Annotated in this window: 57 protein-coding genes and 1 pseudogene (1 of these 58 cut by a window edge); 32 read left to right on the top strand and 26 right to left on the bottom strand. The window is 67.0% G+C overall.

Annotated elements, in window-relative coordinates; translation table 11 throughout:
• Window positions 1-36 precede the first annotated feature (36 nt).
• Both L880_RS0107490 and L880_RS35530 read left to right on the top strand, forming a co-directional pair.
• Entirely contained in the window at window positions 37-459 is a 423-nt protein-coding gene (locus tag L880_RS0107490; protein WP_027475146.1) for a DUF7684 family protein, read from the top strand.
• A 1,719-nt stretch (window positions 460-2,178) separates the two neighbouring features.
• Window positions 2,179-2,532, top strand: a complete 354-nt coding sequence (locus L880_RS35530) for a hypothetical protein (RefSeq protein ID WP_157462693.1) — start codon at window positions 2,179-2,181, stop codon at window positions 2,530-2,532.
• 286 nt (window positions 2,533-2,818) lie between these two features.
• Here the strand turns inward: L880_RS35530 and L880_RS0107485 are convergent, their stop codons facing one another.
• Window positions 2,819-3,613, bottom strand: a complete 795-nt coding sequence (locus L880_RS0107485; RefSeq protein WP_027475145.1) for an inositol monophosphatase family protein — start codon at window positions 3,611-3,613, stop codon at window positions 2,819-2,821.
• Between the two features lie 176 nt (window positions 3,614-3,789).
• Here L880_RS0107485 and L880_RS0107480 point away from each other — a divergent pair, with 176 nt between their 5' ends.
• Window positions 3,790-4,842 (top strand): hypothetical protein, encoded by a 1,053-nt coding sequence (locus L880_RS0107480; RefSeq protein WP_027475144.1) that lies wholly within the window; start codon window positions 3,790-3,792, stop codon window positions 4,840-4,842.
• 93 nt (window positions 4,843-4,935) lie between these two features.
• The gene (locus tag L880_RS0107475; protein ID WP_027475143.1) at window positions 4,936-5,199 is read left to right on the top strand and encodes a VF530 family protein; all 264 of its coding nucleotides are present in this window, start codon (window positions 4,936-4,938) and stop codon (window positions 5,197-5,199) included.
• Window positions 5,200-5,217: 18 nt separating this feature from the next.
• Here L880_RS0107475 and L880_RS0107470 read toward each other — a convergent pair whose 3' ends face one another.
• Entirely contained in the window at window positions 5,218-6,582 is a 1,365-nt protein-coding gene (locus tag L880_RS0107470; protein WP_245615012.1) for an aminotransferase class V-fold PLP-dependent enzyme, read from the bottom strand.
• Window positions 6,583-6,640: 58 nt separating this feature from the next.
• Window positions 6,641-7,552: a TauD/TfdA dioxygenase family protein gene (locus L880_RS0107465; RefSeq protein WP_027475141.1), complete on the bottom strand. Its 912-nt coding sequence runs from the start codon at window positions 7,550-7,552 to the stop codon at window positions 6,641-6,643.
• 394 nt (window positions 7,553-7,946) lie between these two features.
• On the opposite strand from L880_RS0107465, the gene L880_RS0107460 reads away from it, so the two are divergent.
• The 10 genes from L880_RS0107460 (at window position 7,947) to L880_RS0107420 (ending at window position 19,782) form a co-directional block, all read left to right on the top strand.
• Entirely contained in the window at window positions 7,947-8,921 is a 975-nt protein-coding gene (locus L880_RS0107460; RefSeq protein ID WP_027475140.1) for a DnaJ C-terminal domain-containing protein, read from the top strand.
• Between the two features lie 2 nt (window positions 8,922-8,923).
• Window positions 8,924-9,268 carry a chaperone modulator CbpM gene (locus L880_RS0107455; RefSeq protein ID WP_051443139.1) on the top strand — a complete coding sequence of 115 codons (345 nt, stop codon included), beginning with the start codon at window positions 8,924-8,926 and terminating at the stop codon, window positions 9,266-9,268.
• 152 nt (window positions 9,269-9,420) lie between these two features.
• The gene (locus L880_RS31905; protein ID WP_157462690.1) at window positions 9,421-10,236 is read left to right on the top strand and encodes a polyprenyl synthetase family protein; all 816 of its coding nucleotides are present in this window, start codon (window positions 9,421-9,423) and stop codon (window positions 10,234-10,236) included.
• Window positions 10,237-10,308: 72 nt separating this feature from the next.
• Window positions 10,309-10,545 (top strand): hypothetical protein, encoded by a 237-nt coding sequence (locus L880_RS31900; protein ID WP_043328823.1) that lies wholly within the window; start codon window positions 10,309-10,311, stop codon window positions 10,543-10,545.
• Between the two features lie 44 nt (window positions 10,546-10,589).
• Complete coding sequence (locus L880_RS0107445; RefSeq protein ID WP_043328821.1) at window positions 10,590-10,775, top strand: oxidoreductase-like domain-containing protein; 186 nt, start codon at window positions 10,590-10,592, stop codon at window positions 10,773-10,775.
• A gap of 237 nt (window positions 10,776-11,012) precedes the next feature.
• Window positions 11,013-12,821 (top strand): putative bifunctional diguanylate cyclase/phosphodiesterase, encoded by a 1,809-nt coding sequence (locus L880_RS31895; RefSeq protein WP_169737733.1) that lies wholly within the window; start codon window positions 11,013-11,015, stop codon window positions 12,819-12,821.
• Between the two features lie 61 nt (window positions 12,822-12,882).
• Entirely contained in the window at window positions 12,883-14,403 is a 1,521-nt protein-coding gene (locus L880_RS31890) for a metallophosphoesterase (protein WP_051443136.1), read from the top strand.
• Window positions 14,400-18,218 carry an alpha/beta fold hydrolase gene (locus L880_RS34300; RefSeq protein ID WP_051443135.1) on the top strand — a complete coding sequence of 1,273 codons (3,819 nt, stop codon included), beginning with the start codon at window positions 14,400-14,402 and terminating at the stop codon, window positions 18,216-18,218. The genes L880_RS31890 and L880_RS34300 overlap by 4 nt, the downstream gene beginning before the upstream one ends.
• 28 nt (window positions 18,219-18,246) lie before the next feature.
• Window positions 18,247-18,933, top strand: coding sequence for a hypothetical protein (locus tag L880_RS0107425; RefSeq protein WP_027475137.1), 687 nt, complete (start codon window positions 18,247-18,249; stop codon window positions 18,931-18,933).
• Between the two features lie 87 nt (window positions 18,934-19,020).
• Window positions 19,021-19,782 (top strand): DNA/RNA non-specific endonuclease, encoded by a 762-nt coding sequence (locus L880_RS0107420; RefSeq protein ID WP_027475136.1) that lies wholly within the window; start codon window positions 19,021-19,023, stop codon window positions 19,780-19,782.
• 27 nt (window positions 19,783-19,809) lie between these two features.
• Here L880_RS0107420 and L880_RS0107415 read toward each other — a convergent pair whose 3' ends face one another.
• Window positions 19,810-20,463 (bottom strand): GNAT family N-acetyltransferase, encoded by a 654-nt coding sequence (locus tag L880_RS0107415; protein ID WP_245615010.1) that lies wholly within the window; start codon window positions 20,461-20,463, stop codon window positions 19,810-19,812.
• Window positions 20,464-20,555: 92 nt separating this feature from the next.
• On the opposite strand from L880_RS0107415, the gene L880_RS0107410 reads away from it, so the two are divergent.
• The 4 genes from L880_RS0107410 (at window position 20,556) to L880_RS0107395 (ending at window position 24,845) form a co-directional block, all read left to right on the top strand.
• On the top strand, window positions 20,556-21,536 hold the full coding sequence (locus L880_RS0107410) for a class I SAM-dependent methyltransferase (protein WP_027475134.1): 981 nt from the start codon (window positions 20,556-20,558) through the stop codon (window positions 21,534-21,536).
• A gap of 151 nt (window positions 21,537-21,687) precedes the next feature.
• Entirely contained in the window at window positions 21,688-22,968 is a 1,281-nt protein-coding gene (locus L880_RS0107405; protein ID WP_027475133.1) for a sensor domain-containing diguanylate cyclase, read from the top strand.
• 420 nt (window positions 22,969-23,388) lie between these two features.
• A complete protein-coding gene (locus L880_RS0107400; protein ID WP_245615008.1) occupies window positions 23,389-23,997 on the top strand; it encodes an RNA polymerase sigma factor in 609 nt (202 codons plus the stop codon).
• On the top strand, window positions 23,994-24,845 hold the full coding sequence (locus L880_RS0107395; protein ID WP_027475131.1) for a cupin domain-containing protein: 852 nt from the start codon (window positions 23,994-23,996) through the stop codon (window positions 24,843-24,845). The genes L880_RS0107400 and L880_RS0107395 overlap by 4 nt, the downstream gene beginning before the upstream one ends.
• 30 nt (window positions 24,846-24,875) lie before the next feature.
• Here the strand turns inward: L880_RS0107395 and L880_RS0107390 are convergent, their stop codons facing one another.
• From L880_RS0107390 to L880_RS0107320, 15 genes are all read right to left on the bottom strand, one after another.
• Complete coding sequence (locus tag L880_RS0107390) at window positions 24,876-25,733, bottom strand: cupin domain-containing protein (RefSeq protein ID WP_157462688.1); 858 nt, start codon at window positions 25,731-25,733, stop codon at window positions 24,876-24,878.
• Window positions 25,730-27,811 carry a methyl-accepting chemotaxis protein gene (locus tag L880_RS0107385; protein WP_027475129.1) on the bottom strand — a complete coding sequence of 694 codons (2,082 nt, stop codon included), beginning with the start codon at window positions 27,809-27,811 and terminating at the stop codon, window positions 25,730-25,732. Before L880_RS0107385 ends, L880_RS0107390 begins: the two co-directional genes overlap by 4 nt.
• The gene (locus tag L880_RS36015; protein WP_019572832.1) at window positions 27,808-28,122 is read right to left on the bottom strand and encodes a cupredoxin domain-containing protein; all 315 of its coding nucleotides are present in this window, start codon (window positions 28,120-28,122) and stop codon (window positions 27,808-27,810) included. The genes L880_RS0107385 and L880_RS36015 overlap by 4 nt, the downstream gene beginning before the upstream one ends.
• Window positions 28,123-28,363: 241 nt before the next feature.
• On the bottom strand, window positions 28,364-28,789 hold the full coding sequence (locus L880_RS0107375) for a c-type cytochrome (RefSeq protein WP_027475128.1): 426 nt from the start codon (window positions 28,787-28,789) through the stop codon (window positions 28,364-28,366).
• Window positions 28,786-29,259, bottom strand: coding sequence for a group I truncated hemoglobin (locus L880_RS0107370; protein WP_084461107.1), 474 nt, complete (start codon window positions 29,257-29,259; stop codon window positions 28,786-28,788). Before L880_RS0107370 ends, L880_RS0107375 begins: the two co-directional genes overlap by 4 nt.
• 38 nt (window positions 29,260-29,297) lie before the next feature.
• A complete protein-coding gene (locus L880_RS0107365) occupies window positions 29,298-30,239 on the bottom strand; it encodes a DUF3034 family protein (RefSeq protein WP_027475126.1) in 942 nt (313 codons plus the stop codon).
• A 125-nt stretch (window positions 30,240-30,364) separates the two neighbouring features.
• Window positions 30,365-31,147, bottom strand: coding sequence for an anti-sigma factor (locus L880_RS0107360; RefSeq protein WP_027475125.1), 783 nt, complete (start codon window positions 31,145-31,147; stop codon window positions 30,365-30,367).
• A gap of 34 nt (window positions 31,148-31,181) precedes the next feature.
• Window positions 31,182-31,763, bottom strand: coding sequence for an RNA polymerase sigma factor (locus tag L880_RS0107355; protein ID WP_027475124.1), 582 nt, complete (start codon window positions 31,761-31,763; stop codon window positions 31,182-31,184).
• A gap of 59 nt (window positions 31,764-31,822) precedes the next feature.
• Window positions 31,823-32,296, bottom strand: coding sequence for a c-type cytochrome (locus L880_RS31880; RefSeq protein WP_084461106.1), 474 nt, complete (start codon window positions 32,294-32,296; stop codon window positions 31,823-31,825).
• Between the two features lie 4 nt (window positions 32,297-32,300).
• Window positions 32,301-32,876 (bottom strand): ferritin-like domain-containing protein, encoded by a 576-nt coding sequence (locus L880_RS0107345; protein WP_019572825.1) that lies wholly within the window; start codon window positions 32,874-32,876, stop codon window positions 32,301-32,303.
• Window positions 32,877-33,022: 146 nt separating this feature from the next.
• Window positions 33,023-33,670 (bottom strand): cupredoxin domain-containing protein, encoded by a 648-nt coding sequence (locus L880_RS0107340; protein WP_084461104.1) that lies wholly within the window; start codon window positions 33,668-33,670, stop codon window positions 33,023-33,025.
• 129 nt (window positions 33,671-33,799) lie between these two features.
• On the bottom strand, window positions 33,800-34,669 hold the full coding sequence (gene cho, locus L880_RS0107335; RefSeq protein ID WP_027475121.1) for an excinuclease Cho: 870 nt from the start codon (window positions 34,667-34,669) through the stop codon (window positions 33,800-33,802).
• Window positions 34,670-34,698: 29 nt separating this feature from the next.
• A complete protein-coding gene (locus tag L880_RS0107330; protein ID WP_027475120.1) occupies window positions 34,699-36,060 on the bottom strand; it encodes a type II toxin-antitoxin system HipA family toxin in 1,362 nt (453 codons plus the stop codon).
• A complete protein-coding gene (locus L880_RS0107325) occupies window positions 36,057-36,320 on the bottom strand; it encodes a helix-turn-helix domain-containing protein (RefSeq protein WP_027475119.1) in 264 nt (87 codons plus the stop codon). Before L880_RS0107325 ends, L880_RS0107330 begins: the two co-directional genes overlap by 4 nt.
• A gap of 91 nt (window positions 36,321-36,411) precedes the next feature.
• Window positions 36,412-37,209, bottom strand: coding sequence for an IclR family transcriptional regulator (locus L880_RS0107320; protein WP_027475118.1), 798 nt, complete (start codon window positions 37,207-37,209; stop codon window positions 36,412-36,414).
• Between the two features lie 126 nt (window positions 37,210-37,335).
• Here L880_RS0107320 and L880_RS0107315 point away from each other — a divergent pair, with 126 nt between their 5' ends.
• From L880_RS0107315 to L880_RS0107275, 9 genes are all read left to right on the top strand, one after another.
• Window positions 37,336-38,331 (top strand): tripartite tricarboxylate transporter substrate binding protein, encoded by a 996-nt coding sequence (locus tag L880_RS0107315; RefSeq protein WP_051443134.1) that lies wholly within the window; start codon window positions 37,336-37,338, stop codon window positions 38,329-38,331.
• A gap of 46 nt (window positions 38,332-38,377) precedes the next feature.
• Window positions 38,378-39,061, top strand: a complete 684-nt coding sequence (locus L880_RS0107310; protein ID WP_027475116.1) for an RraA family protein — start codon at window positions 38,378-38,380, stop codon at window positions 39,059-39,061.
• Window positions 39,061-39,993 (top strand): NAD(P)-dependent oxidoreductase, encoded by a 933-nt coding sequence (locus L880_RS0107305; protein ID WP_027475115.1) that lies wholly within the window; start codon window positions 39,061-39,063, stop codon window positions 39,991-39,993. Before L880_RS0107310 ends, L880_RS0107305 begins: the two co-directional genes overlap by 1 nt.
• 15 nt (window positions 39,994-40,008) lie before the next feature.
• Window positions 40,009-41,082 (top strand): cyclase family protein, encoded by a 1,074-nt coding sequence (locus tag L880_RS0107300; protein ID WP_027475114.1) that lies wholly within the window; start codon window positions 40,009-40,011, stop codon window positions 41,080-41,082.
• An 82-nt stretch (window positions 41,083-41,164) separates the two neighbouring features.
• Window positions 41,165-42,154 (top strand): Bug family tripartite tricarboxylate transporter substrate binding protein, encoded by a 990-nt coding sequence (locus L880_RS0107295; protein WP_043328815.1) that lies wholly within the window; start codon window positions 41,165-41,167, stop codon window positions 42,152-42,154.
• Between the two features lie 33 nt (window positions 42,155-42,187).
• Window positions 42,188-43,189 (top strand): Bug family tripartite tricarboxylate transporter substrate binding protein, encoded by a 1,002-nt coding sequence (locus tag L880_RS0107290; protein WP_027475112.1) that lies wholly within the window; start codon window positions 42,188-42,190, stop codon window positions 43,187-43,189.
• A 5-nt stretch (window positions 43,190-43,194) separates the two neighbouring features.
• Window positions 43,195-44,166, top strand: coding sequence for a Bug family tripartite tricarboxylate transporter substrate binding protein (locus L880_RS0107285; protein WP_342669163.1), 972 nt, complete (start codon window positions 43,195-43,197; stop codon window positions 44,164-44,166).
• A complete protein-coding gene (locus L880_RS0107280) occupies window positions 44,159-45,139 on the top strand; it encodes an amidohydrolase family protein (RefSeq protein WP_027475110.1) in 981 nt (326 codons plus the stop codon). Before L880_RS0107285 ends, L880_RS0107280 begins: the two co-directional genes overlap by 8 nt.
• Window positions 45,140-45,151: 12 nt before the next feature.
• Entirely contained in the window at window positions 45,152-46,108 is a 957-nt protein-coding gene (locus tag L880_RS0107275) for an SMP-30/gluconolactonase/LRE family protein (RefSeq protein WP_027475109.1), read from the top strand.
• Between the two features lie 46 nt (window positions 46,109-46,154).
• On the opposite strand, the gene L880_RS0107270 is transcribed toward L880_RS0107275, so the two are convergent.
• The 3 genes and pseudogenes from L880_RS0107270 to L880_RS31875 all read right to left on the bottom strand — a co-directional run bounded on the left by L880_RS0107270 (window position 46,155) and on the right by L880_RS31875 (window position 48,687).
• Window positions 46,155-47,354: a type II toxin-antitoxin system HipA family toxin gene (locus L880_RS0107270; RefSeq protein ID WP_027475108.1), complete on the bottom strand. Its 1,200-nt coding sequence runs from the start codon at window positions 47,352-47,354 to the stop codon at window positions 46,155-46,157.
• An 8-nt stretch (window positions 47,355-47,362) separates the two neighbouring features.
• Window positions 47,363-47,614: a helix-turn-helix transcriptional regulator gene (locus tag L880_RS34875; protein ID WP_019572810.1), complete on the bottom strand. Its 252-nt coding sequence runs from the start codon at window positions 47,612-47,614 to the stop codon at window positions 47,363-47,365.
• Between the two features lie 143 nt (window positions 47,615-47,757).
• A pseudogene (locus L880_RS31875) lies at window positions 47,758-48,687 on the bottom strand (LysR family transcriptional regulator).
• Window positions 48,688-48,796: 109 nt separating this feature from the next.
• On the opposite strand from L880_RS31875, the gene L880_RS0107260 reads away from it, so the two are divergent.
• From L880_RS0107260 to aroE, 5 genes are read left to right on the top strand one after another with little or no spacing between them, the layout of a single operon-like run.
• Complete coding sequence (locus L880_RS0107260; protein ID WP_027475107.1) at window positions 48,797-49,723, top strand: ketopantoate reductase family protein; 927 nt, start codon at window positions 48,797-48,799, stop codon at window positions 49,721-49,723.
• 19 nt (window positions 49,724-49,742) lie between these two features.
• On the top strand, window positions 49,743-50,153 hold the full coding sequence (locus L880_RS0107255) for a VOC family protein (RefSeq protein ID WP_027475106.1): 411 nt from the start codon (window positions 49,743-49,745) through the stop codon (window positions 50,151-50,153).
• A 25-nt stretch (window positions 50,154-50,178) separates the two neighbouring features.
• Window positions 50,179-50,664: a MaoC family dehydratase gene (locus L880_RS0107250; RefSeq protein ID WP_051443133.1), complete on the top strand. Its 486-nt coding sequence runs from the start codon at window positions 50,179-50,181 to the stop codon at window positions 50,662-50,664.
• Between the two features lie 35 nt (window positions 50,665-50,699).
• The gene (locus L880_RS0107245; protein ID WP_027475104.1) at window positions 50,700-51,929 is read left to right on the top strand and encodes a CaiB/BaiF CoA transferase family protein; all 1,230 of its coding nucleotides are present in this window, start codon (window positions 50,700-50,702) and stop codon (window positions 51,927-51,929) included.
• 31 nt (window positions 51,930-51,960) lie between these two features.
• Window positions 51,961-52,782 (top strand): shikimate dehydrogenase, encoded by an 822-nt coding sequence (gene aroE, locus L880_RS0107240; RefSeq protein ID WP_027475103.1) that lies wholly within the window; start codon window positions 51,961-51,963, stop codon window positions 52,780-52,782.
• Window positions 52,783-52,805: 23 nt separating this feature from the next.
• Here aroE and L880_RS0107235 read toward each other — a convergent pair whose 3' ends face one another.
• The 4 genes from L880_RS0107235 to L880_RS0107220 all read right to left on the bottom strand — a co-directional run.
• On the bottom strand, window positions 52,806-53,492 hold the full coding sequence (locus L880_RS0107235) for an aspartate/glutamate racemase family protein (RefSeq protein WP_027475102.1): 687 nt from the start codon (window positions 53,490-53,492) through the stop codon (window positions 52,806-52,808).
• Window positions 53,493-53,518: 26 nt separating this feature from the next.
• Entirely contained in the window at window positions 53,519-54,190 is a 672-nt protein-coding gene (locus tag L880_RS0107230; protein WP_169737739.1) for a GntR family transcriptional regulator, read from the bottom strand.
• Between the two features lie 113 nt (window positions 54,191-54,303).
• Window positions 54,304-55,194, bottom strand: a complete 891-nt coding sequence (locus L880_RS0107225) for an ABC transporter permease (RefSeq protein ID WP_027475100.1) — start codon at window positions 55,192-55,194, stop codon at window positions 54,304-54,306.
• Window positions 55,195-55,204: 10 nt separating this feature from the next.
• Window positions 55,205-55,700, bottom strand: the 3' portion of a protein-coding gene (locus L880_RS0107220; protein ID WP_027475099.1) for an ABC transporter permease. 425 nt of this gene lie beyond the right edge of the window; only the last 496 of its 921 coding nucleotides appear in the window; the start codon falls outside the window, past its right edge; it ends in the stop codon at window positions 55,205-55,207.

Here is a 55,700-nt window from a genome sequence, read left to right as displayed (position 1 = left end):
CGTGGTGCCATGTCTGCTTTCAGATAGGCTGCCAATATGACACCGACTCCTGAGTACGTTCATCTGCTGCCCGGTGCACCGTTGCCACCCCTGGCCTCATCGGCTCCTGCCAAGGTCGTGATCGTTGCCGATGTCGTGGTCGAATCACATTGGCAAGCATCGGTCAGTGATTGGCTGATCCGGTCTGGTTGCCTGTACATGTTGGCCTGGGGCGCAGGGTGCAGCTCATGGGATGATGCCGTCGACATGGCGAACCTGGAGCAGTTTGGCTTCAGCGATGTGCCTGAAGACCGGTTTGTCATGACCACCTGGCACGAGGATGAGCATTTGGGAGAAGTATTCCGCTTTGCCAAGCACGATGCCCAACATCCAAGCGAGCAGATGGACCGAACATTGATCTTGCACATCTCCACTGATTCCAGGGAGGTCGAACTCCTGGATGCCTTTGCGGCGGCTTGAACAGGGCTATGGCCGCCACTCAATTTAAAGCAGCAGTCGCCGGTCGCTCTTTTAAATACGGGATTCATTGACCAACTCGCCTCTGTTCACGTGGATTCTGATCATTGGGAATCTGCGCCTTCCATTCGGCACCCTGCAGACGCATTGAATCGTCAGCCCATCTCTGTTTTTTTCAGCGGCTGATATCGCCATTAAGAATAGCCAAAGGTGCTCTCCACTATCGCCAGATCAGATCAAGAGGTCTGATTTAGAAACGGGTATGGACTACAAGATTCATACATGGGCACGATCTGAAAAGCCGCTTGATAGACTACAAACAATGGGCACTCAAGATACATAGACGCCCTCCCCATGCATTGCCCATGAAATCATTGGAGGTCCCAACCAGATGAATTTCAGAGGCACCGCTGATCCATAGGGATTGGCCGATCAACGCCCAATCAAGCACCACCCCGGCGATTCCATTATGGTTAACCACCAACAAGCACCACATCCGAAGAAATGCAAGAGAAGACGGGAAGCATATACCAAAAATAATCAACTCGATCCGTCAATCAAGAACAGCAATATGACATAGGCACTGATAATTGCATCATTAATAAAAACCAGCACAAGAATACAACCAATTCCCCACTCTCACACAGAGAAACAGATCAAAAATACCCTATTCAACCATATTGAGCCAGCCCCTTTTAAAAGACCTTTGATCCAAGATGACAAGCCGACTCAAACGAGTACCCTCATCAACCAAAGAGAAAACCACACCAAATACTGCATGAAGTTGATTTCTGGAAAACCCTTCAGCACCGCACTCTACAACAGTTAATCATCCGATGAATATATATGTACTGCAAAAATTGCAAAATATAAACCGAAGAAATTTGCCATCAATGCGGTACAACCGCTACTGCCACCCTCGTTGAGCATCAACTCAAAAATGAAAATAATCAAATAAGGTTATGGAATCCAGACCTTGCGAGCGTTCTTTGCCTTCCGTTCACCGGCCTGTTCGGCATGATCATTCATGCGCTCAATTGGAAACGATTAGGGGAGAAGAAAAAGGCACGCGTATCATGGGTATGGTCTATGGCCTATGTCATATTACTTCTAGCTTTGGACGCGTATCTTTCATTAAAAACAAGCGCCAACCATCACGATGCAAACGCAATTTTCATGTTGACAAACGTCTTTATGACGATTTTCTGGCATTTCATCAGCGGTCAAAGCCAATCAGACTACATCATCAATAATCTTGGCGGACAATATAACAGAGAACGTTGGGCAGTACCTATTGGAGTAGCGCTTACCATCAAAATCACATCGTATTTTTTAGAGAATTAATCTTGGAATATAAATTCCAAAATAGCCGGGAGCACACATATCAACTCTCCCTCTCAGCCAATCAGTTAGCGTATAGCGAATTTAATGGTTTTTGGGCGAGCCGGGCCTGAGGGCCAAGCGCCAGGATCTGATGACGCTTCATGGCCTCATCATCCCTAGGACAGTCCGAAAAATCTAATCCGCCGCGCTGATGCGACGCATATGCCATGTTCAAACCAATGGATAAAAAACCGAACCAACTGAAGCCAACTAAAAATGATGCGCAATGTAATTCAATACATTTTAGGAAGATACAAATCACCCAACAATTTACAGTATTCATTCAAGAACGAAGATCATCTTGATTTTTTGAAATTCAAAAAAATTATTGGGAGCAAAATGAATATCGAAGACACCTCCGACATAAACGATGATGTGTCAGATATTCTATTCGTTTCTGATAAAGATAAATCTTGGCTCGTGTTTTTATCTTGGATCGGACCTTTCTCTCTAATCATGAGGACTGACGATGGGCACAAAATCCTAGACCATCCTTATCCACCCATCAACGAATCAGAAAAATTGATTATAGAATCATTGAACACTATGGGCTACCAGTTGGTCGGCAGTAAGGAGATTTACACCAAAATTCAAGCAAAAATACCAAACTCAAACAGCAATACTGCTTTTATTTATCAACTTCTATTTTCCGACACAGATATTTTTAAAAATTGCACACCGCAATCCATTTGAATCGACCTATAAAACCTGAACCACCTCAAACATCAATAAACCTTGGCAGGATTTTCAAATGACGAATTCATGCAGTGTATTCCGCGTTATTCCGCCAAGTATTGAAACACCCTTTTGGAGTTCTGTGCAAGCTCATGCCCCCCAACAAGGCCCAAAACTGGCGACACGCTGCCTGCAAACTAACAAAGACACACGGCATCTCTTGTCACGTTGAGCTCTTTTTCAGTTCCAGATCATGCTGAACCAAGCCAGCGTTAGTGTTCGAACCACCGGCCGCATAGAGGCCCTACCCCAGCAGTAGCGGTGCCAGCAGGTTCCAGTTGGCCTGGTTGTCGGCCACCAGCAGACCTTGGCCACCATCCAAAGGCCGGTACGGCAAGCCATCAGGCCGCGCCACATGGGCCCCGGCCTCGCACATGAACAAGGCCCCGGGCGCGTGGTCCCAGGGTTCGGTGCGCCAGAACAGCACGAAATTCTGCAACCCCTGGGCAATCGCGGGGTACTCGTGGCCGGAGCAGCGCATGCCTGGCAACACAGCGCCCAAGCTGCCGGCGCGGGCCTCGATGTGGCTCTTCAAGGCGGCGGGCAGGAAGCGGGTGAAGATGGCGCCCCGCAACTCACCAAGCGGCCGCGGGGTTTGCGGCGCGTGCACGCGCCGGCCGCCCAGATAGGCCCCGGCCCCTTTTTGAGCAAAGGCCAGGGTGTCGGTCAAGGGGTCGAGCATCCAGCTCATCACCGTTTCGCCGTCTCGGATCAAGGCCACCATCACGGCAAACAGCGGGCTGCCGGCCACAAAATTGGCCGTGCCGTCCAAGGGGTCGACCACCCAGAGTTCGGAGGCCGCGGCCGCCTCATGGCGGCGCTCGGCCTGCATCGATGTGGCCTCTTCGCCCATCACCTGCGCGCTGGGCAGCAGGGCCAGCAGCCCGGCGGTCAACAAGGCCTCGGCCTCGCGGTCGGCGGCGGTCACGGTTTCACCGGGCGATTTCTCCTCGATGTCCTCTGCCCGCAGCGCCCGAAAGCGGGGCAGGATGGCCTGGCGCGCGGCCTGGCGCATCAGTTGTGCAACTTCTTCGATCATTGGATTCTTCCGAGCGGGCCCCGATCAGCGCCCAGGCCTGGGTACCCGGCCTGGTGCTGCGCACCGTCGCCATGGGGGGGCGTCCTTGGGTAAAGTGCTGTGCACTGGCATCTGCGGCCTCAATGCAGGCCTCGGCACCAGAACAGCCATAAAACCTAAAAAGGGAGGGTAGCAGCATGAAGCTGTTGAATATCGCATTGGCGCTGATCATTTTTCTGCAACTGCTGCTGGCCCTGCACCAGTTCAGGCGGCACCGAAAGCTGAAGCAGCACCAGCAGCGGATGGTGGATGCGCTGAAGGGGCACCGATTCTGGCGTGTTGGCATGGCCCGGGTCGAGTTTCTGAAGTCATGGCCCAAGCTGAGCCCGCAGCAGGCGCTGGGGGTGCTGATCGACGAAGGCGAGTCGGTTCGGTTCAGGGGCCGCTGGTATGGCGCCCAGGAAGACTTTGAACAGGTCGTGAGCAAGGAACTGGCCACGCTCAGCTGGCTGGACCCCCATCCGTGGCGCACGGCCAACCTGGCCTGGGTGCAGGTCGATGCCCCTACCGGCCCGCTGCTGGTGTGTGCAGAAACCCTCGCCAACCCCAGGGCCTCGCGCGAGGCCCTGGCCGACATGGTGCGTTCGGTCTTTCCAGGCTTTGCGTTGCCGACGGGCGCAGGCATGGATTTTTCGCTGGAGAAGAACCGCTTTTCGCTGACGGCCGTGGTGGTGTTCCTGGCGCTGCTGCTGTTCTCCCTGCTGGACACCTATGTGTTCAACGACTACGAGCTGATCGAATCCCAGGTGGCACGGCTGCTCAGCAGCCCGGCCCTGCTGGTGGCCGCCGGGGCTGCGCTGGTCGGGGTGGGCTTGTTCAGCTACCGCCGGTTGCTGGCTGGCCAGGTGCCGGTGCAAGAGTCGCTGGTGCTGGCCCTGTTTGTGACCGGCGCCTTGACCATGGCGGCGCTGCCAGCGCTCAAACGGGTTGATCAGGTGCTGGCGAAAGGGCCGTCCACCTGGTATGCCTACCGTGTGGTCGATCAGGTGGTTCACCTGAGCCCGGTGGATGCCCGCCAGGGCTTGCCGACCCTGCGCTTCACCAAGGCCCCGGAGTACTGGGCTCAGGTGCCCACGGGCAGCGAGGTGCAGGTGCCGCTGTTGCGCGGCCCCCTGGGCCTGTGGCAACTCGATCACCAGCGCTTTGACCCGCCGATCCTGGCGTTCTATGAGAAAGCCAGCCAAAAATGAGCTGCACAGGCTTTGTGGGCCAAGGCAGCGACATGGGGCAGCGCCCAGCCCTGGGTTAAGCTCAGCAGCCCCGCAGCCCACCCCGATGCCGCCATGTCCACGCCCCCCGCCCCGCCAACCCAGCGCCACAACCCCTTGCATGGGCTGACCCTGGAGGCCATCGTCACCGCGCTGGTCGACTTCTATGGCTGGGACGAGCTGGCCCATCTGGTGCCCATCCGCTGCTTTGCGCTCAACCCGAGCATCAAATCGAGCCTGACCTTTCTGCGCAAGACGCCCTGGGCACGTGAAAAAGTCGAAAGCCTGTACCTGTTCATGCTGCGTGAGCAGCGCCGCGCCGGGCAGCAAGGCGACTGATTGCGCAGGCCATCCCTTTCAGGCCGCGATCACCTTCAAAGCCTCGACCAGCCGCGCCGTGTCCTCGGCCGAGGTGAACAAGGCCGGTGAAATGCGCACGCAGTCGCCCGCCGCCACGCCCCCGCGGCGCACGGTGAACAGGCCGAACTCATCCTTCAAACGCTTGGCCAGGCGCAGGTTGTCCTCGCGGCTGGTCTGGCCACGCAGGCGGATCGAGGTGATGCCGGCGTACAGGCGCGGGTCTTGCGGGGTCAGGATCTGCAGTTTCGGCAACGCCAGCAGGGGCGCCACCCACAGATCGCGCAGGTGGCGCAGGCGGGCCTCCTTGTGGGCCGGGCCCAGGGCCTGGTGCAGGTCCAGCGCCACGGGCACGCTCAGCACATTGGCGATGTTGGTGGTGCCGGTGTGCACGCGCGAGCGCACATCGTGGGCCGGAAAATCGCCGTCTTCAAAGGCCCGGTCGATGTCGTCCAGCTGGCCCTCCTTGATGTACAGGCAGCCCACGCCCAGGGGCGCGCCCATCCATTTGTGCAGGTTGAAGCCCACAAAATCGGCCCCCAGCGACTCCACCTTGAAATCGATCTGGCCCCAGGAATGGGCAGCGTCCACGATCACGTCGATGCCACGGGCCCGTGCCAGGCGGCAGATCTCGGCCACCGGCAGCAAGAGCCCGGTGCGGTGGCTGACATGGGTCAGCAACAGCAGACGGGTCTTGGGATGCTGCTCGAAGGCCCGCGCGTAGGCATCAATCACGCCCTGGTGGCTGGCCGGCTCGGGCAGGCTGATGCGCACCACCTCGGCGCCGCGGCGCTGGCGCAGGTAGTTCATGGCGTACTGCATGCTGTCGTAATCCAGATCGGCATACAGGGCCACATCGCCCGGCTGCAGGCGCCGGTAGTTGGTGATGAGGTTTTGCAGCGCCTCGGTGGCCCCCCGGGTCAGGGCCACCTCCTGCGGCTTGGCGCCCAACTCCAGGGCCACACGATCACGCACGCGAGTGGCTTCGCCCGCGTCGTACTGGCCACGCACAAACACCGAGCCGCGGCGATTGATCTCGTCGATGTGGCGGTGGTAGGCCTGTGCCACGGGCCGGCCCATCATGCCGAAGTAACCGTTCTCGAAGTTGACCACGCTGCGGTCCACCGGGAACAGCGCTGCCACGCGGGCCCAGTGGGCCTCGTCGCGGGCCAGGCTGGCCGGATCCTGCAGGGGGCGCGGCACCGGCGACTCGGCGGCTGCTGAGGTCTCGGGTGCTGGCTGGGCTGGCACCTGCGCTTGCGCGGCACCGGCCACCAAGACGCCTGCTGATGCGATCAGGCCACGGCGCTGGCGCTGGAAAGAGGTGACCGGGGTGTTGTTCATGGGCAATGGGCTGTCTTTCATGGGGCACCAGCCTAGCGGCAGGCCGTGTCATGCCCATGACGGACGGCGCTGCTGCCGCTCAGGCCTTGGGCCCGTGGTCCAGGTAGGCCGACACGCGTTCGCCCCAGCGCTCTTCAGGGAAGTAGTCCCACACGGCATGGTGCTGGGTGGCCCAGTTGTCCCAGAACAGCAGGGTGCCCGGCTCCCAGCGCACACGCACCTGGAAGGCCAGACTGCGTTCGATGTGGCGGTACAGCTGCTGCAGCACCGCCTGGCTTTCGTGCCGGCTGAGCTGCACGATGTGCGAGGTGAAGGCCTCGTTCACGTACAGGAACTTCTGCCCGGTGAACGGGTGGCGCGCCACCACCGGGTGCTCGGTGGCCGGAAAGGTCTTGCCCGGCTCGGGCTGGGTGCCGTAGCCCGCCGTCCAGGCGGTGGAGCCGTCGTGCACCGCCGTCAGGCCGTCGAGAAAGGCCTTGTAGGGGGCCGACAGCGACTCATAGGCCAGCACCAGGTTGGCAAAGGCCGTGTCGCCGCCACCCGACTCGGGCAGGCGGGTGACATGCAGGAACGAGCCCCAGATCGGGTTGGCGTCGCACGACACATCGTGGTGCCAGGCGTCGCCTGCCGTGAAGCGCGACTGCGGCCCGGTGCGCCAGGCCAGCACCTCGGGGTCGTCGGTGCCACCGGCCACGGCGCGGCTCTTGGCGAGCAGGTGGCGGTGCAGGGTGCCGAAGCGGCGTGCAAAGCGCTTGTGCGCCTCCAGATCCAGTGTCTGGCCCCGGAAGGCCAGCACCAGGTTTTCTCCGATGGCCCGGCGGATCTCGGCAAACTGCTCCTCAGGGATGTCGCGCGACAGGTCCACGCCATGGATCTCGGCACCGATCGTGGGCGCCAGGCGCGTCAGCTTGAAGGTCTTGTAGGGCGCACGGGGCAGCGCGTGCCAGGCTTCGATGGCCTGCTTGTCGTTGAAGTCTTGGTAAAAGCTCATGGTGTTCGCTCAGTCAGTTGTCTGTTCCACGTGGGGTTCAACAAGGGGTTCTCGCCGGTGGGGGGCGGGCCTTCTGAGGGGCTGCCCGCCACCGGTTCGAGCCGAATCTAGCGCCGGCCCGGCATGGGACTTCGACCCTTTTCAGATAAGAAAAAGTGATTCCGGCCAGATCTCCAAGGCTTGAGGAAACGCAAAAAATCGGGGCCGCGGGCCACGTGTGTGTTTGTCGCGGATCAAGCCCGCGCGGCCCGCCCTGTGGCTGAACAGGGTCACAAGCCACCCACTTCGGGCGGCCACCACGCGCCGCCATGGCCAAACCTTGCGCCAGGTACAGACAAACTGCCCCCCATTGGATTAGCGTGGGCCTTTGACGCAGCTTCGCAAAGGCCCGGGCATGGAATTCAAGGACTACTACCAGCAATTGGGGGTGGGCAAGAACGCCACCGCGGACGAGATCAAGAAGGCGTTTCGCAAAAAAGCCCGCCAGTACCACCCCGATGTCAGCAAAGAGCCCGATGCGGCCAGCCGAATGGCCGAGCTCAACGAGGCCAACGCCGTGCTGTCCGACCCCGAAAAACGCGCCGCCTACGACACCCTGGCCAGCCAGCCCCAGGCCAGCCATGCGGGCCAGGGCTACCAAGCTCCGCCCCACTGGGACAGCGGCTACGAGTTCTCGGGCGGCGCCGACGACCTGGAAGGCCAGCACAGCGACTTCTTCGAGCAACTGTTCGGCCGTTCGGCCCGTGCCAGCCGGCCAGGTCGGGGCGCGGCCGGCATGGGCGGTGCCCGGCCGCAGGCGCAGCGTGGCAACGACCACCACGCCAGCATCGAACTGGATCTGGTGGACGCCTACACCGGGGCCCTGCGCACCATCACGCTGCAGGCCGGGCGCCTGGACGAAGCGGGCCACCTGGTGCGCGAAGAACGGCATCTGGAGGTGAAGATTCCCCAGGGCGTGCGCGAGGGCCAGCACATCCGCCTGGCCGGCCAGGGCAGCCCAGGCCTGGCCGGTGGCCCACCCGGCGACCTGTTGCTCGAAGTCGGCTTCAAGCCCGACGCGCGCTGGCATGCCGAAGGCCGCGATGTGCACCAGACCCTGCTGTTGGCGCCCTGGGAGGCGGCGCTGGGCACCAGCATCACGGTGGCCACCCCGGGCGGCGAGCTGGAGGTGCAGGTGCCCGCCGGCTGGCGCCGTGGCCGAAAGCTGCGCCTGAAAGAACGTGGCATCCCCGGCCACCCCCCCGGTGACCTGTACCTGACGCTGGACCTGGCCCTGCCCCCGGCCGACACCGACGCGGCACGTGCCGCCTACACCGCCCTGGCCCAGGCCTGCCCGGGCTTCAACCCTCGCCCGCCCCACGGAGCCTGACCATGAACCCAGCCCCCCAAAGCCCTCACACCAGCCATGTGCTGGATGCCGAGTTGCTGCCAGACGATGCCTTCGACCTGGAGGCCCTGGCCCAGGCCTGCCGCCAGAGCCCGGACTGGGTGCGTGTGCGGGTCGAGACCGGCGTGCTGCAGACCGACCCACCTGACCAGGCCTGGCGCTTCAGCAGCCAGACCTTTGTGCGCGCGCGCCGCATCGCCCACCTGGAAGCCACCTTTGACGCCGATCCCCAACTGGCCGCCTTGACGGTCGACCTGATCGAAGAGGTGACCCGTTTGCGCCGGCAACTGCAGCACTTGCAGGCCTTGCACGGCGATGCCCCGACCTGATGCGCGCAGTGCTGTAACGGGTCATTGCACCTGTCTGCCCGGCAGGCCCGACGAGTTCCCCTACACTCGCCGGCAAACCCTGCGCCGGATCAGGGTGCTCCACCCGCCCGCAAAGGGGGTTGGCTGCACCTGCCCCTGCCGAACCCGTCACCATGCAAGCCCCCATCCCGAGTTCTTTTCTTGCCCTGATTGATGCCGATCTGGCCCAGGTCGGCACGCTGATCCAGCAACGCCTCAACACCGACGTGGCGCTGATTGCCTACGCTGCCCAGCACATTGCCCATTCGCCCGAGCAGCGCGTGCGCCCCGCCCTGGCCTTGGTCTGTGGCCGGGCCCTGGGCGACAGCGGCGCGCGCCAGCAGGTGCTGGCTGCGGCGGTCGAACTGATCCACGCCGCCCTGGCGCTGCACCACGAGGTGGACCTGCCGGCAGAGCAAGCGCCCGCAGGCCTGGGCAATGCCCCGAGCGTGCTGCTGGGCGATCTGCTCTACACCGGCGCCTTCCGGGCCATCGTCGAGCTGGGCGACATGCGCGTGCTGCGCGTGCTGGCCGACGCCACCAACCAGGTGGCCGAAGGCTCGGTGATGTACCAACAGACCTACCAGGCAGCGGATGCGCCCGCCACGGCCGACGAGAGCGGCCGCCAGCACCTGCGCATCACCCAGGCCCGAACCGCCTCGCTGTTCGAGGCCGGGGCGCGTTGCGCGGCCATCCTGGCCGCGGCACCGCCCGAGGTGGAGGCCGCCCTGGCCGCCTATGGCCAAAGCTGGGGCCTGGTGTGGCAGCTGAGCCGCGAAAGCCATGCCGAAACCCCCACGCCTGCCCGGCCAACGCAATTGAGCCAGACGGCCCTGAGCGCCGCCCTGGCCCAAGCCCAGGCTGCGCTGGCCCAGGCCCGACAAGGCTTGAGCGGGCTGCCCGAATCGCCCTATCGGCAGGCGCTGCTGGACGCGAACGCCCTCGGTTGAGCGCCCGCGCACCCGGCGCAGGCCCAGGGCGGTTGCTCCGGCCTGCGGCTGGTGTTCAACGTGGGCGCCGGCATGACCAGCCCCGCCGCACTGACTCACACCCTGACCCGCACCCTGAGCGTTCACCCCGATCTGGTGGGCTCGGCCGCCGGGCTGTCTGGCGCCATCCAGAGGGTGGTGGGCGCCCTGTGCACCGCCGCCGTGGGGCTGGGCCACGACCCCGCCCTGGCCATGGCCACGGTGCTGCTCGGGGCCAGCACCCTGAGCCAGCTCGGCTTCCGGGATGCCTTGCGGACACCCGCGCCCTGACCCTGTGCCAGCAAGGGCCGCCTGCCTGCGCGAAAATCCCGCCCATGCCCAGCCCACTCCCTCTCAACGACGACCCCATGCCCACCCCGCCCGTGCCGCCCGAACTCGAGGACTGCTGCGGCAACGGCTGCGATCCCTGCATCTTCGACCGGCACGATCTGGCCATGGATGAATACCGGCAGGCCTTGCGGGCCTGGCAGGCCCGGCAAGCCCAGGCACCGCAGGCCTGAACGGTGGCGGGGGCGGCCACGCCCTTGTGGCAGATTCGCGCCAAGCGCAATCCCCGGTGCGCGATTGTTCAATTCAGACCGGGAAAATCGCACGCATGTCAGCATTTTCGTTGCATTATGTAACGGTCAAGCAACCGCCTGTTTTCCGGGATCGTCGCTTGAAAACGCAAAGACACGAAATCTGATAGCTCAATGCCGATTTTGCGCGAAATAGCCGACGAACTGACGACGAGACGAGTGCAAATCCTGGTCTCCCAGTCCCATTTGGGCACGTGGGCGGCTTTGTGCCTGTGTGGCCTGTTCGGCTTCACCCTGGTCGAGCGGGTGGGGTGGACGGCTTACGGCAGTTGGTACGCGGTGGTAGCCAGCAGCTACCTGCTGCGCCAATGGTTCTACCGGGCGCGTCTGCGCCGGCATGGCCCGACGCTGCGCACCTTGAACGTGATGGCGCTGCTCAACACCCTCACGGGTGCCCTGGCGGTGTCCTGTCTGCCCTTGTTCTCGAGCGCACTGGACACCATCGATCTGGCCCTGCTGTCGGCCCTGGTGGTGGGTTGGGCCGCGGTCACGGTCACCGTGCTGTCAGCCAGGCCGCGCATCTATGCGCTGTTTCTGGCCTTGAGTCTGGGCTCGGTGCTCTACGCCTGGTACGGTCATATCCAGCCGCACGCCTTGCTGACCCTGGCGGCCAGCCTGTTCTTTGGCGGGGTGCTGCTGCTCAATGTGTGCCGGATGATGGAGCGCCAACAGCAGTCGGAATACGAACACCAGAAAGCCATCACCGACAGCCTGACCCAGTTGCCCAACCGCGAGGGCATCCGCGCCGATGGCGATGCCAACCTGCGCCAGGGCAACGACCAACTGGTGTTGGTGCTGGACCTGGACCGTTTCAAATCCATCAACGATGCGCTGGGCTATGAATTTGGTGATGCCGTGCTGATCGAGGCGGCCCGCCGCCTGCACAGCATCCCCGGGGTCAAGGTGGGGCGTCTGCATGCTTCGCAGTTCTGCCTGCTGGCCTCCAGCCAGGCCGAGACCACCGACCTGATCGAAGAGGTGCGGGCCCGTTTTGCCGAGCCCCTGAACGTGATGGGCGAGCCGGTGGACATCAGCTTCACCGTGGGCGTGGCGGTGGCGCCCCGGCACGGCCAGAGCATGCAGCACCTGATCCGCGCGGCGGCCATCGCCACCCATGCGGCCCAGCGCGTCAATGCCGACTGGCTGACCTTCTCGGACAGCATGGAGCTGAACTCCCGTGCCGATCTGAGCCTGCTGTCCAAGCTGAAGGACGCACTGAGCCAGAACCAGATGGAGATGCACCTGCAGCCCAAGGTCCGCATCTCGGACGGCAGCATCGAGTCGGCCGAGGCCCTGATCCGCTGGCGCCACCCCGAACGCGGCCTGGTGCCGCCCAATGAGTTCATCCCCTTTGCCGAGCAGACGGGCAGCATCCGCCTGCTGACCGAATGGATGCTCAAGAAGGCGTTGCTGGTCTGTGCCCAGCAGCGGGCCGCGGGGCGGCCAATCCAGATCTCGGTCAACATCAGTGCCAGCGATCTGCGCGACGACCGCCTGAGTCTGCAGGCCCAGGAGCTGGCCACCCGGCTGAACGCCTGGCCGCAGGACATCCGCTTCGAGGTCACCGAAAGCAGCGTGATGAACGATCCCGATACCGCCCTCAAGCACCTGTACGCCCTGCGCGAGGCCGGCTTCAGCCTGTCGATCGATGACTTCGGCACCGGTTACTCCTCGCTGGCCTACCTGCAGAAGATGCCGGTGCAAGAGCTCAAGGTGGACCGCTCCTTTGTCAGAGGCGTGCAGGTCGGCACCTCCTCCGAGGTGCTGCTCGATTCGATCTGCACGCTGGCCCACCGCATGGGCCTGAGCATCGTGGCCGAGGGGGTGGAGACCGCCGAGGAATGGGCCATCGTGAAACGCCTGGGTTGCGAATACGTGCAGGGCTGGTATGTCGCCAAGGCCATGCCTGTGGAGACGTTCTGGGACTGGCGCCAGTTGAATGAACCTGTGATTCCACCCGGGCTTTGAAAGCCCCCCAGCAGCCCCGGCTGATCAGGTTCGGCCACCAGATACAGGAGCGAAATTGCCTATGACCACTGTGCGCTACGTCTGCGTGTCGGATCTCCACCTCGGGGCCCCGGACAGTACCCTCACGCAGTTGAATGCGGCCGGCGAATTTGACGCCGCCCACCCCAGCCCCACGCTGCTGCACTTTGCCTCGTCGCTGCGGCGCACCCTGCGCCACATGGCCCAGGCGGCCAAGGCCCAGGGCCTGGCCCCCACGCCGCCCACCCTGGTGCTGCTGGGCGACATCCTGGATCTGGGCATCTCGCCCATGGGGCAGGTGGCGCGGGTGTTCACCCAGTTTGTCGAGGCCTTGTTCCCCCCCGGCCAGGAGCCGGTGCTGGCCCCCACCATGCTGCTGGTGCCGGGCAACCACGACCACCACCTGTGGCGCATGGCCCAGGACACCTTGTTCGTCGAGGCCTTGCGCCAGGGCCAGATCCACGACGACCTGATCGACCACTCGGAATACCGCGACCGCCCCCCGGGCTCCGAGATCCCGTGCGACATGCTGACGGCCATCCTGCGCCGACACCTGCCCGATGAGCCTCAGGCGCGGGTGCACATCGCCTACCCCAACCTGTGCCTGTTGACGCCCGACCGCCAACGCGGCGTGGTGCTGCACCACGGCCACTACATCGACCCGACCTACCGCCTGATGAGCACCATCAACGGCCTGATGTCGGGCCAGACCATGAGCGACCTGAGCGCCGAGACGCTGGAGCAGGAAAACGGCGCCTGGGTCGACTTTCTGTGGTCCGATCTGGGCAGCGCCGGCGACACCGGGCGCGAGGCCTTCTCGCTCTACCAGGTCATGAACAACGCCGGCGCCTCGCACGCCTATGCCGACCAGTTCCGCGAGCGGCTGCTGGACCGGGTGGCGAGCCAGCTCGGCTTCAGCGGCAGCATGCCGCTGTACCAGGGCATCACGCTGCGCCAACTGGTGGGGGCGCTGATCGAGCTCACCCTGACGCGCAATGCCCAGGGCCAGCGCAACAACTTTCTCGATGTGCTGCCCCCCGACGATTTGAAGAACCTGAGCGCCTTCATCGGTGGCCCGGCCCTGTACGACCTGCAACAGGCATTGCGCCCCCACGCCGCAGCCCACCCCGCCCTGCCCGACTTCGACCTGTCCTTCGTCTATGGCCACACCCACAAGCCCTTCCAGCAGGAGCTGGTCATCGAGGGCCTGAACCAGCCGGTGGCCGTCTACAACACCGGCGGCTGGGTGCTGGACCAGCCCACCATGACCTTCACTCAGGGGGCCTCGGCCGTATTCATCAGCGACGAGCTGGACGTGGCTGCGCTGCGCCTGTTCAACGACCCCGTGGCCTCGCAGATGGCCCCGGTGCGGGCCGAGGGCCTGCAGAACTTCCGCGACCGGCACAACCCCTTGCTGGGCGCCCTGCAAGCGGCCGTCGCGGCCACTGCAGCGGATTGGGCCGCCTTCTCGGACTGCGCCCGCGACAAGCTCGAAGCCCTGGCCGCAGCGGCGCTCAACGCCCGCTCCATGGCCCACCCCTACCAGAAAGGAGCCCGGCCATGATGCGCAGGATCGCCCAAGACATTGGCCAGGGACAGGCCACCCTCCAGCCCTCGTACGAGGTGGTGGTGGTGGGCTCGGGCTATGGGGCCGGCGTGGCGGCCTCGCGGCTGGCGCGTGCGGGCCGCCAGGTGGCCCTGCTGGAACGCGGCCTGGAGCACCTGCCCGGCGAGTTTCCGGCCTCGCTCAACCAGGCCCGGGGCGCCATGCGCGTGGACACCGCCGCCCAGACCCTAGGCTCGCCCACCGGGCTCTACCAGCTGCATGTGCACGCCGACATGCTGGCCATGGTGGGCAACGGCCTGGGCGGCACCTCGCTGATCAACGCCAATGTGTCGCTCGAGGCCGACCCCGAGCTGCTGCGCAGCCCGGCCTGGCCCCAAGCCTTCCGGGACGACCCCCAGCTGCTGGCCACCTATGTGGAGCGGGCCCGGGCCACCCTGGAGCCGCGCACCTACCCGCTGGACCGGCCCACCCCAGCCAAGCTGGCCGCCCTGCGGCAGTCGGCCAGCCACCTCGACAAGCCTTTCAAGCGGGTGCCGATCAACGTCACCTTCGAAGACCGGGTCAACCCCTTCGGCGTGGCCCAGCCGGCCTGCAACGATTGCGGCGACTGCACCAGCGGCTGCAACGTGGGCGCCAAGAACACGGTGCAGATGAACTACCTGCCCGATGCCGAGCGCCACGGCGCCAGCCTGTTCACCGGCGTGAGCGTGAGCCATGTGAGCCGCGAGGGCACCCGCTGGCGCGTGCACTACCGCGCCACCGCAAAGCCGGAGGCCGCCCTGAGCAGCGTGCTGGCCGATGTGGTGGTGCTGGGCGCCGGCAGCCTGGGCTCCACCGAGATCCTGCTGCGTTCGCGCCAGCACGGCCTGCCCTTGTCAGACCGGCTGGGCGCCTCGTTCTCGGGCAATGGCGATGTGCTGGGCCTGGCCTATGACGCGGGCTGGTCACCTCAGGCTGCCGAGGCTGCGCAGGCCAACCCGGCCGACGACGACCCAGGCGAAGACCCGGACGAACTGGCTTTGCGTGAACCCCCAGTGGCCGACGTGCCGGGCCTGCACGGGGTGGGCCTGGGCCAGCGCAAGCCGGTGGAAGGCGCCCTGCCCGGCCCCTGCATCACCGGCGTGATCGACCTGCGCCAGGAGCCCGACCCCAAGGACCGCCTGGTGATCGAAGAAGGCGTGATCCCGGGCGCGCTGGCCCTGGCGCTGGCCCCGGCCCTGTTCTTTGCCTCGGCCCAGCTCAACACCGCCTTCGAATACGGCGCGGAGGACGGCAAGCGCAAGCTGCTCGATGCCAAGGCCATCGGCGAGGCCGTCCAGCAAGACCCCGGCCAACTGGCCGACATGGCCTACCGCGGCGCGGTGGACCGCACCCAGACCTTTCTGGTGATGAGCCTGGACGACGCCCAGGGCCAGTTGAAACTGCATGACGACCGCCTGCGCATCGATTGGCCCCATGCCGGGCGATCCCCCGTCATCGAGCACGACAACCAGTGGCTGCGCCGCGCCAGTGAGGGCATCCAGGGCCAGTTCATCGCCAACCCGCTGTGGACCGAGGGCATGGGCCAGAAGCTGGTCACGGTGCACCCGCTCGGGGGTTGCGCCATGGGCGACGATGCGTCGCACGGCGTGGTCAACCACCAGTGCCAGGTCTTTGCCGGTACGCAGGGCGAGGCCGTGCATGAGGGCCTGTACGTGTGCGACGGCGCGGTGATCCCCGCCGCGGTGGGGGTCAACCCGCTGCTGACCATCACCGCCGTGGCCGAGCGCGCCTGCCAGCGCCTGGCCGACCAGCGCGGCTGGACCATCCAGTGGGGTGCCACCCCTGCCCACCCTGCCACCCCACCGGCCGCAGCCGAGGCACCGGCGGACTCCGAAAGCCTCTGGGCGCGCCTGAAAAACGCTGTGCAAGAGGAGCTGCAGACCGCCGAGCACGCCCTTCAACAAGCCGGCCACACCTTGATGCACGAGCTGATCCAGCCCCTGGAAGACGGCGTGCTCGACTGGGCCAAGGCAGAAGGCGCCGCGGTGTTGAAAGCCGCAATCGCACGCTTTCCGCAGCTGCTGAGCCCGGCCTTCTCGTTTTCCGAGCGCATGGCCGGCTGGGTGAGCACCGAAGCCCTGCAGCAGAACGGGCCCGGCGGGCTGATCCACGACTTCGAGATCGCCCGCGCCTGGGGGCGCCGCCGCGGCCAGACTTTGAGCCTGGAGCTGTTGGTGCACACCCAGGACCTTCACCAACTCAACACCCACGAAGACCACCCCGCCGACATCGACGGCCAGGTGCATTGCCACGCCCTGGACCCCGAGCCCATGGTGGTGCGCCAGGGGCGCTTCCAGCTGCTGTGCACCGACGAGCAGCAGGTGGAGACCTGGCTCATGGTGTACGACATGACGCTGGAGCGCGCGCAAGGGCGTGGCCAGTTCCACCTGCACGGCCACAAGCGCCTGCACCAGACCGCCAGCTCCTCGAGTTGGCAGGACCTGACCACGTTGTTCGTGGAGGTGCGCGACCAGCCCGGTGGCACCCTGCTGGCCCAAGGCATCGCCTCGCTGGCCCTGGACGACCTGCTCAAGCAGCTGACCACCCTCAAGCTGGAGGCCGTCACGCCCCTGGCCCGGCAGATCCAGGCCCACCAACCCGGGCTGCTGGACACCATCCACCTCCTTTACCTGGAACAGTTTGCGGGCTTCTTCGGCATGACGGTGTTCCAGGCCTATGGGGGCCTGCTCTCGTGCCTGAACGACTTCCCGGGCAAGGCCCTGCCCCAATGGGCTGGGCGGGCCCTGAAGGCACCGGCCCCGGTGGTGCACAGCGTGCCGCTGGACGATGGCTTTTCGATCCGCCTGACCCGCTACCCAGGACAGAAAGGCCCGGTGATCCTGGCGCCGGGCTTCTCGATCCGGGCCTCCTCCTTTGCCACCGACACGGTGGACGAGAACCTGGTCGAGGCCTTGTGCCGTGAGGGCTTCGATGTGTGGCTGCTCGACTACCGCGGCAGCATCGACTCGGGCAGCCCGCTGCAGCCCTACACCATCAGCGACATCGCCCGCCATGACTGGCCCGCGGCCGTGCGCCATGTGCTGGCCCAGACCGGCCGACCCGACCTGCAGGTGATCGCGCATTGCGTGGGTTCGATGACGCTGCTGATGGCCTTGCTGGAGGGCATGCCAGGCGTGCGCTCGGTCATCGCCTCGCAGCTCACGCTGCACCCCATCACCAACTGGCTCAACGACCTGAAAAGCGAGCTGGGGGTGTCGCGCCTGTTGCAGAACATGCCCGAGTTCGGCGGCCATGTCGACTTCGTGCCCGGTGGCACCGACTTCGACAGCCAGCTGGACGCCGTGCTCTGGGGCGTGCCCGTGCCCGAAGGCGAGGCCTGCAAGAACCCGGTGTGCCGCCGCCTGTTTGCCATCATGGGGCCCTCGTACCGGCACGAGCAGCTCAACCACGCCACCCACACCGCCCTGGCGCGCATGGTGGGGCCGGTGTCGCTGCGGCCCTTCGACCAGCTGAGCCTGATCATGCAAAAAGGCCATGTGGTGGACCCGCTGGGGCACGAGCGCTACCTGAGCCCCGAGCGGGCGCGCCACCTGGCACTGCCCATCCACTTCATTGCGGGGGCCCGCAACCAGTTGTTCCTGCCCGAGACCAGCCTGCGCACCCTGGCCTGGCTGAGCGAGCACAATGACCCCGGCCTGTACAGCCGCCAACTCTTCAAGGACTACGCCCACATGGACCTGTTCATCGGCAAGAACGCGGCCACCGAGGTGTTCCCGCAGCTCGTCGCCGAGCTGAACCGACACCCCTGAGCGGCCCCCTCCAAGCCCGACCGAGCCCATGTACGCCGGACACTTCGCCATCGGCCTGGCCCTGCAGAGCCGCATCCCGCGGCAGCCGGCCTGGCCCGTCCTGCTGGGGGTGGGCCTGCTGGACATGCTCAATGGCCTGTTCATCGTGCTGGGCTGGGACCAGGTCAGCCCCAACCTGGCGGCCGGCCCCTACCTGTACTTCGACCTGCGCTTCATCGACTGGGACCACTCCTTGCTCGCGGCCGGGCTGTGGTCCGGCGCCTGGGGCCTGCTGTGCTGGCGCCGCAGCCGGGCGCTGGCGGCCTGGGGTCTGGTGGCGGCGCTGTCGCATTGGGTGGCCGACTGGCCGGTGCACAACCACGATCTGGCCCTGTTTCCGTTCTCGGATCAGCACATGGGCGCGGGCCTGTGGGGGCAGTTGGGCCCCTGGGCATGGTGGCTGGAGGGTGGCCTGGTGCTGGGCCTGATCGGGCTGGCCTGGCAGCAGGCCCGCCTGCGCGGCGCCGACTGGCGCTGGCCCTGCGCCCTGGTGGCTGCGCTGTGGCTGGGCCTGAACCCCTGGCTTTCGCCCATGCGCTGGATGGCCGCGTGGCCCGAGCCCTGGGCCCACCTGGGCCATGGCACGCTGGTGGGCCTGGGTTTTCTGCTGCCGGGCCTGGTGCTGATGGCACTGCTCACACGAGCCCCCTCAGTGCCCGAGCAACACACCCCGTAATTTCACTTGTTTTGCAGTTTGTGACACTTTGGCCGTGCTCCAATCGGGCGCTTTGGCTTTGTAGTTTCCGTGCATTTCCTGTCTCCGATGGCGCCCTGGTTGCGCCGCTTTGTCGCTTGTGCCGCCGTCAGCACCGCGTTCCTGGCCCCTCAGACCTCTGCTTGGGCCGCCTCCCCCGCCCAGGCACTGCCCACGCGCTTTGCCGAATGCCCTCAGTTCTTTGCCGGTGGTCATCCCCCCCAGGTGCCTGCAGCGCGTGGTTTGCGCGAGCTGTGTTACGAGGCGTTTGCCGTGCTGCACAGCGCCGAATCCCGCACCCCGGTGTTCGTGGCCGAGCGCCTGAACCGCCAGCGCATCGAGGACGCCGACGAGAAGCGGGCCGACAAGTTCTTTGCCGACGCCCGCCTGCCACGCAGCGAACGCGCCGAGCTGGAGGACTACAAAGGCTCGGGCTATTCACGCGGGCACATGGCCCCGGCCGGTGACATGCCCACACCCAGCGCCATGGCACAAAGCTTCTCGCTGGCCAACATGGTGCCGCAGAACAGCCAGAACAACAGCGGCCCCTGGGCCAAGATCGAGAAGGACACCCGGCGCTATGCCTTGCGCGCCCAGGGCGATGTGTTCGTGATCACCGGCCCGGTGTTCGAGCCCGGCAGCGAACGCATCGGCCCCCGTGGCGTGCGGGTGCCGGCCTACCTGTACAAGCTCGTCTACGACGCCCACACCGGCAAGGCCTGGGCCCACTGGCAGCGCAACCAGGCCGGGGAGCGCGTGTCGGCCCCCATCAGCTATGCCGAGCTGGTGCGGCGCACGGGGATCGAGTTTCTGGGCGGGCGCAGCGACTGAGCCCATGCGCACAGGCCACCCGCCGGCTCACACCTGACCGCCGCCAGCCACCAGCCGCTCCCGCAGGGCCTGCCGCACCTGGGGCCACTCGTCATCGATGATGCTGAAGCGCACCGAGTTGCGCTTGCGCCCATCGGGCATGATGCGTTCATGCCGCACGATGCCCTCCTGCACCGCGCCCAGGCGCAGGATGGCGGCGCGCGAACGCAGGTTGATCTCGTCGGTGGTCAGTTGCACGCGCACGCACTGCATCACCTCGAAAGCATGGCGCAGCAGCAGGTACTTGGCCTCGGTGTTGGCAAAGCTGCGCTGCCAGCGCGCGGCCAGCCAGGTGGCGCCGATCTCCAGCTTGCGGTGCCGGCGGTGGATCTTCCAGAACCGCGTGGTGCCGATCACCTCGCCGGTGGCCACCAGCTCGGTGGCAAAAGGCATCACGGTGCCCGCCTCGCGCCCGGCCAGGGCCTCGGCCAGGTAGGTGTGCACCGTGTCGGCCGACGGCACCACTGTGAAGGGCAGTTGCCACAACTCGCCATCGGCGGCGGCCTTCAACAGGGCCGGGCCATCGTCGGCCTGCAAAGGGCGCAGGCGGATGCGCGGCCCTTGCAGGGTGGTCAGCAGATGGAAGGGTGCGGGTGCAGGCGGCTGAGCCGCTGGGACAGGAGGAATCGGCGTGGCGTTCATGGCTGCAGATTCTGCCGTGTCGGCCCACGCTAAGATGTGCCCCCTTCCGGGCGTCGCCTTGCCCAAGCAGTTCCACCCCACGATCTCCCCCCATGCAAGCCCTGCTCGACACCATCGCCTCGATGGACATGCCCCAAGACGCCCAACGCCTGTTCCATGGCCGGGGTGGCCGCTACCCGGGCTGTGAGCAATGGACACTGGACGCCTACCCGCCCGTGTGGGTGGTGACCAGCTTCCTGCCGGTTGAAGAATCAGAACTGGCCACGCTGCAGACCGCCCTGCAGGCCCGCTGGGCGCAGATCGCCCCCGGGCAGCCGCTAAACTGGGTGTTCCAGCAGCGCCTGGAAGGCCGTGCCGAGACCCGGCTGATGGCGGGCAGCGTGCCCGAGCCGCACGTGGTGACCGAAGCGGGCGCGCAGTACCGGGTGCACGTGCTCAAGGGACAGAACCACGGCCTGTTCCTGGACATGGCCGAAGGCCGGCGCTGGGTGCGCAAGCACCTGCTGGCCCACCCGCACCCCAACGGCCTGCGCGCCCCCAAGGTGCTGAACCTGTTTGCCTACACCTGTGCGTTTTCGGTGGTGGCCCTGCAGGCCGGGGCGCGCCAGGTGGTGAACGTGGACATGAGTTCCGGCGCCATCGCCATCGGCCAGCAGAACCACCGCCTCAATGGGCTGGACACCGGGGCCAGCTTTCTGGCCCACGACATCTTCACCACCTGGGGCAAGATCAACCGGGCCGGACCGTATGACCTGGTCATCGTCGACCCGCCCACCCACCAGAAGGGCAGCTTTGTGGCCACCAAGGACTACGCCCGGCTGATGCGGCGCCTGCCCGACCTTTTGGCACCCGAGGGCCGCGCCCTGCTGTGCCTGAACTCGCCCACCCTGGGGCTGGATTTTCTGCAGGACCAGATGCGCGACCTGGCGCCCAGCCTGGTCTTTGAGCAACGCGTGGCCAACCCGACCGTGTTTGCCGACACCAACGAAGACCGCTCACTGAAGGTGCTGGTCTACCGGGCCGCACCCGCGGACGCCCCGGCGACCACTGCTGAGGTTGCAAAGCCGGTGTAAAGACCGGCCGGCATGGGGCCTGGCCAGTCCCCGGGAGCCGGCAAATGGAAAACCCGCAGGCCCGAAACGGCCCAGGTGGTGCTAAATTGCAGACAAGGTCGTCGAATTTAGCGATGACCGGTCTACCTACCGCCTTTATTCCAGAGCTTCCATGCCGCATTCCCCGGAACTGCACACTGACACTCTGGACGCCCTGCCCACCCCCGCCGTGGTGGCCGTGTCGGGCCAGATTGTTCACGCCAACCCCGCCTGCCTGGCGCTGCTGGAGGCCGAACAGGCCGATCAGGTGCTGGGGCGCTCTTACAGTGATTTCACCCACCCGCTGGATCTTGCCCGAGCCCGCCGGCGCGTGCAGGCCTTGAGCCAGGGCGGCGTGCCCGGTCAGCGCAACCAAAGCACCAGCTACCGCATGCAGACCTGCTGCGGCAACACCCGCATGGTGCTGCTGGCCAGTGCCAAGGTGCTGTGGCAGGGGCAGCCGGCCCTGCTGGTCAGCGGCATCGACATGACCCACCTGGACCGCCTGCAACACGAGATGCAGGAAAGCGAGCGCAATTTCCGGCGCCTGTTCGAGAAGATGCAGGACGTGTACTACCGCACCGATGCCCAGGGCGTGGTGCAGCATGTGGGCCCGGGCGTGCGCCGCGTGCTGGGCTACGAACCCCATGAAATCGAAGGTCGCACCGCCGAGTCTTACTACCCGCAGAGCAAGGACCGCGACGCCTTCAAGGTGGCCATCATGGAGCACGGCGAGGTGTCCGACTTCCCCGGCCAGATGGTGCGCCGTGACGGCCAGGTGATCGACATCTCGATCAGCAGTCACGCGCTGTACGACCAGCACGGCGCCTTTGCCGGCGTGGAGGGCATCTACCGCGACGTGACCCAGCGCAAGAACCTGGAGCGCGAACTGCACCGCCTGGCCAGCACCGACATGCTGACCGGCCTGAGCAACCGCCGTGTGCTGCTGGAGGCTGCGGAATCGCTGTTTCTGGCCAGTGCCGCCTGCGGCGACGCCGGTGCCTCGCCTGCGCCAGCGCTGCTGATCCTGGATCTGGACCACTTCAAAAGCATCAACGACCGTTACGGCCACCTGGAGGGCGACCGCGCCCTGATCGAGTTTGCTGCCGTGGTGCGCGCCGAGCTGCGCAGCAGCGATGTGGTCGGGCGCATGGGCGGCGAGGAGTTTGCCGTGCTGCTGCCCGACACCCGCAGCTCCGAAGCCGAGGCCATTGCGCAGCGCATCCTGCAGCAGCTGCGCCTGCGCCAACTCTGGGGCGGTGAAGACCAGCACCCCCGAGGCATGACCGCCAGCATCGGCGTGGCCAGCCGCCAGCCCGGCGACCGCCACCTGCGCGACTGGTTGGACCGCGCCGACAAGGCCCTGTACCAAGCCAAGCACCAGGGGCGTGACCGGGTGGTGCTGGCAGATTGAGCTTGCAGGGGGCTGCTTTGCGGCTTTCGCAGACGCCCTCCCCCAGGTGCCGGAGCACCGGTCGGACGAAGAAAACCTTGTTTTTACGGCGCGCTGCATCCAAAAAGGAATGTGTTGCGTATCAGCGGTGGAGCATGGCGTTGCCTGCAGGCCATTGACCCAGCACGCCAACACGATGCTTGCCCGGTCGGCCATCCTTCAGGCACCTGGGCAGGTGCCCTCGTGTGCCTGGATGGCGCACGGGTCAGAGCAAACGCGCCAAGAAAGCCCTGGGCGGGGGAAGCGATAGCTGCAATGGAATTTCCTGAAAACGATCCGGAAGAGGACGAATGGGTACTGCAGGTGCTTGGCGATGGGGAAACCCATCCGCCAAGGCTGGAGGGACGTACGCCCGTCATCGATGACCCTGACGAGACCGGCATGCCAGACGAGCCCGACGTGCCCGACGAATCGGCGCTGCTGGCCGCGCTGGTGGCCCGCGTCATGCGCCAGGACGAAGCCGCCCTGGCCGAGCTGTACCAGCGGCTGGTGAACCGGGTCTATTCCACCGCACTTCATCTGACACGCAACCCGGCTCTGGCCGAAGAGGTGACAGAGACCGCGTTCTGGCAGGTCTGGCGCCAGGCCCCGCGTTTCGACACGACACGCGGCAGCGTGACGGCCTGGGTGCTCAACATCACGCGATCGCGCGCCTTGGACGCCCTGCGCGCCTTGCGCAGAACCCCCGGTTACGAAGGCCATGTCGACGCCCAGGACGAATCGGGGGCCCTGTGCAGCGATGCCCAGGACGACCCCATGGACCTGCTGGAGCTGGCCCAGAACGGCACCCGGCTGCATGAAGCCCTGTTGCAGTTGGACCCGATGCGACGCCAGTTGATCGCCCTGGCCTACTTCCGTGACATGACCCAGGAGCAGATCGCCGCCCATGTCCAGATGCCCTTGGGCACCGTCAAATCCCACATGCGGCGCACCTTGTCACTCCTGAGGGTGGCGCTGGGAGAAACACCGAGCCGGAGGCCATTGCGATGAAGCCGCGCGACAATCCAGGCCGTGAACCCTTCTTGCTCGACCGCTCCATGACCTTCAAGCCAACGCCCATGCCCTCGCTGTGGCCCGGCGAGCTGGCGGCCCAGCTGCGCGAACAGGCACCGCCGGCCGCGCTCAAAGAATCCATGGCCGCCCGCCTGCGGGCCCGAGCCTCGGCCAGCGCCCAGGCGCACAAAGCCTTCAAGGTGACGCGGCGCGAAGATGGCGCCTGGCAGCAACGTGGCCCCGGCGCCCAGGCGCGCGTCCTGTATGAAGACGCCCAGTTCTGCGTCGAATGTGTGCGGCTGCAAAACGGCGCCGCCATGCCCTGGAACGACTCGGACCACGCCCAGGAAATACTGCTGCTGCAGGGCCGCTTGGGCTGGGACGGCACGCCCCTGCCGCCCATGGGCTACGGCGTGCGCGGCACGCCCCACACGCCCGTCGTGGCCGCACAGGCCGGGACTGAGGTGTACGTGCGTCGGTTGCGCGTGGAGGCCGCCACCTTGTCTGCGGTCGAATCGCATTGGTGGCAGCAAGCCGCCGGTCAACGGGTGGACGACGCCTTGGGCGGCACCTGGTCTGCCAACGGGCAGGGCATGGAGATGCGGCCGCTGGCCCAGGCCGGCGCAGTGGCATCGATGCTGGTCCGCCTGGCCCCGGGGGGTGTCGCCCCCGATCACGCCCACCCGATTGCCGAAGATTGCATGATGATCGAAGGCGAGCTGTACCTGGGCGACATCCTGCTGCGTGCCATGGACTACCAGCTGGCCCCCACCGAGGCCAGCCATTGCCGCATCAGCAGCGACACCGGCGCCCTCTTCTTTGTGCATGGCGCGCTGCCGGCCTGAGGGTTGAAGGCCCACTGGCCGTGTGGCTGCTCAGCGGCGCGGCTCGCGCAAGACCGGGTCCAGCGCGCCATGGAAGAAGAACAGAACCCCGACATCGCTGAACTCGCCAAAATGCCCGCCTCCGGCCGGCGCCAATTGGTAGTCGCCCGGTTGCAGCAGCATGTCCCCGAGGAACATCTCGCCCTCCAGCACCAGGCAGTCCTCGTCCAGCGCATGGTGATGGTCGTTGACGCCGGCACCCGCTTCGAAGCGCACCAGCATGGACACCACCAGGGCGTCCCCGCTGAGCAGGCAGACCTGGACCCCGGGGCCACTGGCGATCCAGGCGCTCAGGCCCGGCTCCACCTGGGTCTGGGGTGCCAGCGCCCGTTGCCACCAACGGGCCTCCAGCGGAGGCAGTTGCTCGACAGGCGCACGCAGGTGGCGCACATAGACCTGGGTGTCGCCGTGCGCCATCAAGGGCATGGCGGGCTGGTCCGGCCCCTGTCCGGGCGCCCGGCGCACCCGGTAGCTGTAGCGGTAGTCCGTGGCGGCATCACTGCCCGACGGGCTTGCCCACGCCCCCTGCAAGAGCAGCACCTCCTGCGCCAGAACGCCCTCGGGCCACGGCAGAGGCTGGCCATCGCGCAAGTGCAGCAGCTCGACCCGGAAAAAGGCGTCCTCGCGCAGCACCGCGGGCCCGCCCACCGGGGCGCCGCCCAGCCAGGCCGAGCCCCCACGGCGCACCGTCAGGTAGTCGCTGTGGGCCGCCACGCTGAGCTGCACCCGCCCCATCAGGCGTTGCATCACACGCTCATAGCGGGTCGACGACAGGCCCAGGCCATCCGCCCCATGGCCTGTGGAAACCCCATCGTTCATCGGAGCAGGATCTTGGTCGGTTGGGCTCATTGAGAAGCACTCAGAGGGTGTGCCAGCAAGGGTTCGGGGGCCGGGTCCAGCGCTGCGCTGTCCAGGGTGGGCGATCGGTCACGCAGCAGGCGCTGCGATGCCGACCATGACGGCAGGCGGAAAGCCTCCACCCGCAGCGCCAGGTGCTGGGCCAAGCCCTGCAGCTGCTCGGCCGCCGTGGCCGTGCCCGTGGCCTGGGACGAGCCTTTGGCCGTGGCGGCGGTCAGCTGCTGCAGCCTGGCGTCGACCTGGGCCGTGGCCTGGGCCTGGGTGGATGACTGGGCCGCCAAAGTCTGCAGGGTCTGCTGCATGCGCTCGGCGTTGGCCGCCAGGGCGTTCATTTTGTGGGCGGTCTGCTCGCCGATGGCCACGCTCTGGGCCACCCGGGCCAGGTTGGCGGAAAGCAGTCGCTGGATGTTGTGCGCCGCCGCCGCAGATTGCACGGCCAGTTGCCGCACCTCGCCCGCCACCACGGCGAAGCCACGCCCGCTGGCGCCCGCGCGGGCGGCCTCCACGGCGGCGTTGAGGGCCAGCAGGTTGGTGCGAAAGGCGATGTCGTTGATGAGGTCGGTGATGTCACGCATGGTGCCGGAGGACACCCGCAGCTCGGCCATCACGGCCAGCCACTGCTGAACCGAATCGAGCCCGGCCTGGGCGGCCTGGGCGTTCTCTCGCGTCAGATCCGCCGCCTGCTCCAGCCCCCGTCCCGCCTGCTGCACCGAGGCGCTGAGCGCATGGGTGGCGGCAGACGCGTCACCGATCTGGCGGTCGGCGGCTTCGTTCAGCGCCTGCAGGGTTTCGGCATCGCGGCTCAGTTGCACCGTGGCCCCCAGCACCTCGGCACCTGCCCCGCGCACCTCGCCCACGAGGGCGGCGATCGCGCCCTGCATGTGGCTCAGCTGGTGCACCAGATCAGCCACTTCGTCGCGGCCCCAGGCCTGGGGCGCCTGGGTGAGATCGCCGTCGGCCAGGCGCTGCATTTGCGATCCCAGCAAGGCCATGCCCCCGGCGCTGACCCGGCTGAATGAGACAAAAAGGTAGGCCGCCAAGGCCAGGCTCAAGCCCAACATCAGCAGCACGGCATCGCGACGCCTCTGCAGCGATTGCTCGCGGGCCGCCAGTGTCGTGTCCAGCGCTTGCAGGCCACTGGCCTGCAAGCGTCGTTGCCCCTGGTCCAGGGTCTGGGCCACACGCTCGAAGGTCGCGGCATCGCCCGACAGGGCCGGGCCCAGGAACTGCCGGCGCGCCAGGCCGCGCAGTTCAGCCGCCGAGGGCAAGGCCTGTGGATCCGGCAGGCCGCTGGCGCCATCGCCCTGGGCCTGTGTGAAGGCCTTGAGCAAGGCCTGGTCCAGGTACTCGATGACGGGCAGTTGGTCGGCCATGATGCGTTGCTGCGGCGGCTCCAGGCGCGCCGAGCGCAACACCCAGCCGCCCAGTGAGCGCACCTGCGAGGCCTTTTCCTGCAGGACCGGCAAGACCTGCAGCGCGCCACGGACCAGGCTTTGCCCCACCAGGCTGGGGTCCTGCGCCAGGCGAGAGGCATCAAGCACCTCTTGCAGCAGCACCTGGCCATCGGCCACCACCTGGGACAGGCGCTCGAAGGCATCCATCGGATCGGCCTGCGCGGGGTCGAGGGCGGGCGCCCCGGACATCCGATCGGCCATCAAGTCGGCAGGGAGTTCTGAGGGTAATTCAGCCAGCAAGGGTGACAGCACCGGAGCGGCATCCTGCCGCATCAGCTCGGCCCTGAGCTGGGCATAGCGGCGCGGCGCCTGCTGCGCCGACGCCAGGTTGGCGGGGCCGGGCAGCAGCAGGCCCAGGCGCAGATCCTGCACGGACTGGACCAGCGCCAGCACCCGTCGTGCCTGCTCGAGCCCCTGCCGCTCGGACCGGACATGGCTCAGGCCTTGAAACACCGCGCCCAGGTAGGCCACCGCCAACACCCCCAGTGGCAGCAGAAAGGCCAGGCTGATCAAGGCGGCACGGGCACGGAAACGCAGGCGCCGGAAGCCCCGCACCCCCGGGGCCCAGAGCCCATGGTGCGCAAAGAACCCGCTGGCGCCAGGCCCTGATGTCATGGGGCCACCACGATGCGCATTTTCATGTTGGGGTGGATGCCGCAGATGACATCGACCACACCGGTCTTGTCGAAGGTGACGCTGCGCTGGGTGCCCTTGGGCAAGGTTCCGAGGTCGAAGCTCTTGGCTTCGGAAGACGACAACACGCTGTGGCTGAAGGCATCTTCATTGCTGAAGCGCACGCTGTCGCCCACGCGGATCTTGAGTTCGGCGGGCGCGAAGGCCCGGGCGCGCTGGACCGCCAGGTGCTCCTCGGCGTGGGCCGCGTTCAGGCCAGCCAGGATCAGGGCAGCAAAGAGGACAGATTTCATGAGGGCTCCGGAGATCAGAAAGTGAAACACGACTGATCTGTCTACGCCCCACCTCCAGCGCCGGATGCACCATGCCAGGGATGCCATCGGGGTCTTTGAGGGTCGCCAGGGCCGGGGCCGCGGGCAGGCCAAGCACCCTGTAAAAAAGCCCCCAGACCAGAAAGCCTGGGGGCCAACACGGGCCGGGCCCATCCTCGGAGAAACTGCCCGCCGCTCTGCGCCTGCCGGGCGGGGAGGCGATTCAGGGTGCGTGGGCGCCCGCGGTGCGGGCGCTCACCGCGTCCGAGCTCAGGTACTCGATGATCAGGCGCCGGTCTTCGGCCGACCTGACGCTGTAGTTCATGCGCTGCCCGGGGATCAAGGCCTCGGGGTTGCTGAGCCAGGCGTCCAGGGTCTTGGCCGACCACACCACGGCGCTGGATTGCAGCGCGGGCGAGTAGGCAAAGTCGGGCACCCGGCCGGCCTGCCGTCCGATCAGGTTGCGGTGCTGGGGCCCCACCCGGTTGGCGTCCACCGCATGGCAGCCGCCGCAACGGGATTCGTACAGCGTGCGCCCTTGGATCAGCTCATTGGCAGGTACCGGGCCGGCCTGGCCGGTAGCGCCCCAAGTCAGCAGCGCCAGGGCGGCGCAGCCAGGCCGCCTCAGCAGGTGCAGGATCGGGCTCATTTGGTGATGATGTCCCGGTGCATGGGGGCCAGACGGGCCAGCATCTGGTTCTGCGCCGAGAAGGGGATGGAGCGCGCGTCCATGGCCTTTTGCAGGTCTTCGACCAGCGCATTGAAGTTGCCCTTGCTCACGCCCATGTCGGCATGGGCGGCGGCCATGTCGGGCCCCTGGTACTGGCAGGGGCCGCCGGCCACCTGGCACAGCTGCTCGGTGAGCTGGTGCTTCAGGTGCTCGAGGTTGGTGTTCTTGAACTTGTCGGCAATGCGCGGGTCGGCCGCCAGCCGGTTGACGAAGTCGTCCATCAACTGGGTCAGGCCGGTCTTCTCACCGAAGGCCTTGTACAGGGCGGCCGGGTCGCTGGCCGCCATGGCGGGCGCCGCGGTCTGGGCCATAGCGGGCGTCACAAACGCCATGGACAAGGTGGTGGACAGGGCGGCTGCCGCCAGGGCGATGCTTTTTTTCATGGTCATACTCACAGGGATTGGGTTGGCCGGGGTGGCACAAGACGTCAGAACGCGATTTGGGTGGACAGGAACAGGCCGCTTTGGCGGCGGTTGCCGGTCACACCCGGCACCACCTGGCCCAGATCGACATAGGCCGCCGTGACCGAGACGTTCTTGCTCGGGGCCCAGGCCACGAACAGGTCTTTCCAGTTGTCCTGGTGCAGGGCGTTGCCCAGGCCCGCAGCACGGCCCAGGGCTTCGAGGTTGTTGGGCATGAAGCGGTACTCGGCCCCCACCACCACGTTCTTGCTCAGCAGGTAGGCCACCGAGAACTCGGGTTGCAGGCTGCGGCTGTCACGACCGGGTGCGGCCGAGCCAAACCCCAGCAGGCCACCCTGGTTGGCGTTGGTGTAGCGCAGCGTGGCATTGAGCAAGATGCCCTGGGCCAGCAGCAGCTTGGTGGCCGAGGCATACAGGTCGGTGCCCGTGGTCTTGGCATGCAGGAAATCGAGCACCGGGCGGATGGTGCCGGCATCGGTGCTCTTGTATTCCAGGCCCACCGCAATCTGGGGCATCAGCGTGTCGCTGTCGAGCACGGCGTCGCCCGCCACCCGGACCTTGGCGCCCAGCACCGTCATCTTGATGTGCTGGCCATTGGCCACGCTGAAGCCCAGGCCATTGAGGGCCACGGCCGGGCCGGCATTGAAATCCTGCTCGCCCACCGAGAGCTCGAAGCGCTCGCGAAAGCCGAAGGCCGCACCGTAGCTGGTCAGGCCGTAGTCCTTGGTCTTCAGGCGGCTGATGCTGGCGCTGGCGCCCACCTCATCGGCTGCGGCATTGCTGCCGATCACGGCCCAGGGCGTGATGCCCCCGCCCGCCGGCCCTTCCACCGTCGACACCCCGCCGGTCAGCAGCAGCTTGCCGGTATCGGCCCATGCATGCCCTGCACCCAGAGCGCCAGCGGCGAGCAGGGTCAGGGAACAGATCAATCCATGTTGCTTTTTCATCGATGCGAACTCCATCCAGGTTGAACACGGCGCATGTCCCATGCGCCCTTGCCCACCTAGTACGGGCCGCTTCAGCAACTGGATTCAATTTCAGATGCAAAAAGCAGAAAAAAACGGGCCTCCGATCACAGCGTCCGGTGCACCACGGGTCCCTTGAAGAGGATCGGCCCCTGCGGGCCACCGGCCTCAGGCACACCGCCCTCCACCTCCAGGCTGAGGGCCAGCAACGCCGCCCCCTGGACCTGCGACGCGGCAGCACTCAGCACCTTGCCTGCGTCGCCCGCGCCCAGCACGCCCAGCGAGCGTGGCGCCCCTTGGGCCGGCACGGCCCACAGTTGCAGCGAGCGCCCGGCCGGCACCGGCTGGCCCAGCAGGTCTTGCAGCTGAACTTGCTGGCGCGCGCCGCTCCAGGAGGCAAGCCAAGCCGGTCGGTTGTCGGCATCCAAAAGCAGGGCCAGGGTTTCGGAGGCGGTGCCCGCCGGGGCACGGGCCTGGGTGGAGGCGTCGGGGGCCGCTTGCCAGGGCTGCCACCAGGCCAGCAAGGCCAGCGACAACGCCGCTGCGCTGAAGCCTTGCCAGACAAACAACTGGCGCCACCAAGGCTGCGAAGGCGCCTGGTTTTGCGGCGCTGCCGAGGCCTTGCTGCGGGCGGCCGCCAGGCGCAGCGCTTCGCGCTCCAGGTGCAGAGCGATCTCGATGCGCTTCCAGACCACCTCGGGGGGCGTGGCCGGGGCCTGCAGTTCGGTGAGCCCGGCCAGGCGCTCCTGCCAGTCACGGATGGCCTGGCGCACCGGGGCCTGGCGCCGGGCCAGGGCCTCGAAACGGCGCCGGGCGGCGCCCTGCATGGTGCCCAGGCCATAGTCGGCGGCCAGGCGCTGCAGCAGGATCTTGTTCTGCACGATGTTCATGGCTGGCCTCTTTCAATCCTCGGTGGGGTGGGCATCAATGGAGGGCCCCCATGCACAGCCGCAGCTGCTCCAGCCCGCGGCGGATCCAGCTCTTGATGGTGCCCAGGGGCAGCTTGAGCTGCTCGGCCAGATCACCGTGGCTGAACTCGCGCAGGTAGGCCAGGCTCAAGACCTCGCGCTGCGGGCCCTTGAGCTGCGCCAGGCAGCGGTGCAAGGCCTGCGCCTGCTGACTGGCGTCGGCACACTGGGCCGGGTCGGGTGAATCGCCCTCCAGGGTGTCTTCGGTCAGCTCGTCCAGTGAATCGGTCAGTTGCACACGTTCGCCCGTGCGCCGGCGCAGCAGGTCCAGCGCGCGGCTGCGCACGATCAGGCCCATCCAGGCCAGGGGTGGGCTGAGGCTGGCGCGGTAGTCGGCCGCCGAGCGCCAGATGCTGAGGTAGCTCTCCTGCAGCACGTCCTCGGCCAGTTCACCGGCCCGCACGATGCGCAGGGCCAGGCCATAGAACCGGCCCGAGGTCAGGTCATAGAGCTGCTTGAGCGCCAGCTCATCGCCCTGGGCCACACGGCTGAGCAGGTCGATGAGCAGGGCTTGGGTGTTGTCGTCTGGGATCGTCATGTTCTGGTGGGCCGGCAGCGCCTGGACCGGCGCCAGCGCAGAGTGCAGGCCACTGCATCTTATCGAAGGGTGGCCAGGTAGGCGATCAGGTCTTGCCGGGCCTGGGGGTCGGCCACTTGTTCATCCATGGCCTGCCCCGGGATCAGGGCTTCGGGGTTGCGCAGCCAGGCATCCAGCGACTGGCGCGTCCACACCAGGCGGCTGGCGCGCAAGGCGGGCGAATAATCAAAGCCAGGCACCGTGCCGGCACGCCGGCCCAGCACACCCCGGTGCAGGGGGCCGGCGTCATTGGTGTCCACGGCGTGGCAAGCGGCACAGCGCTCTTGGTACAGAGCCTGGCCACGCGACGCAGAACCCGCCAGCAGGCCACCGGGCGCGCTGGCCTCGGCCGCTTGAGCCCTCGCCAGACCAGCCGGCCCCTCGGCGCGGGCCGTGAGCAGCCCCAGGGCCAGGCCTGCACACACCACCAGCCCCACCAGCCCCAGCGCGCGACGCACACCAGGGCCGGGCAAGATCGAGGTCTTCAGCCGCATGCCCTCAGGCGCCGAAGCTCAGCGCCTGCGTCGGCAGTGCCTTGCCCAGGGCCGAGATCAGCACGGTGTAGTGCATGGTCTCGTCAGCCGCCAGGCGCGCCGCCACCTTGGCCAGATCGCGGTTGCCCAGCGAGGGCAGCACACCCAGGTAGGCATTGGTGGCGCCCAACTCCAGGCGGGCGGCGAGCTCGAGCACATCGGCCTGGGTCTTCAGGGTGTTGGCCTTGAGGGCCATGGCGTAGTCCTCCAGCTTCTTCTCGGCCACCGGGCTGCCACCCAATTTCTGGATGGTGGCGGCCAGGGCATCGCGGTGGGCCTTGTGGTGACTCTGGAACTGCACGGCCACGTCGAGCACGGGCTTTTGCAGCAGGCCGCTGCCGGCACCCAGTTGGTAGGCGTTGATGGCTTCGTGCTCCAGGCCCAGGGCCACGTTGAGGATCTGCACGTCCTTGGAGGTGTCGCCCATGGCGCCTTGGGCCAGGGCTTCGCGGCCGCCCAGCATGGCCACGGCCACAGCGGACAAGGTGGCGCCCGTGCCCAGGAATTGACGGCGCGCAGTGGTTTGACGGATGAGGTTCATGGTGGTGTCCAGATGAAAAGAGTTGGCTGAGGCAACAGACATCGTTGACCTCTGCAGCCAGTACGGAGGGGCGCTCCCGAGTGGATGCATGACCCGGACCTGCGCTCGGGTATTGCACAGGCTCCGCAGACCAGGCACCCGCGCCTTCAACGCCGCTTGGCCACCACGCTCAGCTGCCGCGTCAACTGCAGGGGCTGGGCACCGAGCACGACGGGCGACGGCGCGATCTCCGCCACCTCATCGGCCTGCCAGAGCTTCACCACGGCCGGCCCGGCGGGCAGCTCATCGAGCACGGCCACGCCATCGACCCCGGTCACCGCTACCCAGGGGCTGTCGGCCACCACCACATAGCCACGCATGGAGGAGTGCAGAAAACAGCCCAGCAAGGTCACACCGGGTTTGTCGAACACCACCTCGCTGCTGGACAGGGGCTTGCTGTCCACCCAGCCGGCCAGGCGGAACTGAAAGCCCACCGCATCCAGCATCTGGGCCAAGCCCCCCAAGGTACCGCGCACATGGTGGTCCCAACGGTCCTGGTTGGTGAACACCACCCGGGTGCCGGGCTGGACCACGGTGACACGGGGCACGAACTTCATCTTGCTCTGGTTGATCGTGACCTGGCCCGGCGCGGGTGCTCGGGGCATGGCGCCCGAGGCGACTTGCACCTCGACCACCGCATCGGGCACCGGCTGGCCATCGCGGTCGGTCACTTTGATTTGCAAGGAGGCGGCACAGGCCAGAGCGGGCAGCGCGGCCCCCACCAGGGCGGCCAGAGAAAAGCGGAGCGGTTTCATGGGGCAAGGCTTCAGGGGTTGGAGGCACTTGGATCCGGCTCGGCCGCAGGCCGAGACAGGGCGTGTCAGCCCCCTGTACGCAGCGGGATGCCATCTGGATGCAGCCCGACGCAAAAAAACTGAAAAATTTCAAAACCCTGGCGACAGCGGCACGATCTCGGCCCCGCCCTGCATCAGCGGCCGCACCAGGATCTGGTAGCCGTCCGCATCAAAGCCCGCCGCCTGCCGGGTGAAGCGGGCCGCCTCGGTCGGTGTGGCGGCGCTGCCCAGGTAGCACCAGTTGTTCACCACATGCACCTGGCTGAAATCGCCCGTGCGCTCGACCAGGCCCACTGCGCCCGGGTAAGGCCAGCAGACCACCTGCACCTGGCGCAGGGCGCCCAGCAGGCGCTCGTCGTGGGCCGCGGGGGTTTCATCGCCCCGGCACATGCCAGCGCACTGCCTGAGCGCGGCCCTGAAGCAGGCCCGGCCCGGGGGCAGCTTCTCCAGCCCCAGGTGGGCGTAGCAAAGCCGGTGCTCGTCGGCCACCTGGCGCAGGCGCTCGATGGCGGCGTGGCGGCTGGCAAACAGCCCGTACAGATCAGGCGCCTGGGCAAAGTCCACGTCTTTTGAATACACCAGTTGCAGCTGGCCACCCTGCCGCTGCCAGGCGCACAGCTGTCGGTTGCGCCGCAGCTTCTGGTTGAGCAAGGGGTGCAGGGTCTTGATCATCTGCGCCTCCAGCAACTGGGCCCCGATGTCGCCGGCCGTGCAGATGTGGCTGATGCGCCGGGTCTGGCGCAGCAGGCGGTCTTCGTCGGGGTTGCGCAGGTGCGAGAGCACGCGCTGGCGCAGGTTGACGCTTTTGCCGATGTACAGCGGCATGGCCGGGTCATCGCCATGGAACACATACACCCCGGGTGCCGCGGGCAGGTCGCCCAGCGCCGCCTTCAGGTGGGCGGGGTAGACGAACTCGGCCGTGGGGGCAAAGTCGGCGCGGCGGCGGCGGGGGAGGTGCATGGGTATGCCGTATTGTCAGGGGGCCGGGCCTAACGCTTGCGTCGCGGTGCCGCCAACAGCTCGGATCGGCCGATCGTCACACGGGCCGGCTCTGCTGGCGCAGGGGCGGAGAAGCCGGCCTCAGCGATGGCTGCATCCAGCCCCCGCCAGGCCACGCTCGCCTTCGGGTCACGCAGTGATGCCATGCCCTCATTCCAGGCGTGCACCATCTGCTTGGCCACGGGGCGCCATCGTGCTTCGTTCAATGAAGCCTCGATCACTTCTTTGCCAACCTCTACGGCCGACTCGCACAGGCGCTCCACCATGGCGGCGTACTGCCTGGGGGATATGCCTAGGCGGGCCGTGAAAAAGCGCTGCAAAGCCTTGCCTGCAGCCCAGGTCTGACGACCATCGATGGACAGTCCTGGCGGGTTGTTCGCGTAGCGCGGATAGGCCTGCGTGGTCACGGTGTCATAGACCGGGGTGAAGCCCACATCACCGAGCCGGGTGTAGTACAGCGCGATATTTTTGGCATGGCAATCGGCGTTGCGCACCACGTAGTTGCTCAGCACATGCCAGCCGAACTGCTCAAGTTGTGCACGCACCTGGGCCGGAGGCAGGTAAGCCCTGGTGGCGTTGAGCACTTTCTCAAGGGTGGTGGCGTATTTTTCGTGCGGAGGCAGGCCGAGCAATCCGCAGGCATCCTCCAGACCATGCGTGGGCGTGCCATGTTCGTCCACGTCAAAGCGCTCGACCACCAGAACCCGGCCATCGTCAGACATGCGGGTGTGCGCCACCGGCACCACGTTCAAACGCTGCAGCACGCGCATGCTGTAGTGCTCGTTGAAGCCCAAATAGGGCATGGCGTCGTCCGAGCCCTTGATGATGTGACGGCTGGTCCGCAAGGTGGGCTTGCCCAAGGGGCCCAAGCCCTCGGCGGAGGGCTCGTCAATCGTCTCTTCCGGCGCCATGAATTTGGGCACCATGCCCGAGATCGACGCCCGGGCATAGCGCCGCACCAACGATGCAAAGTACTCAGGGGTGTTGTCCGCCTTCAACAGGCTGTCGATCTGCAGCGGTGCCAAGGCGAGACCGGGCGCTGCGCCTTCGGGCGTGACCGTGACCCGGCCGACGCCCATGCCCCCGACCACGGCCAGCAGCGACAGGTCGGTGCCGTCGAGCCAGGGCCCAAATTCCTCGCGGATGATGTTCAGCAGGTAACCCTCTGGCAGGTTCTGGCGGAAAAAGGGATGCAGGTCGCGTGGCCAGCGCCAGGGAGCTTCCCGAACCGGCATGGTCAAGCTCACGAAATCGGCCACATCGGTGCCAGGGTGGTAATGCAGCAAGTACTCGTCGCGCTCTCGGTACAACTGGGCCACGGTTCTGCCGCTGACCTGTACATCCAGCCTCATGGCGAATCACCTTGGCGCTGCTCAAGCAGGATGTCCTCGACGGTGCGCTGGTGCCCGGGCCTGACCAGTCTCATGTCGTAGCCCGCAGCCTCCAGCAGACGCAGCAACGCCGAGACGCTCATATCGCCCTTGGAGAGGTTCTCCATCCGTGCCACGGTGGTGCGCGACACACCGGCCCGACGGGCCAGTTCATCCTGGCTCAACCGCGCTTCACGGCGGGCACTTTTGAGCATTTCGGCAACATCAGAGAGGGTGGTCAATGTAGCCCCCAGGCATCAAAAATAGGCAATCATTGAGAAAATGTAGCCCAAGTGATGCAGTTTCTCAATTTTTCAAACTGAAGACCATCGCTCAGCCCGGAAACCACGCGCTCGATTTGACCGGCCCCGCAGCCGGCCCCGGTCGGCGGCTGCCGGCCAGCGCGTAGGAGAGCTGGTTGGCGGCCTGGATGATGGTCTGGGCCAGTTCCAGCAGGCGGGCCTCGCTGAGGCGCGAGGTGGGCCCCGAGATGCACACCGAGCCCAGCAGCTTCCAGTGCATGCCGAACACCGGGGCCGACACGCTGGACACCTCGGGCTCGCGCTCGCCCAGCGAGAGGTGGTAGCCGCGCTGACGGATGGATTCATAGGGTTCACCGGCTTCACCCGAGAAGGCCAGGATGACACGCCCCGGCGCGCCCAGGTCCAGCGGCAGGCCCAGGCCCACGCGCACGTGATGGCGGATGGTGCGCGGCCCGTCCACCCGGGCCAGGCAGGTGCGCAGGTTGCCCTCGCGCACATAGAACGAGGCGCTTTCGCCGGTCTGCACCGTCAGCTCGCGCAGCACCGGCTCGACCAGATCGTGCACATCAAAGGTGGCCTGGTAGCAGGCCCCCAGCCAACCTGCCGCCCGCCCCAGCCGCCAGGCACCGTCTTCGCGCTGCACCAGGTAGTGCTCGGCCGCCAGCGTGCGCGCCAGGCGCAAGGCCGTGGTCTTGTGCATGCCGGTGCGGCGGCTCAGCTCGGCCAGGCTGAGGTAGGCCTCATCCATGCCGAAGGCCTCCAGCAGGCGCAGGGCGCGGGTGACGGCCACCACGCCGCCAGCGGCCGCGGTGGCGGCTTCGGCAAGGCTGGCATCGGTTTCTGCAGGCGGTGTTTTTGGGTTTCGCATATCGGCACATAGACCACTGTGTGAAACGGCATTGTACTGATTGAAACGCTCTCCTACAGTCCGGTCCCAACAAGGGGCGCTGCATTTGGCAGCCCAACCCCGGTGGACCGCACACAAGGAGACAACATGACACTGATCCCCCATGGGCTGCGCCAAGTCGCGCGCCTGAGCCTGCTGCCCGTTCTCGCCCTGGGCCTGCTGGCAGGCCCGGCACTGGCCGACACCTACCCCGGCAAACCGATCCGCCTGGTGGTGCCCTTCCCGGCCGGGGGCGGCACCGACATCATTGCCCGCGCCATCGGCCAGCAGCTGACCGAAAGCCGGCAATGGACCGTGGTGGTGGACAACAAGCCGGGGGCTGGCGGCAACCTGGGTGTGGACGCGGTGGCCAAGGCCCCGGCCGACGGCTACACCGTGGTGCTGGGCCAGACCAGCAACCTGGCCATCAACCCCGCGCTGTACCCCAAGCTGCCTTACGACCCGGTGAAAGACCTGAAGCCCGTGGTGCTGGCCGCCACCGCACCGCTGGTCATCGTGGTGCCCAACAGCTCCAAGTACAAGACCCTGGCCGATGTGCTAGCTGCCGCCAAGCAAACCCCCGGCGCCCTGGTGTTCGGCACCCCGGGCAATGGCACGGTGGCCCACCTGGCCATGGAGCAACTGCAGAAGGCCGCCCACATCCGGCTGCAGCACGTGCCTTACAAGGGCTCGGCCCAGGCGCTGACCGATCTGATGGGCGGGCAGATGGATCTGTATGTGTCGTCCATCCCCACGGCCATCAGCCACCTCAAAGGCGGCCGCATGAAAGCGCTGGCCGTGACCTCGGACAAGCGCTCGTCGCAACTGCCCCAGGTGCCCACGGTGGCCGAGTCGGGCGTGAAGGGCTTCGAGGCCAACACCTGGTTCGGCTTCATGGCCCCCGCAGCCACCCCGGCAGCGGTGCTGACGACCTTGAACACCGCCATCAACCAGGCCTTGCAGTCGCCCACCGTGCGCAGCCGCCTCATGGGCGAAGGCGGCGAGGTGCTGGGCGGCAGCCAGGCCGAGTTTGCCGCCCTGCTCAAGACCGATCTGCAGCGCTGGGGCCGCATCGTGCACGAGGCCGATGCCCGCATCGACTGACGCCCTCTCTGACCGACATCCACCCATTCACCTTCAAGGAACCGCCATGAGCACACCCGACATCATCAAAGACTTCCCCCGCGTCAGCCCCGAAGACGTGGCCCAGGCCAGCCAATACCAGCCGGCGATCTTCTCCGACATCGCGGGCCGCCGCGGCGCCCTGCATGGCCGCATCCAGGCCCTGCGCCCGCGCATGAAAGTGGCCGGCCCGGCCTTCACGGTGGAAGTGCGCCCCGGCGACAACCTGATGATCCACGCCGCCCTGTCGCTGGCCAAGCCCGGTGATGTGCTGGTGGTGGACGGCAAGGGCGACCAGACCTCGGCCCTGATGGGCACCATCATGATGACCGCCGCGCGCCAGTTGGGCCTGGCCGGCGTGATCCTCGATGGCGCCGTGCGCGACAGCCTGGAAATCGACGAGATGGACTACCCGGTGTTCTCGGTGGGCACCAACCCCAATGGCCCGACCAAGAACAATGGCGGCCGCATCGGCCACCCCATCTCCTGCGGCGGCGTGACGGTGCGCCCGGGCGATCTGGTGATCGGCGACGCCGACGGCGTGGTGGTGGTGGAGCGCGAGCAACTGCCCGCCCTGCTGCCCCTGGCCGCCCACAAGGTGCAGGCCGAGGCCAAGCGCATCGCCGCCATCAAGACCGGCGACACGGCGGCCAAGTGGCTGACCGCCTCGCTGGTGACGGCCGGCGTGCTCAAGGAAGGCGAGGTGCTGTGATGAGCCGCCCCGTCATCCTCATCACCGCGGCCGACCTGGCCCCGGCGGCCCTGGCCCTGCTGACGGACTTCGACATCGTCTACGCGGGCAAGACCCCGCAGCCGGCCGACATCGAGGCGCTGGCCCGCCAGCACAACCCGGTGGGCATCATCGTGCGCTACAGCGGCGTGAACGCCGCCACCATGGACGCGGCCCCGGCCTTGAAGGTGATCTCCAAACACGGCAGCGGCACCGACACCATCGACAAGGCCGCCGCCGCCGAGCGCGGCATTGCCGTGACCGCGGCCGTGGGCGCCAACGCCGCGGCCGTGGCCGAACAGGCCCTGGCCTTGATGCTGGCCGGTGCCAAGTCGATCGTGGCGCTGAACCAGCGCATGCACGCCGGCCACTGGGACAAGGCCACCCACAAGAGCCTGGAGCTGGGCGGCCGCACGGTAGGCCTGGTGGGCCTGGGCGCCATCGGCCGCCGCTTTGCCCGCATGTGCGACGCCATGGACATGCGCGTGATCGGCTTCGACCCCTTCGCCCGCGATCTGCCTGACTACATCACCCCGGTCGACCTGGACACCCTGTGGGCCCAGGCCGATGTGATCTCGCTGCACTGCCCGCTGACGCCCGAGAACCGCCACCTGCTCAACGCCGACACCCTGGCGCGCTGCAAGCGCGGCGTGATCGTGGTGAACACCGCGCGTGGCGGCCTGATCGATGAAGCCGCCCTGCTGGCCGCCGTGCAGTCGGGCCAGGTGGCCTCGGCCGGGCTGGACAGCTTTGCCGTGGAGCCCATGACGGCGCCGCACCCCTTCCACGGCCAGCCGGGCTTCACGCTGAGCCCGCACATCGGCGGCGTGACCAGCGACGCCTATGTGAACATGGGTGTGGCCGCTGCCCGCAACACACTGGCCGTGCTGCAGGCCAGCACCCAGGCTGCCTGAGCCCGGAGGCCCGCCATGAACCCAAGCCCCCGACGATGGAAAAAGGCCCCGCCCGGAAGCAGCTGGGGCGAATTCGGCCCCGATGACCAGCGTGGCCGCATGAACCTGGTGGACGCCCGCAAGGTGCTGCAGGGGGTGGCCGAGGTGCAGGTGGGCCGCACCTTCTGCCTGTCGCTGCCGCTGGACGTGCCCGGCGGCCAGAGCATGAACCCGCGGCGCATGCCGCCGCGCCGCTACAGCGTGCTGCGCGACGGCAAAAGCCAGGGGCAGCAGGGCTTTTGCTGGTCGTACCAAGCCGAAGACCCCGATCTGAGCGACGTGGTGAACGACGACGTGCTGCTGATGAGCCTGCAGTACAGCACCCAGTGGGACAGCCTGGCCCACGTGGGCAGCCGCTTCGACGCCGATGGCGACGGGGTGGCCGAGGCCGTGTTCTACAACGGCTTTCGCGCCGGCACCGACATCCGCCCCGGCACCGAAGACCCGCAGGCCGTGGCCGACTGGGCACGCTACCCGGCCCCCGAGGCCGCCGCCCTGGGCATCGAACGCCTGGCCGAACACGGCGCGCAGGGCCGGGGCGTGCTGATCGACCTGGCCCACCACCTGGGCCGAGAGCGGCAGGCCGTGGGCTACGACCGCCTGATGCGCCTGCTGGAGGCCGACCGCATCGAGATCGACCCCGGCGACATGGTGTGCCTGCACACCGGCTTTGCCGACACCCTGCTGGCCATGAACCGCCAGCCCGACCTGGCCCGGCTGCACGCCACGGGCAGCGGACTGGACGGCCACGACAGCCGGCTGCTGAACTGGATCACCGACAGCCGCCTGGCCTGCCTGCTGGCCGACAACCCCGCCGTGGAGCTGGTGGTGCCCAAGCTGATGAGCCCCAGCCCGCTGCGCCAGCCCCGGCTGCCCCTGCACGAGCACTGCCTGTTCAAGCACGGCATCCACCTGGGTGAGCTGTGGTATTTCACCGAACTCGCCACCTGGCTGCGCCAGCAAGGGCGCCACCACTTCCTGCTGACCGCGCCACCCCTGCGCCTGCCGGGGGCCGTGGGCTCGCCGGCCACCCCGATCGCGACGGTGTAACGCGCCTGGGCACCGCCACGCAGCCACGGTGTAAACCCCCAGCCACCGTGGCCCTGATTTTCAAAACAATGAGACAAACAACATGCCACCCCTCCTGCACCGCCGCGCCCTGCTGGGCGCCGGCCTGGCCAGCCTGATCCCGGCCACCGTTGCCCACGCGGCCCCGGCCCCCGGCAGCGACTGGCCCAGCCGCCCGATCCGCCTGATCGTGCCCTACCCGGCCGGTGGCGCCGCCGACCAGACCGCGCGCGGCCTGGCCACGGTGCTGGGCGAGCGCCTCAGGACGCCCATCATCATCGACAACCGGCCCGGCGCCGGGGGCTCCATCGGTGCCGCCGCCGTGGCCCAGGCCCCCGCCGACGGCTACACACTGCTGCTCGATGCCACCGGCTTCACGGTCAACCCGAGTCTGATGAGCCTGCCTTTCGACCCCGTGAAAGACCTGGCCCCCCTCTCGCTGCTGATGCAGGTGCCCATGCTGCTGGTGGTGCCAGCCCAGGCGCCCTGGCGCAGCCTGCCCGAACTGGTGCAGGCCGCCCGCGCCCGGCCGGGCAGCCTGTCGTTTGCCTCGGCCGGCAACGGCAGCGCCCAGCACCTGGCGGGCGAGTTGTTCAAGCAGCGCCAGCAGTTGTTCATCACCCACATCCCCTACCGGGGTGGGGCGCCTGCGCTGAACGACCTGATGGCCGGCCAGGTGGACCTGATGTTCTCGGCCATGCCGGCCAGCGGGCCGCTGGTCAAGGGTGGCAAGCTGCGCGCCCTGGCCGTGACCGCCAGCGCCCGCGTGCCCAGCCTGCCGGCCCTGCCGACCGTGGCCGAATCCGGCAGCCCCGGCTTTGTGGCCCAGGAATGGAACGGCCTGTGGGCCCCCGCCAAGACCCCGCCCGAGCTGCTGGCCCGGCTGGAGACCGAGGTGCGCGCCGCCATGGCCAGCCCCGAACTGCAGCAGCGCCTGGCCGCCCAGGGCGCCCAGGCCGTGGGCAGCAGCCGCGCCGACTTCAGCCGCTTTCTGCAGGCCGAATCCCGTCAATGGGCCCAGGTGATCCGCGCGGCGGGCATCACCCTCAACTGAGCCCCTTCCAAGGCATTTCAAAAGAGACACACCATGCAACACACCTCTGTACCGACCTCGACCCTGGCCCGCCGCAGCGCGCTGGCCCTGGCCGCCGCCCTGCTGGCGGCCACCAGCTGCAACGCCTGGGCGCAAACGCCCTGGCCAGCCAAGCCCGTGAAGATTGTCGTGCCCTATGGCCCCGGCGGCGCGGTGGACGTGGTCACCCGCAAAGTGGCCCAGAAGCTGACCGAGCAGACCGGCCAGAGCTTCTACATCGAGAACAAGGCTGGCGGCACCGGCACCATCGGCGCCACCCAGGTGGCCAAGGCCGAGGCCGACGGCTACACCCTGATGGCCAACGACACCACCTTCTCGCTGCTGCCCCACATCTTCAAGAAGCTGCCCTTCGATCCGGCGCAGGATCTGCAGCCGGTGAGCGCCTTTGTGTTTGCCCCCATGGCCCTGGCGGTGAACGCCAGCTCGCGCTTCGCCAGCCTGCAGGATTTGCTGGCCGCGGCGCGCAAAGAGCCCAACCAGGTCACCTACGGCACCGGCGGCCCCGGCACCACGCCGCACTTTGCCAGCGAGGCGCTGGGCATTGCCGCCGGCGTGAACTTCATGCACGTGCCCTTCAAGGGGGCGGGTGAGGCCACCCAGGCCGTGCTGTCGAACACGGTGGACTTCCAGATCGCCTCGCCGGCCGGGGTGATGGGCAACGTCAAGGGCGGCAAGATGCGGGTGCTGGCCGTGAGCGGCGACAAGCGCCTGAGCGCCCTGCCCGACGCCCCCACCTTTGCCGAGGCCGGCGTGCGCTGGAGCGGCGTGGTCAACTGGACCGGCCTGTGGGCCCCCAAGGGCACGCCGGCCCCGGTGCTGCAGAAGCTGCAGGCCGAAATCGCCAAGGCCATGGCCAGCGCCGACCTGCAGGCCTTTGCCGCCAACATGGGCGCCGAGCCGCGCCAGATCGGTGGCGCCGACATGGCCAAGATGCTGAAAGACAGCACCGAATCGTGGGGCAAGGTGGTGGCCAACACCGCTTTTGAAAAGCAATGAAGCCCATGAAGAAGCTCCCCCTGCTTTGCATCGGCCTGCTGAGCACCACCTGGGCGCAGGCACAGCCCCCGGCCAACGCCCCCTGGCCCACCCAGCCGGTGCGCCTGCTGGTGGGCTTCACGGCAGGCGGGCCCACCGACATCGTGGCACGCGCCCTGGCCGAGCCCCTGGGCAAAAGCCTGGGCCAGCCCGTGATCGTGGACAACCGGCCCGGCGCCAACACCATCATCGCGGCCCAGGCTGTGGCCCAGGCCAAGGACGGCCACACCCTGTTGATGGCGGCCACCAACCACACCATGATCAGCGCGCTGTACAGCCGCCAGATCCAGTTCGACCCGGTCAAATCCTTCAAGGCCGTGTGCCGCATCGGGGCCTCGCCCACCGTGCTGGTGGTGGGGCCGCAAGCGGGCTTCAGCCGGCTGGCTGATTTTCTGGCCAAGGCCAAAAGCCAGCCCCGTGGCGTCACCTACGCCTCGCCAGGCCAGGGCAGCTCGGTGCACTTTGCAGGCGAAGACTTTGCCCAGCGCGCAGGCCTGCAGCTGACCCATGTGCCCTACAAGGGTGCGGCCCCGGCCATTGCCGACGTGATGGCCGGGCAGGTGATGGCCTCTTTCGCCTCGCTGGGATCGGTGCTGCCCTCGATCAAGTCGGGCAAGCTGCTGGCCTTGGCGGTGGCCAGCCCGCAACGCGTGAGCGCCCTGCCCCAGGTGCCCACCTTCGAGGAATCGGGCATCAAGGGCTACCGGGCCGATGCCTGGTATGGCGTGCTGGCCCCGGCCCAGACGCCCGAGCCGGTGCTGCAGAAGCTGCAGACCGAGGTCAGCCGCTTTGTCACGTCAAGTGCCGGGGCCGACCGGCTGCAGCAACTGGGCATGGACCCGGTGCTGGCCTGCGGCGACGAGTTCGACCGCCAGATCGCGGCCGAGACCGCCCACTGGAGCCAATTGGCCCGCCAACTGAAGATCAACGATGAATGAGTTCACTGCCCCCCTGGCATCGCCCAACCGTCGTCACCTGCTGACCCTGGGCGCCGGCGCCCTGCTCGGTGCCTGCGCCCAGACACCGGCCCGCCCCGGTGCGCCGCGGCCTGAGCCCCTGAGCGTGCCCCATTCGGCCGGCCAGGGCACGCCCAGCTTCGAGGTGCCTGCCGGCGCCTGCGACTGCCACCACCACATCTACGACCGGCGCTACCCGGCCCACCCCAGTGCCACCCTGCTGCCGGCCGACGCCAGCCTGGCCGATTACCGATTGCTGCAGCGTCGCCTGGGCCTGCAGCGCCATGTGATCGTGCAGCCCTCCACCTACGGCACCGACAACCGCCTGCTGGCCGACACCCTGCGCGCGGCCGGCCCCCAGTCCCGGGGCGTGGCGGTACTCGGCAGCGATGTGAGCGAGGCCGAGTTGCAGGCCCTGCACGAGGCCGGCGTGCGCGGCGTGCGCTTCAACCTGAGCTTTCTGGTGGGCGTCAACGCCGACATGATGGTGCCGCTGTCAAAGCGCCTGGCCGAGCGCGGCTGGCACCTGCAGGTGAACGGCACGGCCGCGCTGCTGCAGGCGCACGAGGCGGCTCTCAGCCAGCTGGCCTGCCCGCTGGTGATCGACCACATGGGCCAGTTGCCCCAGCCCGCAGGGCTGGATCACCCGGCCTGGCGCCTGTACCAGCGCTGGCTGGACGGGGGGCGCACCTGGTTCAAGCTGTCGGGCGCCTACCTGCCCAGCCGGCGCAGCGATTTTTCCGACGTGGGCGAGGTGGCGCGGGCGCTGCTGCGCCAGGCCCCCGAGCGCATGGTGTGGGGCAGCGACTGGCCGCACCCGACCAAGAAGGAAGACGCCAAGCCCGACGACACCACCCTGTTCAACCTGCTGGCCACCTGGGCGCCCGACGCCGGCTTGCGGCACAGAATACTGGTCGACAACCCCGCCGTGCTGTACGGCTTTCCCAGCGCCTGAGGACACCCCACCATGTTTTTGCTGAACCCACCCACGGTCCGCACCCTGGACACCTTCAGCGCCCTGCCAGGCAAGTACCGGCAGGCGCGGCGCACCGTCTGGGGTGATGCCAACCAGGGCGGCCGGGCGGCCGACTCGTTTCTCGAAGGCCCGGTCTTCGACGCCCAGGGCAACCTCTACGTCACCGACATCCCCTTCGGCCGCGTGTTCCGCGTCGACCCCCAGGGTGAATGGGATCTGGTGGCCCAGTGGGAGGGCGAGCCCAATGGCATGAAGTTCATGAGCCCCACCGAGTTGCTGATCACCGACTACATGAATGGCCTGATGGTGCTCGACGTGACCCGAGGCAGCCTGCGCCCCCTGCTGGCGCGGCGCAACACCGAAAGCTTCAAGGGCGTGAATGACCTGTGCTTCGACAGCCGGGGCAAGCTGTTCTTCACCGACCAGGGCCAGACCGGGCTGCACGACCCCAGCGGCCGGGTGTACCGCCTCTCGCCCGAAGGGCGGCTGGACCTGCTGCTGTCGAATGTGCCCAGCCCCAATGGCATCGTGCTCTCGCCCGACGAGCGCTTTTTGTTCGTGGCCGCCACCCGCGGCAACTGCGTGTGGCGCATGCCCCTGCTGGCCGACGGCTCGGTGGCCAAGGCGGGGCAGTTCTTCACCTCCTACGGCCCCAGCGGCCCCGACGGCCTGGCCATGGACGAGGCCGGCCGCCTGATCGTGGCCAACCCGGGCCTGGCCTATGTGTGGGTGCTCAACGGCCGGGCAGAGCCGGTCGAGGTGTTGCGCGGCCCCTCAGGCCACTCGCTGACCAATGTGGCCTACGGCGGGGCAGATCGCCGCACGCTGTTCGTCACCGACTCGACGGCGGGCGAGATCTTGTGCGCGCCGATGAGCGAGGCAGGGGTGGCGCTGGGACAGGCCCAGCGCTTTCCGGAGGCCACCACAACGGCGGACAAGGCGCAGTAAGAGGATCGTCAATCCATGACGCAACTTGGACGCGGATGCTTGAGGTTCAATTCAAGAACGTCTTGGAGAAGGCATCGATCCCGAGCTGAATTGCTTGAGCCACATGAGGAATGGCCGCAGTGATCTCCTCTTGTTCGCGCAAGACCTGCTCTGCGGTCAATACCAGCGTCTGAATGCGCTCGACAGGGTCTAAAACGTCGCAGTCTTTTGCGAATTTGAGAAGGCCATCCCGGCTTGAAAAAAATGAGCGCTGGCCGCGCAGCTCAAGGGCCAAGGCGTCTTCGGCAATATAAGCCGTGGTGTTGACGATGTCATACGCCGGTGCGAGTTGGCAGTCGGCCGTGGTCGGGTCGGCGTACAGCAAGCCGAAATTCTTGAGATGCGCGTCGCCATTTCCGACGATGCAAGAGAGCGCGACCATGTCAAAGAGCGAATGCAGTGACGTGGCGACATGCTCAGGGGAGGCAAAACTTTCGATCAACCTGGCGACGAAGGTGTAGCTCCTGTCGTACTTTTCGCGGGCAGACAGGCCACCGAGGACAGCCATGTCCTCAAAGCCCATGGCTTCGCCTTGGGCGGTCCTGTCGAAACGCTTCATGACGAACAACTCACGGTTCTTGGACAGGTAGAACTCGGGAACGGACATACCCGCCTCGCGAGCCATCGTCATGCACAGGTATTCATTGGCAGCCAAACCGGGGTACGCCTGCCGACCACTTTTGACGATCAGGTCCGGGGCATGGAAGGTCGCTCGGGTCTGTGCATCACCAGCCTCCAGGGCTTGAGGAACCAATACCTTGGGCTGGACGCCCGAGATGCCGGCTCGGGTGATGTACTTGTCGACAAGTTCGGCAAAGATGTTCTCTTTGCCGTCCCACTCCAGGATCTCAGTGAGGCTTTCCCCGCGCTGAATTTCAGGGCGCTTGAGCAGACCGCGCGTCATCTCCGTGGGATCGACCTGAATGCGGCCAATCGGGGCTTGCGAGCCACTGATGGCCAGCAGCGCCATGTCATCGAGTTGCAGCGTCTTGGCAAGGCGATTGCGCAACTCCTCCAGCATGAAGCCCTCGGGCAGGTTCATCTGGAACACGGGGTGCAATGCCTGGCTCTCGTACTGCCGGGATCGCACAGGCATGGTCAGACTCACGGCCGCCTCATCAGGCCTGGCCCGGCCATAGCCAAACAAGTACACGCGATCCTCGAGCGACAGCGTGCCACTCTCTCCCTGGGGCGTGCTGATACCCATGGATGGCTTCACTTGAAATCCCTCAGTTCTTCAAGGGTGGGTCTGCTGCGGGGTGCCAAGGTCAGTTCAGCCCCCAAAGCGCTTGCCAGCTTGTCGTAAGAGCCCACTGCCACGGATTCACGACCCGCCTCAATTCGGATCACCGTCAGTCGCGGGATACGCGCCAGTTCGCCTGCCCGTGCCTGAGTGAGCCCACGGTTCACCCGCATCGCCTTGAAGGTGGCGCCAAGTCTCTGAAGCTGGAAAGACGATGTCGTCATGTATTTTATGAGATACCAAAGCATAAATAGGTATCACAAAATATACACACAACCCTGCGATTTCACAAACGCGGCGCACTGGGGGCTGAGTCGCCATGCGCAAGACCCGCTCCCCCTGAGCGCCCGCCCCTGCACACGACGGCTCAATTCCCTTTCACCACCCCCATGAACAAGTCCGCGCACACCCCCCGCAGCCACTGGTTGGCCGGGTCGTGGTGAAAGCGCGCGTGCCAGTGCTGCTTGACCGTGAAACCCGGGATGGCGATGGGGCAAGGCAGCACCTGCAGGCCACCGCTGTGGGCCAGGGTTTCGCCGATCTGGCGCGGCAGGGTGCCGATCAGGTCCGTGGTGGCCAGAATGGTTGACAGCCCCAGAAAACCCGGCACTTTGAGCCGCACCTGACGCTGCACCCGGGCCCGCTTCAGGGCTTCCTCCAGCAGCCTCTGCCCGGTGCCGCCCACCACGCCGGCATGCGCCTCACGGGCGTAGGCGGCCCGGCTCAACCGGCCCTGGATGCGCGGGTGACGGGCGTTGGCCAGGCACACCCAGTCCTGCTCGAACAAGGCCTGCTGGAAGAAGCCCTACTCCAGGTCGGGCAGAAGCCCCAGGGCCAGGTCGGCCTCACCGTTTTCCATGGCCTGCAACATCCCGGGGCGGATCGGTGCGGCCTCGAGCCAAACCCCTGGGGCCTGGGCGTGGACATGGGTGAACAGGCGAGGCAGCAGGGTGATGTGGCTGGCGTCGGTCATGAAGATGCGGAACTCGCGCTCGCTTTGCGCGGGCTCGAAGGCGGCCGCGGGCTCGCTCAGGCGGCGCAGGCCTTCGAGCACGCTGCGCACGGTGTCCATCATGGCTTCGACGCGCGGGGTGGGCAGCATGCCCTCGGTGGTGCGCACGAACAGCGGGTCGCCCAGGGTTTCGCGCAGTTGGGCCAGCCAGACGCTGACGGTGGGCTGGCTCAGGCCCAGTTGCTCGGCCGCACGCGTGACGCTGCGGCTGCGGTGCAGCCTATCCAGAAAGGCCAGGTGCCGGGGGTCGAGCAGGTGCAGATCGGTGCTCATGTCGGTGCGCATGGAGCCTTTCATGTGTATTGCCAAACGCAATGAAGTGTATTGCGACTACTGCCTGGAACAAATCAGGCCCGCTGCCCAGAATCGCCCCAAGCCATCACCGGAGACGATTTTGAAGATTGCAGTACTGGGCGCAGGCGCCCTGGGTTGCGCCATCGGGGGTACCCTGGCCGAGGCCGGCCACGAGCTGGTGCTGATCAACCGCAACCCGGCCCAGGTGGCCGCCATCGGGCAGCACGGCCTGCGGATGCGCCGCCCCGAAGGCGAGAGCTGCGTGGGCGTGCAGGCGGCGCAAAGCGCCGCGGGCCTGGGGCCGGTGGATCTGGTGATCGTGCTGGTCAAATCCTTTCACACCCGCGAAGCCATGGCCGCAGCCACCTCGCTGGTGGGGCCGCAGACCGTGGTGCTGTCGCTGCAAAACGGCCTGGGGCATGAAGACATCCTGGCCGACATCGTGGGGCGCCCCCATGTGCTGGCCGGCAAGACCTATGTGGGCGGGGTGCAGCTGGCCCCGGGCCACATCATTGCAGGCACCGCGGGCAAGGAGACCCTGATCGGCGAACTCGATGGCCAGATCAGCCCGCGCGCCCAGGCCATTGCCGAGGCCTTCAACGGCGCAGGCCTGCGCACCACGGTGAGCGACAACATCCTCGGCGTGATGTGGGACAAGCTGCTGATCAACGTGGCCACCGGGGCCGTAAGCAGCATCACGCGCCTGCCCTACGGCCCGCTGTACCGCATCCCCGAGATCGAGGCCACCGCCGTGGCCGCCGTGCAGGAAGCGATGGATGTGGCTGCTGCCGCCGGCGTGCGCCTGAGTTACACCGAGCCCCGCGCCGCCTGGCTCAAGGCCGCGGCCGGCCTGCCGGACGACTTCAAGACCTCGATGCTGCAGAGCCTGGAGAAGGGCTCGGTCACCGAGATCGACTTCATCAACGGCGCCGTGCTGCGCTGGGGCCAGCGCCACGGCGTGCCCACGCCGGTCAACCAGACGCTGGTGGCCTGCATCAAGGGCCTCGAAGCCGCCCTGCCCCACTGACTTTGCTTGAGGAACCCCCATGAACGCCGCTTTCCAGCCCCCCACCCGCGCCTATGTCGAGCATGTGGCCGTGCGCGTCAAAGACATTCACTGGCACATCCGCTTCTTCTGCGAGGTGCTGGGCATGGACGTGCGCGAGATCGACGGCCCCACCGACGATCCGCGCCAGTACTGGACCCTGGGCGGCCTGCAACTGATGGCCACGCTGGATTTTGAAGCGCCCCCCAGCAACGACAGCGGCTGGCTGGCCCACCTGGGCGTGATGGTCGACGACCTGGAGGCCGCGCTGCGCGCCGCCGAGCCCTGGGGCGTGAAGCACCTGCCCCAGGGCCGCAACTGGCTGCAACTGCCCGACGGCCTGGCCGTGGAACTGATCCAGGCCGCCCCAGGCAGCGTGGCACAGGCCCTGGCTGTGAAACCCCGTGGCTGAGCCCGCCCCCCGATCCGAAAGTCCCATGAAACTCATCCCGCCCCCCATCCACTTCGAGACCCCTGAAAAATACTGGGACGACGCCCGCGAAGGCGATGTCTGTGTCAGCCCCGCCTACGAGGTGACCGAGGCTCGCATCAACACCTATGCCGAACTGACGGGCGACTACACCCCCGTGCACATCGACGAGGACTATGCCAAGACCACCCCGTTTGGCACCCGCGTGGCCCACGGCCTGTTCGGCCTGTCGATTGCCGACGGCCTCAAGACCCGCAGCGAGTACCGCTTTCTGCCCGGGATGTCATTGGGTTGGAGCTGGGACTTTGTGCTGCCCATCAAGATCAACGACCGCTTGCACGTGCGCTTCAGCGTGACCGGCCTGCGCGCCTCCAGAAGCCGCCCCGGCTGGGGCATCGTGGTGCTGCCCTCGGAGCTGATCAACCAGCACGGCCAGGTGGTGCAAAAGGGCGAACACCGCCTGATGATCCCGCGCCGCCCGGGCTGCTTCTGAGCCCCATGCCCCCCGTTTTTGACAGAAAGCCTCTCATGAGCCCAACGACCCAAGCCCTGCCCCTGGCCGGCCTGCGCGTGATCGATTACAGCCACTTTCTGGCTGGCCCCTATGTGGGCCGCTGCCTGGCCGCCCTGGGTGCCGAGGTGATCAAGGTGGAGCGCCCCGGCACGGGAGACGCCGGGCGCCAACACAGCCACATCATTGACGATCAGCAAAGCGGATACTTTCTGCAGCTCAACATGGGCAAGCAAGGCGTGAGCGTGAACATGCGCGACCCGCGCGGCAAAGCCTTCATGCACCGGCTGTGCGACTCGGCCGATGTGTTCATTGAAAACTACCGCCCCGGCGCCCTCGACAGGCTGGGCCTGGGCTACCCCGAGCTGGCAGCCCGCAACCCGCGGCTGGTGTACTGCTCGATTTCGGCCTATGGCCACACCGGCCCCGACTCGCACCGCGCCGGCTTTGGCCTGATTGCCGAGGCCAAGAGCGGCATCATGCAGATGGTGGGCAGCCCCGGCGAGGCGCCGCCCCTGCTGCGCATCTCGTTGGGCGACATGTACACCGGCATCCACGCGGTGGCCGCCATCAATGCCGCCCTGCTGGGGCGCGAGCGCAGCGGGCGTGGCCAGCACATCGACATGGCCTTGTACGACACCCTGGTCTCCATGCACGAGTACGCCGTGCAGTGCTACACCCTGTCGGGCGGCCAGGTACTGCCCCAGCAGACCGGGCACGACATGCCCACCTCCACCCTGTATGGCGTGTTCCGCGCCCAGGACGGCGACCTGGTGCTGGCGGCCCAGGTGGACGATGCCTGGCGTCGCTTTGCCACGCTGGTCGAGCAGCACGGGGGCCCGGCAGGCTTTGGCGCCGACACCCGCTTTCATGACGCCAACGGCCGCAATGCCGGGCGTGAAGAGATCCTGGCCGTGGTCAGGCCCTGGATTGCTCAGCGCACGGTGGCCCAGGTGCTGGCCTTGCTGGACGGCATCGATGTGCCGGCCGCCAAGGTGCAGCGCATCGATGAGGTGATCAACGACCCGCAGATCCAGGCCCGGGGCATGATCCAGGAGCAGCAGCACCCCCGCTACGGTACGCTGCGCCTGCCCAACCTGCCCTTCCGGTTCTCTGAGTGCGACACCACGGTGCAGCAGGTGGCCCCCGACCTGGGCCAGCACAACGCCGAGGTGGCCGCCGCCCTGGGCTACAGCGCCGACGAGATCGCCGCCCTGCAGGCCGAAGGCGTGCTGTTCAGCCGCTGACGTGCCCCCTTTTTCACCGGAGACACACCCCATGACCGACCGCTATGCCGTCATCGGCAACCCGATTGCCTTCAGCAAGTCACCCCTGATCCACAGCAGCTTTGCCCAGGCCACCGGGCAAGACCTGGACTACAGCAAGATCGAAGGCCCGCTGGGCCAATTTGCGGCCACCGTGGACGCCTTTCGCGCCCAGGGCGGGCGCGGCCTCAACATCACGGCCCCGTTCAAGCTCGACGCGTTTGCCTACGCCACCGAGCATTCGCCCGCAGCGCAACTGGCCGGGGCGGCCAATGCGATGAAGTTTGACGGTGAGCGCGTGCTGGCCGAAAACTTCGATGGCGTTGGCCTGGTGCGCGACGTGGTGCACAACCTGGCGCAGCCCCTGCGTGGCAAACGGGTGCTGGTGCTGGGCGCAGGCGGTGCGGCACGCGGTGCACTGCTGCCCTTTCTGGCCGAGCAGCCGACAGAACTGGTGATCGCCAACCGCAGCCTGGACAAGGCCCAGGACCTGGCCCGCATCGGTACCGCGCAGGGCCCGGTGCGGGCCTGCAGCCTGCAAGACCTGCAAGGCCGGCACTTCGACCTGGTGTTCAACGCCACTTCGGCCAGTTTGCGGGCCGAACTGCCCACCGTGCCGGTGTCGGTGTTTGCCGAGTGCGCCCTGGCCTATGAACTGGCCTACGGCAAAGGACTGACCCCGTTTTTGCGCCTGGCCCAGGGCGCGGGCGTACCCCAGCTGGCCGATGGCGTGGGCATGCTGGCCGAGCAGGCCGCAGAAGCCTTTGCCTGGTGGCGCGGCGTGCGGCCGCAGACACGGGCCGTGATCGAGCGACTGACCGTGCCCCTGGTGTGAGCCGGCGCCTGCCCAGGCCGCCGTCAAGCTGCCGGTGCAAGCTCCATGTGCCCCAGCAACTGCCGCACGCCCGCCTGCACGCTGTCGATCAAGGGCAGGCCGCTGCCCGACTGCAACTGGGCGGCCATGCCGGCCAGGCCCGCGCCACCGATGATCAGCGCATCGGGGGCCCAGCGCGCCTGGGCCTCATGGCAGGCCTGGGCCAGCACGCGCAGAGCGCCATCCGGGTCGGCGGCCATCTCGGCACCGCTGGGGGCCACGGTCCACACCCCGGCCAGTTGCGGCGCAAAGCCCAATTGCAGGGCCAGGCGTTGCAGCATGGGGCCCCAGCGCTCGCCCCCGGTGACCACGGCAAAGCGGCCCAGGCGGGCCGCTTCGGTGAAGGCGGCCTCGGCCAGGCCGGTGACGGGCACGGGGCTGCACTCCCTGAGCGCCCACAGGCCCGGGTCGCCAAAACAGCCGATCAGCACGCCGTCGGGAGGCGTGACGGCCCGCTCTGGCTCGGCTCCCCAGGCATCGAGCACCGCATGGCCGGCCACCTGGTAGCTGACCTCGTCGGCAATGTAAGGAGCGCCGAAGCGCGCGGTCACGGTGTGTGCCGCGACCGGCGACGCAAGGTCAGCCAGCGCCTGGGCGATGTGTTGCTGCAACAGCGCACTGACCGATTCAGAGGTGTTGGGGTTGATGACCAGAAGGCGCTTTGTAGGCATCGTGGGCTTCACCGGCTTGATGGACCTCACCCGGCGCTGCCCAGCAGGGCCACCAGATCGGGCGCAGCGGCTTCCGCCGGGCCGAAGTGCAGCTGCGTCTCCAGCCGGGCCAGGTGGTCGCGCATGCGGCGGGCCGCCTCGGCCGGGTCGCGCAGGCGGATGGCGTCGATCAGGGCGCGGTGCTCGCGGCAGCCGCAGGCCGTGGCCTCTTCACGCTCGGCGGCGTGGTGGGCGCTGTAGGTCATGAGGATCAGCGAGGTGCGCGACACCAGCTCGCGCAGGATGCGGCCCAGGGTCTGGTGGCCTGAGCCTTCGGCAATGCGCAGATGAAAGTCGCCCGACAGGCGGATGGCGCGGCGCATGTCACCCTGGGCGCGCGCGGCTTCTTCCTGCTCGATGCTGTCGCGCAGCTGCTGCACCTCGCCCACACTGGCGCGCTGGATAAACAGCTCCACCAACATGGGCTCGATCAGCCGGCGCGCCCCGAACACCTCGCGAGCCTCCTGCTCGGTGGGCTGGGCGATGGTGGCGCCGCGGTTGGGGGTGAGCGTGACGATCTGTTCATTGGCCAGGCGCACCAGCACCGGCCGGATGCGCGTGCGCGACACCCCGAAGGCGGTGGCCAGCTTGTCTTCGACCAGCTTGGTGCCGGGCGGCAGGTGGTGGTCCAGCACCGCCGACACGATGCGGTCGTACATCTCGCTGTCGCTCAGGGGGAGCACGGGGCTTGGAACAGGGCCAGAAGCATGGCCAGAAGCAGAGGCAGGGGCAGAAACAGGGCTTGTCATGGCGACTTCATCGGTGCGGGTCATCAGACCTCCTTGCGGCGGCGCCGCTTCATCCAGGCTGCGGCGGCCACGGCCAGGCCCATCACGGCAAACGACACCACGGTGGTGACGGTGCCCAGGGCGTAGATGGCCGGGGTGGTGACGGTGGCGGTCAGGCCCTGCAGCTCCAGTGGCAAGGTGTTCACGTCGCCGATGGCCTGCGAGGTGCGGGCGATCTCGTCCCAGCTCAGCGTGAAGCCGAACATGCCCACGCCCACCACCGAGGGGCCGATCAGGGGCAGCACCACATGGCGGAAGGTCTGCCACGGGGTGGCGCCCAGGTCACGGGCGGCCTCTTCGTAAGCCGGGTTGAAGCGGTTGAACACCGCAAACATGATCAGCAGGCCGAAGGGCAGCGTCCAGGTGAGGTGGGCGCCCAGCGCAGAGGTCATGAGGCCCAGCGAGCTGCCGTAGCCCTCGAGCAGCGCGTCGGCACCGCACCAGGCCAGCAAGGCCTTGAGGCCATCATCGAGCAGGCGGAACTGCAGCCCGATGCCCAGCGACACCACGATGGAGGGCATGATCAGGCTGGCCACGGTGACAAAGAACAGCACCTGCCCACCGCGCAGCCGCTTGCGAAAGGCCAGGCCGGCCAACACCGACAGCAGCACGGTCAAGACCATCACCATGGCCCCCAGCCCGAGCGAGCGCATGAAGGCCGCGCCGATGTCCACGGTGCCCAGGCCCTGGGCCAGTTGCGCAAACCAGTGCAGCGAGACCCCGCGCAGCGGAAAGGTCAGGCCGCCTTCGGGGCCCTGGAAGCTCAACACCACGATGGTGAGCATGGGCCCGTACAAAAAGGCCACAAAAAGGGCAAACACCAGCGCCAGCGGCCAGAAGCCGGGGGCGCGTTGACGGGTCATGGAACGGGGCATGGGGGGCCTCTCACAGCTCGCGGCGGATGTCGACCAGGCGCGTCAGGCCCCAGATGATCATCAACACCACCGCCAGCAAAATCACGGCGTTGGCCGCCGCCAGGGGAAACTGAAGGTACGAGGTCTGGACCTGGATGATCTTGCCCACCGAGGCGATCTGCTGCCCGCCCATCACGCCGATGGTGACAAAGTCGCCCATGACGATGGTGATCACAAAGATCGACCCGATCAGCACCCCCGTGCGCGACAAGGGCACGATCACATGCCACAGCGTCTGCCAGGCCGAGGCGCCGGCATCGCTGGCGGCCTCCAGCAGGCTGCTGTCGATGCGCATCATGCTGTTGAAGATGGGCACGATCATGAACAGCGTGTACAGGTGCACAAAGGCCAGCACCACCGAAAAATCAGAGTAAAGCAGCCAGTCCAACGGGCCCTGGGTCAGGCCCAGGCCCTGCAGGGTCTGGTTGACCAGGCCGTTGCGGCCCAGCAGCGGCACCCACGAGATC

The organism is Curvibacter gracilis ATCC BAA-807, assembly GCF_000518645.1.
GTDB lineage: Bacteria > Pseudomonadota > Gammaproteobacteria > Burkholderiales > Burkholderiaceae_C > Curvibacter > Curvibacter gracilis.
Note: the sequence above shows the minus strand (reverse complement) of the source record. Positions and strands in the feature narration are given on the sequence as shown.

Coding starts and splice junctions, on each gene's coding strand:
- L880_RS0107280 (WP_027475110.1), top strand. CDS start 44,159: ATGAATGAGTTCACTGCCCCCCTGGCATCGCCCAACCGTCGTCACCTG.
- L880_RS0107420 (WP_027475136.1), top strand. CDS start 19,021: ATGGCGCCCTGGTTGCGCCGCTTTGTCGCTTGTGCCGCCGTCAGCACC.
- L880_RS0107445 (WP_043328821.1), top strand. CDS start 10,590: ATGCCCAGCCCACTCCCTCTCAACGACGACCCCATGCCCACCCCGCCC.
- L880_RS31890 (WP_051443136.1), top strand. CDS start 12,883: ATGACCACTGTGCGCTACGTCTGCGTGTCGGATCTCCACCTCGGGGCC.
- L880_RS0107230 (WP_169737739.1), bottom strand. CDS start 54,190: ATGTACGACCGCATCGTGTCGGCGGTGCTGGACCACCACCTGCCGCCC.
- L880_RS0107460 (WP_027475140.1), top strand. CDS start 7,947: ATGGAATTCAAGGACTACTACCAGCAATTGGGGGTGGGCAAGAACGCC.
- aroE (WP_027475103.1), top strand. CDS start 51,961: ATGACCGACCGCTATGCCGTCATCGGCAACCCGATTGCCTTCAGCAAG.
- L880_RS0107250 (WP_051443133.1), top strand. CDS start 50,179: ATGAAACTCATCCCGCCCCCCATCCACTTCGAGACCCCTGAAAAATAC.
- L880_RS0107345 (WP_019572825.1), bottom strand. CDS start 32,876: ATGAACCTCATCCGTCAAACCACTGCGCGCCGTCAATTCCTGGGCACG.
- L880_RS0107270 (WP_027475108.1), bottom strand. CDS start 47,354: ATGGGTATCAGCACGCCCCAGGGAGAGAGTGGCACGCTGTCGCTCGAG.
- L880_RS0107480 (WP_027475144.1), top strand. CDS start 3,790: ATGAAGCTGTTGAATATCGCATTGGCGCTGATCATTTTTCTGCAACTG.
- L880_RS0107470 (WP_245615012.1), bottom strand. CDS start 6,582: ATGAAAGACAGCCCATTGCCCATGAACAACACCCCGGTCACCTCTTTC.
- L880_RS31905 (WP_157462690.1), top strand. CDS start 9,421: ATGCAAGCCCCCATCCCGAGTTCTTTTCTTGCCCTGATTGATGCCGAT.
- L880_RS0107295 (WP_043328815.1), top strand. CDS start 41,165: ATGCCACCCCTCCTGCACCGCCGCGCCCTGCTGGGCGCCGGCCTGGCC.
- L880_RS0107425 (WP_027475137.1), top strand. CDS start 18,247: ATGTACGCCGGACACTTCGCCATCGGCCTGGCCCTGCAGAGCCGCATC.
- L880_RS0107485 (WP_027475145.1), bottom strand. CDS start 3,613: ATGATCGAAGAAGTTGCACAACTGATGCGCCAGGCCGCGCGCCAGGCC.
- L880_RS0107490 (WP_027475146.1), top strand. CDS start 37: ATGACACCGACTCCTGAGTACGTTCATCTGCTGCCCGGTGCACCGTTG.
- L880_RS0107340 (WP_084461104.1), bottom strand. CDS start 33,670: ATGAAACCGCTCCGCTTTTCTCTGGCCGCCCTGGTGGGGGCCGCGCTG.
- L880_RS0107290 (WP_027475112.1), top strand. CDS start 42,188: ATGCAACACACCTCTGTACCGACCTCGACCCTGGCCCGCCGCAGCGCG.
- L880_RS0107385 (WP_027475129.1), bottom strand. CDS start 27,811: ATGACATCAGGGCCTGGCGCCAGCGGGTTCTTTGCGCACCATGGGCTC.
- L880_RS0107355 (WP_027475124.1), bottom strand. CDS start 31,763: ATGACGATCCCAGACGACAACACCCAAGCCCTGCTCATCGACCTGCTC.
- L880_RS0107360 (WP_027475125.1), bottom strand. CDS start 31,147: ATGAACATCGTGCAGAACAAGATCCTGCTGCAGCGCCTGGCCGCCGAC.
- L880_RS0107365 (WP_027475126.1), bottom strand. CDS start 30,239: ATGAAAAAGCAACATGGATTGATCTGTTCCCTGACCCTGCTCGCCGCT.
- L880_RS0107225 (WP_027475100.1), bottom strand. CDS start 55,194: ATGCCCCGTTCCATGACCCGTCAACGCGCCCCCGGCTTCTGGCCGCTG.
- L880_RS0107320 (WP_027475118.1), bottom strand. CDS start 37,209: ATGCGAAACCCAAAAACACCGCCTGCAGAAACCGATGCCAGCCTTGCC.
- L880_RS0107465 (WP_027475141.1), bottom strand. CDS start 7,552: ATGAGCTTTTACCAAGACTTCAACGACAAGCAGGCCATCGAAGCCTGG.
- L880_RS0107455 (WP_051443139.1), top strand. CDS start 8,924: ATGAACCCAGCCCCCCAAAGCCCTCACACCAGCCATGTGCTGGATGCC.
- L880_RS34875 (WP_019572810.1), bottom strand. CDS start 47,614: ATGACGACATCGTCTTTCCAGCTTCAGAGACTTGGCGCCACCTTCAAG.
- L880_RS0107370 (WP_084461107.1), bottom strand. CDS start 29,259: ATGACCATGAAAAAAAGCATCGCCCTGGCGGCAGCCGCCCTGTCCACC.
- L880_RS0107395 (WP_027475131.1), top strand. CDS start 23,994: ATGAAGCCGCGCGACAATCCAGGCCGTGAACCCTTCTTGCTCGACCGC.
- L880_RS0107390 (WP_157462688.1), bottom strand. CDS start 25,733: ATGAGCCCAACCGACCAAGATCCTGCTCCGATGAACGATGGGGTTTCC.
- L880_RS0107235 (WP_027475102.1), bottom strand. CDS start 53,492: ATGCCTACAAAGCGCCTTCTGGTCATCAACCCCAACACCTCTGAATCG.
- L880_RS0107300 (WP_027475114.1), top strand. CDS start 40,009: ATGAACCCAAGCCCCCGACGATGGAAAAAGGCCCCGCCCGGAAGCAGC.
- L880_RS0107410 (WP_027475134.1), top strand. CDS start 20,556: ATGCAAGCCCTGCTCGACACCATCGCCTCGATGGACATGCCCCAAGAC.
- L880_RS31900 (WP_043328823.1), top strand. CDS start 10,309: ATGACCAGCCCCGCCGCACTGACTCACACCCTGACCCGCACCCTGAGC.
- L880_RS36015 (WP_019572832.1), bottom strand. CDS start 28,122: ATGAAATCTGTCCTCTTTGCTGCCCTGATCCTGGCTGGCCTGAACGCG.
- L880_RS0107415 (WP_245615010.1), bottom strand. CDS start 20,463: ATGAACGCCACGCCGATTCCTCCTGTCCCAGCGGCTCAGCCGCCTGCA.
- L880_RS31880 (WP_084461106.1), bottom strand. CDS start 32,296: ATGCGGCTGAAGACCTCGATCTTGCCCGGCCCTGGTGTGCGTCGCGCG.
- L880_RS0107305 (WP_027475115.1), top strand. CDS start 39,061: ATGAGCCGCCCCGTCATCCTCATCACCGCGGCCGACCTGGCCCCGGCG.
- L880_RS0107375 (WP_027475128.1), bottom strand. CDS start 28,789: ATGAGCCCGATCCTGCACCTGCTGAGGCGGCCTGGCTGCGCCGCCCTG.
- L880_RS0107255 (WP_027475106.1), top strand. CDS start 49,743: ATGAACGCCGCTTTCCAGCCCCCCACCCGCGCCTATGTCGAGCATGTG.
- L880_RS0107315 (WP_051443134.1), top strand. CDS start 37,336: ATGACACTGATCCCCCATGGGCTGCGCCAAGTCGCGCGCCTGAGCCTG.
- L880_RS0107475 (WP_027475143.1), top strand. CDS start 4,936: ATGTCCACGCCCCCCGCCCCGCCAACCCAGCGCCACAACCCCTTGCAT.
- L880_RS0107405 (WP_027475133.1), top strand. CDS start 21,688: ATGCCGCATTCCCCGGAACTGCACACTGACACTCTGGACGCCCTGCCC.
- L880_RS0107275 (WP_027475109.1), top strand. CDS start 45,152: ATGTTTTTGCTGAACCCACCCACGGTCCGCACCCTGGACACCTTCAGC.
- L880_RS0107330 (WP_027475120.1), bottom strand. CDS start 36,060: ATGAGGCTGGATGTACAGGTCAGCGGCAGAACCGTGGCCCAGTTGTAC.
- L880_RS0107285 (WP_342669163.1), top strand. CDS start 43,195: ATGAAGAAGCTCCCCCTGCTTTGCATCGGCCTGCTGAGCACCACCTGG.
- cho (WP_027475121.1), bottom strand. CDS start 34,669: ATGCACCTCCCCCGCCGCCGCCGCGCCGACTTTGCCCCCACGGCCGAG.
- L880_RS0107245 (WP_027475104.1), top strand. CDS start 50,700: ATGAGCCCAACGACCCAAGCCCTGCCCCTGGCCGGCCTGCGCGTGATC.
- L880_RS34300 (WP_051443135.1), top strand. CDS start 14,400: ATGATGCGCAGGATCGCCCAAGACATTGGCCAGGGACAGGCCACCCTC.
- L880_RS0107310 (WP_027475116.1), top strand. CDS start 38,378: ATGAGCACACCCGACATCATCAAAGACTTCCCCCGCGTCAGCCCCGAA.
- L880_RS0107400 (WP_245615008.1), top strand. CDS start 23,389: ATGCCAGACGAGCCCGACGTGCCCGACGAATCGGCGCTGCTGGCCGCG.
- L880_RS35530 (WP_157462693.1), top strand. CDS start 2,179: ATGAATATCGAAGACACCTCCGACATAAACGATGATGTGTCAGATATT.